Genomic DNA, 55,422 nt, shown 5'->3' with positions numbered 1-55,422 from the left:
GTGGTCGAGCAGCGCCCGCGTGCCGGCGCCGCGCTGACGGTTCACGTAGCGCAGGCCGGGCCGGGTCAGGTCTTTGATGCCGTCGAGGTCGAGCGGATTGCCCGGCGCGACGATCAGCCCCTGGTCGCGGTGGACCAGCCTGATCACCGCGACGTCGGCGTCGGCGCCGAGCAGCCGGTCGACATAGGGCAGCGTGTAGTCGCCGGTGGACGGGTCGAGCAGGTGTGACCCGGCCACGTGGCACAGGCCGTCGCGCAGTGCCACCAGGCCGCCCAGCGAGCCGACGTTGGACGACGCCAGGGTGATCAGCGGGTCGGCCGCGCGCAGCGCGGAGGCGGCCAGGTCGAGCACCAGGTCGTGGGAGCCGATCGCGACGATGGTCCGGCCGATCTCCGACAGGCCGCGCAGCAGTTCGACCCGGACCTGCTCCCCGGCGTGGTGACCCTCGATGCCCGAGGGCACGACGAGCAGCCCGTCGGCCCGGACCAGCGAGGTCAGCACGCCCGCGCCCCGGGGCAGCGGGGTGGCGACGAGCCGGTCTTCCACCCGCCCCAGGCGCACCCTGACCCAGTCGTCCATGCCGATCGCGGAGGGCAGCTTCCTGGCCAGATGGGCCGTGGTCGACGGGCGTTCGCGCGGCGCGGCGCCCTCGAGCTCGGCGAGCAGCGGAGCCGCGAAGATGTCGAACGTCAGCGCCGCCGACACCGGGTAGCCGGGCACGCCGATCACGGGCGTCGCCTCGACCGCGCCCAGGACGACCGGATGGCCGGGACGCACCGCGACCCCGTGGACGGCGACGACGCCCGCCCCGGCGACCACGCGGGCGGTGTAGTCGTCACGCCCGGCGCTGGAGCCCGCGATGAGCAGGACCAGATCGGCCTCGCGGGTGGCCTCCCTCAGCACGGCGGTGATGGTCTCGGGGTCGTCGGGGACGATCTCGGTGACCCGGGCCTCGCAGCCCGCCTCCCGGGCCTGCGCGGCGAGCATCATCGAGTTGGTGTCGAGGATGTCACCGGGCGCGAGCTCCGCGCCGATCGGGCGGATCTCGTCGCCGGTCGGCACGATCACCACGCGCGGCGCGCGGCGCACGCCGAGCTCGACGGCTCCGGCCGCGGCGCACGCGGCGACGTCGACGGGGCGCAGCCGATGGCCCTCGGGGAGCAGCAGCTCGCCCGCGCTGATGTCCTCGCCGATGGACCTGACGTGCTGGTAGGGCGGGACGGCCGCCCGCAGCTCCGCCTCTCCGGCGGCGGTGCGGTGGACGTGCTCGCGCATCACCACGGCGTCGTAGCCGTCGGGCAGCGGGTCGCCGGTGTCGACGACGGCGAAGTCGGCGGCGGCGAGGAACACCGGGCCGGTCTCGGACGCGCCGACGGTGTCGGCCGCGCGGACCGCGATGCCGTCCATGGCGGCGGAGTCGAACGCGGGTGAGGACCGCAGCGCCCACACCGGCTCGGCCGTCACCCGGCCCACGGCGGCGGCGACCGGCACCCGGACCACGCCGACCCGGGCGGGACAGCCTGCCGCGGCGCGCGTCTCGCGCCAGACGGACAGGGCCTGCGCCGAAGGGACGTCGGAGACGAAGGGGCTTTCCGGGCTCATCGGTACAGGACTACCTCTACCTCGGTGCCCGCGTCGAGGCCGGTGGCCGGCTCGGGCACGATCACGTATCCGTCGGCCCGAGTCAACACCGACAGCAGCGCCGACGGGCCGAAGATCGGCTCCGCCACGCCGTCGCGGACGACGACCTGGACCACGTCGAGCCGACCGGCCGCCGACGCCAGGTCACGCGACAGCCGCGCCCGGACGCCGGGCTGCGGCGGCGGCGTCTCGCAGCCCCCGACCCGCCACAGCAGCGGTACGCCGACCTGCCCGAACACCACCAACGCCGACAGCGGATTGCCCGGGAGCCCGATGACGGGGATCCCGCCGCACTCGGCCAGCAGGGTGGGCTTTCCGGGCTTGATGGCGATCCCGTGGCACCAGACGTCGCCGAGGGCGGCCACCGCGCCGGCCGTCTCGTCGCGCGCCCCGACCGACGACCCCGCCGACACGATCACCAGGTCGGCGTCGGCCAGCAGCTCGGCCAGCCGCTCCTTGAGCGCGCCCGGTTCGTCGGGGACGATCCCGGCGATCACCGGCTCGCCCCCTGCGTCGGCGACCAGCCCGGCCAGCGCCGAGGCGGTGGCGTCGCGCACCTGCCCGGCGGTGAGCGCCACGGTCTCGGGCGGCACCACCTCGTCGCCGGTGGAGACGATCGCCACCCGGGGCCGCCGGTGCACGGCGACCGTCGTCACCCCAGCGGCGGCGAGAAAGCCCAGGTCGGGAGCGCGCAGCGGCCGCCCGGCGGGCGCCAGGACCCCGCCCGCCGTCACGTCTTCGTCGGCCCGCACGATGCCGCCCCCCGGCGCGACGGGCCGGGTGACCTCGATCGTGCCCGGCATCGTCTCGGCGGTGTATTCGACCATGACCACCGCGTCGGCGCCGTCGGGGATCACCCCGCCGGTCGGCATCGCGACGCACCCGCCCGGCCGGACCGCCACGGTGGGCGCGGCGCCCATCCGGACCGCCCCGATCAGGTCGAGGTAGGACGGCAGCCCGTCGGAGGCGCCGTAGGTGTCGGCCGCCCGGACCGCGAAGCCGTCGACCGTCGAGCGGGCGAAGCCGGGCAGGGCTGCGGGCGCCGTGATGTCGGCGGCGGGCACCCGGTGCAGCGCCTCGGACAGCGGCACCCGCTCCACCGGCGTGCGGCGGGCGGGCCGGAAACCGGCCCGTACCTCGGCGAGGGTACGAGCGGTGAAGAACTCCTTGCCGCTCAACGGTCTGGCTGCTCCTCTGACCCCTCGGGCCGGGGCTGCAGACGGGCCGCCGCGCCGCCCTTGTTGAGCCCGAGCACCGACACGACCGGCCCCAGCGCCACCTGGCCGAGCCCGCAGATCGACGTCTTGCGCATGGTCTCCTCCAGTTGGAGGATCCGGCCCCGCTGCGCCTCGTCGAGCGTGGACGATCCGGCGTCGAGGGTGCCGCGCAGCAGGTCGTGGGCCTTGGTGGAACCGACCCGGCAGGGCACGCACTTGCCGCACGACTCGTTGCGGAAGAAGCGCAGCACGTTGGTCGAGGCGGCCAGCAGGTCGGTGCCCTCGGCGAGCACCACCATCGCGCCGGAGCCCAGCATAGTGCCCGCCTCGGCGAGGGTGCCGAAGTCGAGCGCCAGGTCGAGCTTGTCGGGCCCGATGAAGTTGGAGGACGCGCCGCCCGGCTGTACCGCGCCCACCTCGGCCCCGCCGAGCACGCCGCCGGCGAGGTCGATCAGCGCCCGCACCGAGGTGCCCATCGGCACGCAGTAGACGCCGGGGTTCTCGACGTGGCCGGAGACGGCGAAGAACTTCCAGCCGACCGACTCGCCCTCGCCCTGCTCTGCCCACCAGTCGGCGCCGCGCTGCAGGATCACCGGCACGTCGGCGAAGGTCTCCACCGAGTTGATCAGAGTGGGCCGGCCGTGCAGGCCGTAGTTGCCGGGGAAGGGCGGCTTGTTGCGCGGCTCGCCCCGGTGGCCCTCCATGCATTCGAGCAGCGCCGTCTCCTCGCCGAGGATGTAGCCCCCGGGCGAGACGAAGATGTCGAGGTCGAGGCGGCGGCCGCTGCCGCACGCGTTCTCGCCGATGACGCCCGCCGCGCGCAGCGCCTCGATCTCGGCGTGGAGCACGCGCTCTTCCGGGCCGTATTCGTGCCTGATGAAGATCCAGCCCTGCTCGGCCCCGACCACGGCCATGCCGAGCAGGAGGCCCTCGATCACCAGGTGGGGCTGGTCGGTCAGGATCTGACGGTCTTTGAAGGTGCCCGGCTCCGACTCGTCGGCGTTGCAGATCACGTATTTGACGCCGCCCGGCTCGGCGGCGCGGACCAGCCCCCACTTCCGGCCCGTGGGGAAGCCGGCGCCGCCCATGCCACGCAGCCCGGAGGCCTCCAGCGTGGCCACGACGCTCTCGGCGCTCACCTCACCCGACAGCAGGGCGCGCAGGCTCGCGTATCGACCCGGCACGCCGGAACCCGCCGGGTAGGGGTCGTTGGGCCAGGGCTCGGCGCGGCCCGTCACGGCGGCCTCGCCGAGTTCCGCGTCGCGTGCGGCCGACACGAGCGCGTCGACGTCGGCGACCGGCGCCGGGACCTCGTTGACGGCCAGCGCCGGGGCGCTGTCGCAGCGGCCCAGGCACGAGACCTCGGTGAGCTCGATCTCGGTGTCGTCGCCGTAGCGGGCCCGCACCTCGGCGATCCGGTCGTCGGCCGACCGCAGCCAGCACGACAGGTCGTGGCAGACGTTGACGGCCACCTTGGCGGGCGGGGTGGTGCGGAAGTGGGGATAGAACGAGATCAGGCCCTCGATCTCGTAGAGCGGCCGCCGCATCGTGCGGCCCAGCTCCTCGAGCTCCTCGCGCGGCAGCCACCCCAGCCGCGCCTGGATCGCGTTCAGCGCCGGGATCAGCGACGGCCCGGGGAACTTGCCGGCCCGCGCCTCGACCCCGGGCACCCGGGGACGGTTCACCTCGAAACTCAGGGTCATTTCGCCGCCTCGACCTGGATCGCGCAGAACTTGAACTCGGGGATCTTGCCGTGGGGGTCGATCTCGTCGATCGTCAGCAGGTTGGCCGCCGCCTCCCGGAAGTGGAACGGGATGAAGCAGTTGCCGAGCTGCTCACGGTGGGAGATGCGCACCTGCAGCTCGATGACGCCGCGCCGCGACCGGACGCGGGCCATCTGGCCGTGGGCCAGCCCCCGGTCGGCGGCGTCCTTCGGGTGCATGTACACCTCGGCGATCGGCGAGATCGTGTCGAGCGCGAACGACCGTCGCGTCATCGACCCGGTGTGCCAGTGTTCGAGCAGCCGGCCGGTGTTGAGCACCAGCGGGTAGTCGGCGTCGGGCAGCTCCTTGGCCGGGAGCCACTGCGCCGGGACGAGATGGGCGAGGCCGTCGTCGGTGTTGAACCGCTCGTCGAACAGGACCACCGTGCCGTCGGAGTGCTCGGGGTCGGCGTTGGGGTAGAGCTTCCCGGTCAGCCCCAGGTTGTCGTGGCGCAGGTTCCGGTAGGACGGCATGAGCGCCACCATCTCGTCGAACACCTCGCTCGGCGAGGCGTAGGACCAGTCGAGGCCGATCCGCCGGGCGATGTCCTGGACGATCTCCCAGTCGACGCGGGCCTGCCCCGGCGGGTCCATCACCTTGCGGCCGAGCTGCACGCGCCGGTCGGTGTTGGTGTAGCTGCCGTCTTTCTCGAGGTAGGACGAGGCCGGCAGGATGACGTCGGCGAACTCGGCGGTCTCGGTCATGAAGATGTCCTGGACGACCAGGAACTCCAGCTGCGACAGCGCCTTGCGCACCTTGTTGGTGTTGGGGTCGGACAGGAACGGGTTCTCGCCGAGCATGTACATGCCGCGCACGCCGCCGGGCTTCAGCACCGACCCGATGATCTCGGTGACGGTCAGGCCCCGGTTGGGGTCGAGCTGGACGCCCCAGGCCTCCTCGAACCGCCGGCGGGTGGCGTCGAGGTCGACCCCCTGGTAGTCGGGATAGAACATCGGGATCAGCCCGGCGTCGGAGGCGCCCTGGACGTTGTTCTGGCCGCGCAGCGGGTGGAGGCCGGTTCCGGGGCGGCCGACGTTGCCGGTGATGGAGCACATCGCGATCAGGCAGCGGGCGTTGTCGGTGCCGGTGGTGTGCTGGGAGATGCCCATGCCCCAGTAGATGACCCCGGCCTCGGCCTCGCCCCACACGCGGGCGACCTGCCGGATCAGGTCGGCGTCGACGCCGGTGATCTGCGCGCCACGCTCCGGCGGGTAGTCGTTGACGGTGCGGACCAGTTCCTCGAAGTTCGACACCCGGGCCTTGATGAACTCGAGGTCGATCAGGCCGAGCCGGATCACCTCGTGCATGACCGAGTTGTAGAACGCCACGTCGGTGCCGGGCTTGACCTGGCAGTGGTAGTCGGCGTGCTCGGACACGGTGCTGGCGCGCGGGTCGACGTAGATGATCTTCGTGCCGCGGCGGCGGGCCTGCTTGAAGAAGGAACTGGCGACGGGGTGGTTCGCCGTCGGGTTCGACCCCGTGATGATCACGACGTCGGCGTTGGCGACGTCGCCGTAGGTGGTCGAGACCGCGCCGGAGCCGACGCCCTCGAACAGCGCGGCCACCGAGGAGGCGTGGCAGAGCCGGGTGCAGTGGTCGATGTTGTTGGTGCCGAACCCGGCCCGGATCAGCTTCTGGAAGAGGTAGGCCTCCTCGTTGGAGCACTTCGCGGAGCCGAACCCCGCGATCGCGCCGGGGCCCTGCTCGGCGTGGATCTCCATCAGCCGCCGGGCGACGAGGTCGAGCGCCTCTTCCCAGGTGGCCTCGCGGAAGTGCGGCAGCACCTCGTCGTAGTCGACCAGGCCGCCGGGCTTGCGCCGGCCGTCTTTGCCGTTCTTGCTCAGCTTCCCGCCGCGCCGGCCGCGCTCGCGGTCGCCGTCGCCGCGTACGTCGGCCGAGAGCGGGCCCTTCGGGTAGGACGAGTCGACCCGGATCAGGGGCACCGTCAGGCGCTGCGGCGAGGCCGCGTAGTCCCAGCCGTAGCGGCCCTTGACGCACAGGCGGCCCTTCGAGCCGGGCTGGTCGCGGCCCTCGGCGAAGGCGATCGCGCCGCGCGACCGGTCGACGTAGTAGGTGAGCGCGCACCCGACGCCGCAGTAGGGACAGACGCTGTCGACCGCGTCGAGCTCCTCGCGGGGGCGGATCGGCACGTCGTTGATCGCCTTGTTGGTCAGGGCGCCGGTGGGACAGGCCTGCACGCACTCGCCGCAGGTCACGCACGAGCTGGCGCCCATCGGGTCGTTGAGGTCGAAGGCGATCTTCGTCGAGTAGCCCTTGCCCGACCGGCCGATGACGTCGTTGCCCTGGATGTCGTCGCAGGCCCGGACGCAGCGGTCGCAGAGGATGCACGCGTCGTGGTCGACGGCGATCACCGGGTTGGACAGGTCGAGGCCCCGGCCCGAGCCGCACGGCAGGTCGGTCGTCTCCTTGGCGACGTCGAACCGGTCGGCGAGGTCGAGGAGCAGGTTGTCGCCGGTGGTCGTCTGCTTCGGGTCTTCGGCCCGCGGCGGCTGGTCGGAGATCAGCAGCTCGGTCAGGACGGCCCGGCTGCGCTCCAGTTCGGGGGTGCTGGTCTTGACCTGCATGCCGTCGTCGCAGGGACGCACGCACGCGGCGGCGAAGGCCCGCCCGCCGGTGTCGACCACGCACATGCGGCACACCCCGACGGGGTCGAAGCGCTCGTCGTGGCAGAGCACGGGGATGTCGATGTCGAGTCGCTTCGCGGCATCGTAGATGGTGGTGCCCTCAGGCACGGTCACGGCGCGGCCGTCGATCTCGACGGACACGGTCCGTACGGACGTCGCCGGCTCCTCGAGCATCGTCATCGCAACCTCACCGGTCGAGCGAGTGGTGGCATACAGAATACGGCATACAATTTGTGCGCCGCAATTGTCCTGTTGTGGAACTGTCAGGGTACGCCTGCCCTACACGTCCAGTAGCAGGTCAGGGTGGGCGGTCACGACCCGCCCCTCCTCGTCCAGACCGCGCGCCGCGTAGTAGCCGGCGATCATCGACCGCAGGCGGTCGGCGTCCAGGGCGGCACGACGGCCCGAGCCGAGCTCCAGGGGCGTCTCCAGCATCCGGGCGGGCAGCGTGTCGTCGGCGGCCGTGGCCCCCTCGCGCAGGTTGAAGGCGCGCTTGGCCAGCACGATCCGCCGCGCGGTCTCCCGCAGCTCGGCCGCGTCGACCGGCCATCCGGTGACCAGCGCGAGCAGCGCGGCCCACTCCGTGAAGGGCTCGTCGAAGACGCCGCGCAGGAACTTGCAGAGGATCATCGAGTCCATGACGGCGGCGCGGTCTTCGGTCTCGACCGCGGCGGCGACGTGGGCCGAGCCGCCCGCCAGCCGGTCGAGCTCGCCCGACAGGTCGGCCTCGTAGGCGCCGGACCGGTTGTGGTCGGCGCCCCTGGCGTTCACCGCGAGGCCGAGCGCCATCGTCTGCAGGCTGCGCGGCTCGTACCCGGGCAATTCCAGGCCCTTGACCTGCGGCGCGAAGTCGATCGAACCGTGCCCGACCACGGCGGCGGCCCGCCGCGAGCCCTGCGCGAGCAGGTCGCCGAGGCCGGGCGACCGCGTCCCGATCGCGTCGAGGGCGCGGAGCAGCGCCGCGCCGTCGCCGAACCGCAGCCACGGCTCGTCGAGCAGGCCGCGTTCGACGCACTCCATCGCCCAGGCGATGGTGCCGCCCGCCGAGATCGTGTCGATGCCCAGCTCGTCGCAGCGGGCGCTGGCGGCGAACACCTCGTCGGGGTCGGACACGCCGCAGAGGGGACCGAGCGCGAAGACGTTCTCGTACTCCATCCGCTGGCTGCCGCCGCCCTTGCGCGAGTAGATGTGCTCGCAGCCGATGGAGCATGACGCGCAGCTGTTGCGGGCCACCCCGCGCAGCTCGTGAAGTTCCTCGGCGGCCAGCCGGGGCGCGCCCTCGAAGGTCGCGGCGGTGAAGTTGCGGGTGGGCAGGGTGCTGACGGCGTTGAAGGCCAGCAGGTTGGCCAGCGTGCCGAGCTCCCGGTATTTCGCCGTGGCGGGGCCGAAGCTGCGCCGGCGCAGGTCACGGGCGGCGGCCAGGACGCCGGGCTGGTCGGCAACCGCCACCTTGGTCGCCGCCCTGACCAGCACGGCCTTGATGTTCTTCGCGCCCATCGTCGCGCCCAGGCCGCCCCGCCCGGCGTGCCGGCCGTCGTGGCTGATGGTCGCGTAGCGCACCAGGCGCTCCCCCGCCGGGCCGATGGCCGCGGTCCGCCAGTTGCGGCCGAACCTGGCCCGCGCGGCGGTCTCCGCCTCGGCCGCGGTCAGCCCGGCCAGCTCGGGCGCCGGTTCGAGCCGGACGCCGTCGCCGTCGATCAGCAGCACCGAGAGCTCGTCGGCCCGCCCTCGGATCACGAGCGCGTCGTGCCCGGTCAGCTTGCCCGCGATGGCGAACTGGCTGGACGCCAGAGCGTCGGTCAGCAGCCCGGTCAACGGCGACTTGGCCACGACGGCGAACTTCGCGCTGGTCGTCAGCGGGGTGCCGACCAGCGAGGAGAAGACGAAGGCCAGCGGCGCCTCGGGCGCGAGGGGGTCGACGCCGGCGGGCGCCAGCCGGTGGAGCAGCCAGGTGCCGAGCCCCACCCCGCCCAGATAGGACCGCAGCACCCGCTCGTCGAGTTCGTACGGAGCGCAGACGGCCTCCCGGCCCGTGACGTCCACGAGCAGGGCCCGTCCGAAGAATCCACCAGGCGCCATGGCACTCACCCTCCGGCATCCGCTGACAGGAAGGCGACGGTGTCGCCCGCCACCAGGGGCAGCCGCTCGTCGCGGGTCACCTGGTCGCCGTTGAGCGCGGCCACCACGTGTCGGCTCAGGGTCAGCCCGACCGCGCTCGCGGCGGCTCCGAGGGTCGCGGCCCGGACGGTGTGCGGCCGGTGGCTGCCGTTGCGCGCCAGCGCGCCGAAGCACTCGACCACGATCTCGGGCTCCGGCCGATCACGGGCCACCGCGTAGTCGTCGGGGGAGTTGACGTTCACCACCGACTCCAGCTCCGGATCGCGCCGGGACAGTTCGGCGTCGGCCAGCAGCCGCTCGTCGTCGAGCTGGGCGACCTCGCAGTGCTTGAAGAGCATCCCGGGACGCAGGTCGCCCTCGGCGAGCAGGTCTCTGACCAGCCCGGCCAGCGCGGTGCGGTAGCCGGCGGCCAGCGGCTGCCGGAACCCCCGGGCCACCGGGAGCGCGACGTCGGTCCCTTCGGGCAGGGCCCGCAGGACGCGGCGGACGAAAGCCGGATGGAGGAACGGCATGTCGGTGGAGCAGACGAAGGCCGTCTCGGCCCGGTCGGCCACCGCCGCGAGCCCCACGGCCAGCCCCTGCATCGGCCCCAGCCCCTCGACGGGATCCTCGACGACCGACACGTTCGAGGGCAGCGGCGGAAGCTCCTGCCCGGGCGCGGCCACCACGACGACCGGCCCGTCCACCGTCCGGGCGAGGATGGCGGCGGCCCGGTAGAGCAGGGTCGAGCCGTGCCACTCCAGCCAGGCTTTGGGCTGTCCCATTCGAGTCGAACGTCCGCCCGCAAGCACGATGCCCGCAGTTGTCCCCATGTCCGCATGCTAGGTCACGTCGTGCCGAGGGACTCCTGGTAGATCTCCGCATAGGTGCGCGAGTCTTTGATCAGGTCGTCGCAGAAGGCCGCGACGTCGTCTCCGATGAGCTCCAGAACGCCCTTGCCCGCCGCGGCGCCCTCTTCGAAGAAGTCGGCGATCCCGGAGAGCAGCGTCCCTTCGTGCAGCTCGACCGGTCCGACCTTGAAGAAGTAGCGCTGCATCTCCTTGTAGACGATCTGGTAGTCGGGCGGCAGCGCCTTGATCCGCGTCAGGTGCGCCCGCCACTGCCTCTTGCCTTCGATGATGTCCTGGATGCCCACGTCAGCCTCCCAGCCGGCCCAGTTTTCTCGCCACGTTCCTGTTCAGCTGCGCCCGCCACCGGTCGCGGAAGGTCCGGGCCCCTTCTCCGCCGGCCAGCGCCGCGCAGAAGCCCGGGATGTCGTCGCCCAGCACCTCGTGGATGGTCCTTCCGTCGGCCGCCGTCTCTTCGAGCAGCCCCAGGGCGCCGTCGAGGATCGGCATCAAATTCCGGCCGGTGAAGTTGCCATAGATGAAGAGATGGCCCTTGATCTGCTCCCACGCCGCCCGGTAGTCGGGCGGCAGCTTCTCGGCGCGGGCCTCGAACGCCTTCCAGTCTCTGGTCATATCGTTGCCCGTCATGGCGTCCCAGAGGTTCATCTCCCGCCTTCCCTGAGCTTCTCGATCCGCGAGGTGACGTACTCCCATTTCGCCCAGAAGGTCGCGAGCTCTGCGCGTCCGGCCTCGTTGAGCGCGTAGAACTTGCGGGGCGGGCCCAGCCCGGACGGCCGTTTCGTCACCTGGACGAGCCCGTTCTTCTCCAGCCGCAGCAAGATGGTGTAGACCGTCCCCTCGACGACGTCGGCGAAGCCGAGGTCGTTCAGCCGTCGGGTGATGGCGTAGCCGTAGGTCTCCTCGCTGCCGATGATCTCCAGCACGCAGCCTTCGAGCGTGCCTTTCATCATCTCCGTCAGATCGTCCATTCGAGGACCCTCCTCAGTACTCGGTACTACCGAGTACCACTACACGGTAGCACGTAGTAGTGGGGCCGCCCAGTGTTGGGCCGTGGTTCGGTTCGGCGCGACCGCGATGTCACCCGGCGGGCACGCCGGATGCGGACGATCACGGGCATGCGAAGGCTTCTCGCGCTGGTACTCGCCGTCCTGGCCACCTCCATGACCGTCCACCCCGCCCACGCCGCCGCCGACGGGACGCTGACGGTCACGTCGGCGTCCGTACCGGCCGGCTCCGACATCCGGTTCGGTTACGCCACGTCCAGGCCGAACGCCACCAACTGGGTCGGCCTCTACAGCGACCCGGGCAACGGGCCCGTGAACCAGACCTACGTCGGACCGTCCACCAAGTGGGTGTACGCCACCTCCGCCGACGGCACCGGCACGCTGCCGACGGCGGGGCTGGCCCCCGGGAACTACAAGCTGTTCTTCCTGTACAAGGACGGCTACACCTGGCTCGCCCAGCCCGTCGCGCTGCGGATCACCGGCAACGGGACGCCGCGCTTCCCCGCCTCGGCGTTCACGCTGCGCAACGCCAAGGTCGGCAGCGCCTACTCGGCGACGGTCGGCGGGCTCGTCCAGGGCGACACCACCGGCCTGACCTTCACCAAGACCTCCGGTCCCGCCTGGGCGTCGGTGTCCTCCTCGGGCGCGGTGACCGGCACGCCGACCTCGGCCGGCGACGCCGTCGTGGGGATCAGGGCCACCACCGCCTCCGGTACGGCCGGCGCGACGGTGACGATCCGCGTCCAGTCGGGCGCGCTGGTGCCGCAGTTCAGAGCGCTCAGCTGGAACCTGTGGCACGGCGGCACTCAAGTCGCGAACGGCCTGGAGAAGCAGCTGAAGTTCCTGCTCGAACGCGACGTCGACGTCGTCGGGATCCAGGAGAACGAGGGCTCCGCCGCCCAGGCCCTGGCCTCGGCCCTCGGCTGGTCGTACTTCCAGAACTCCGACGTCGCGGTGCTCAGCCGCTACCCGATCACCGGCACCACGCCCACCGTCGCGGGCAGCGCCGTCGCCGCCAAGATCGACCTGGGTGCCCGCTCCCTCCGCCTCTGGAGCGCCCACCTGGGCTACACCCCTTACGGCCCGTACGACGCCTGCTTCGGCCGGATGAGCGTCCAGCAGCTCCTCAACCGCGAGTCCAGCTCGGGGCGTACCGGCCAGATCAACGCCGTCATCACCGCCATGTCCGCCGACCTCGCGGCCTCGGCGACCACCCCGGTGCTCCTGACCGGCGACTTCAACGCCCCCTCCCACCTCGACTGGACGCCGGCGACCTCCCGCTGCGGCTACGGCTCCGTCCCGTGGCCCACCTCCACTGCCCCGGCCGGCGCGGGCCTCGTCGACTCCTACCGCCAGGCCAACCCGAACCCGTCGACCCACCCGGGCAACACCTGGTCACCGGTCTTCAAGACCTTCACCGGCGGCTACGGCTACAACTCCCGCACCGGCGAGCCGGAACCCCAGGACCGCATCGACTTCATCCACTACAAGGGCCCGCTCACCGTCGTCTCGTCGGAAGCGCTGTGGGAGGGCACGCCCTCGCAGAGCAACCCCTCGGCGAACGCCTGGACCTCCGACCACGCCGCGGTGCTCACCGTTTTCCGAATGAATTGATGCGGCCTTTCCGATTTCGTTCAGTACTCATCCAGTTCGCATCCCTACATTGAGGACACCCGAGCCTCAAGGAGCGCTGGATGCCAACGCGTGTGAACAGGCAGACCGTCGATCTGACCGCGTATCCCGACCTCATGGTCCTGTACTTGGGAATGCGGGTGAATCACCTGTACGGGATCCGGACCTTCTTCAGCTTCGGCCGGAAGATCCAGGAATCTGTCGCGGGCAAACCCGACGGTCTGCTGTTGCACGAGCCCGTCTACTATTCCTTTTTCCCGCTGAACATGGGAATGCGGCAATACTGGCGGGATCTGCCGTCCCTGCTCGCCTTCGCCCGGTCCGAACCGCATCGGCAGTGGTGGCTGGACTTCCTGCGCGACTCGGGCGGCACCGGTTTCTGGCACGAGACCTATTCGGCCAGGGGCGGCATGGAGGCCGTCTACGACGACGTCCCCAAGCCGCTCGGGTTCGGGCGGTTCGCGGGCGTCCAGCGGGCGCGTGGCCCGATGTTCGGCTCCGCGTCCCGCCTGGGCCGCTCCGACGACGGCGCCCCGGTCCTGAGCGAGACGGACCTCTACGAGTCCTGACCACCGGTCATCGGCGGTCCTCCTCCGAGGTGACGACGGCGACCGGGCAGTGCGCCCGGTGGAGCAGGCCGTGGCCGACCGACCCGAGGGCGAGCGAGGCGATCGCGCCCCGGCCGCGCGAGCCGACGACCACGAGATCGGCGGCCCGCGACTCCTCCGACAGCAGGAAGACGGGATGGCCGCACAGGGCCAGGCGTTCGACCGGGACGTGCGGATACTTGGCCGTCCAGGGAGCCAGCTGCTGCCAGACGGAGGCGACGCACTCGTCGAACATCTGCTGGATCGGCGCGCCGTAGACCACGGCGTGCGCCGCGAACGACGGCGGTTCCCAGGCGTACACGAGCTTGAGGCGGGCGTCGCGCCGGTCGGCCTCGGCGAAGGCGAATTCCAGCGCCGTCTCCGCTTCGTGGCTCCCGTCGTATCCGACGACGAGTTCTCCGTAGGTGTGCCGGGCGGGCTTGCGTACGACGACGACCGGCACGGGCGTGTGCCCCACCATCGACAGGCCGACCGAGCCGAGGATCAGCCCGGCGAACCCGCCCTTGCCCCGGCTGCCGATGACGATCTCCACGGCGTCGCCCGCCGCCTCTCTCAGCCGTTCGGCGGGCGGCCCGACGGCCAGCTTCGTACTGATCTGGAGGTCCGGGGCGCACTCCCAGGCCCGTTGCTGCGCCGCGGCGAGGATGTCCTGGTGGTACCTGTCCTGCATCGCGTTCAGTTCACCCTGGAGGACGGCCGCCGGCCGCACGTGCACGATCCGCAGGGCGGCGCGTCTGCGTGCCGCGTCCTTGGCCGCGTATTCCACGGCCGCGAGCGCGGGAGCCGATCCGTCGACCCCCACGACGATGATCGAAATCATGGTGGCCCTCTTTCTCCCTCAGACTCCACTCTTGTCCACCAATGTCGGGATATCTAGCTTTTTCACGTCTCTTGGCCTTCACCCCAGGAGCCCGGACGGACGATGGATGAAAGACGAGGAAGGAGAACACGATGAAGGCCGCTATGGGGGACCGGCTGATCGTCGAGGGCGGCAGCGACCACGAGTCCCGGAAGATCGGCGTGATCACCGAGGTGCGCCACGAGGACGGCACCCCTCCCTACCTGGTGCGCTGGGCGGACGACGACCACGAATCCCTGGTGTTCCCGGGGCCAGACGCCCACGTGGTGAGCGAGCGGAGCTCTGACGGCTAGGGCCGCCGCTCGGCCTCGCCGATCGCCCGGCTGATCGACTCCAGGTCCATGCCGCCCTGGTAGCGCAGGCCGTTGATGAACAGCGTCGGGGTGCCGCGCACCCCGCTGGCCCGGCCGGTCTCCTCGTCGTGGCCGATCCTGTCGAGCCGGGCCGGCACGTCCGGCCACGGGTCGACGCCGATCTCGGCGGCGTAGCGGGCCAGGTCGCCGTCGGTCAGGAAGCGCTGGTTGGCGAACAGCAGGTCGTGCATCTCCCAGAACTTCCCGTCGGTGGCCGCGCTCTCGGCGGCCAGCGCGGCTGGCACCGCCCTCGGATGGATGGTGCGCAGCGGGAAGTGGCGGAACACCAGCCGGGTCGTCGGGTGCCTGTCGAGCAGTTCCTGCATGATCGGGTGCAGGCGCCCGCAGTAGGGGCACTCGAAGTCGCCGTACTCGACGATCGTGACCTTGTGGACGACCGGGCCGCGCACGTGGTCGGCGGGTCCGACCGGCTCGGTCAGCAGGACCGGCAGTTCCTCGACCGGTTCGAGGGCCGCCTCCGGCGGCGCGCACACGCCGCCCCGGTCCCAGGCCATGCGGAAGATCAGCCAGCCGGCCAGCGCCGACAGCGACGAGCCGACCAGGATGCCGATCTTGGCCTGGCTCTGCACGGCCGGATCCTCGAAGGCCAGCCCGACGATGAACAGCGACACCGTGAACCCGATGCCCGAGACGGCCGCGCCACCCAGCAGCTGTCCCCACACCAGGTTGCCCGGCAGCACCCCCCACTTCAGCCGCAGCGGCAGCCACGTGCCGAGCGCGATGCCGGCGAACTTGCCCAGCAGCAGCCCGAGCACGACGCCGATCGTGATCGGCGAGGTGACCGCCCGCCGCAGCGCCTCGGCGTCGAGCACCACCCCCGCGTTGGCCAGCGCGAACACCGGCACGATCAGGTAGCTGCTCCACGGGCTGATCCTGAGCTGGAGCCGTTCGTTCACCGAGACCGCCGCCTGCACCTTCCGCGCCGCCCGCCGGGCCCCGCGCGCGCTGGGGTCGGCGGTGAACTCGTGGACGGCCTCGCCCGCCGTCAGCAGTTTGTACTCGCTGGGCGCGTACACGAAGACCAGCACCCCGAGCGCGATGCCGATCAGCGTGGGATGCACCCCGCTCTCCAGCGTGGCCACCCACAGGGCGAACCCCAAGGCGATGTACGCCGGCGCCCGCCAGATCTTCAGCCAGCGCAGCATCACGATCGCGGCCAGCAGCGCCGCCGCGACGAACAGCGCCGGCAGCGACAGGTCCTCGGTGTAGAAGACGGCGATGACGATGATCGCCAGCACGTCGTCCACGATCGCGAGCGTGAGCAGGAACGCCCGCAGCGGCTCGGGACACCGCGCCCCCACCACGGCCAGCACCCCCAGCACGAACGCCGTGTCGGTGGCGATCGGCACCCCCCAGCCACCCGCCCCTGGCCCGCCCGCGTTCAACGCCAGGTAGACCACCGCCGGCACGACGAGCCCCCCGAACGCGGCGACCGCCGGGACGGCCAGCAGCCGCCGGTCGGTGAGCTGGCCGAGGCGCACCTCGTAGGAGATCTCCAGGCCGATGAGGAAGAAGAACAGGGTCATGAACCCGTCGTCGACCCAGTGGCGCAGATCGAGCGAGAACTCGGCCTCGCCGAAGGACAGCCCGGCCTGGATGCGCCAGAACGCCTCATAGGTGTCGCCCCACGGGGAGTTGGCCCACAGCAGCGCGACAAGGGTGGCCCCGAGCAGCACACTCGTGCTGCCCGCCTCGGTCCTGAAGAACGCCCGCAACATAGAAGCCCCGATGATAGGGCGCAGAACCACTCTGACCTGGTCAAAGACCCTCGACGTCCAGGCAAAGACTCGGCTAGGCGCCCGCGCCCGGAAGGGTCTCGGAGAGTTCGATCATGTTGCCCCAGGGGTCGCGGAAGAAGGCGAGGCGGCGGCTGATGTCCTCGATCTCGAACGGCTCCCCGATCAGGTCGACCCCCCGGCGCAGCAGTTCGGCGCGGGCCGCGTCGACGCTGTCGACGTGGACGCAGATGTGCTGGTAGCCGCCGTGACGCAGGCTCACCTCCAGGTCGTCCACGACCTCCTTAGGGAACGGCACGGGTCCCGCCAGGATCTCCACGTGGAAGTCGTCGTCGTTCGCGGGGCTGAGATAGGCCAGCTTCAGGTCCCCGTACGGCCACTCCTGCAACACCCGGAAGTCGAGCATCTCGACGTACCAGGCCTTGGCGGCCTCGTAGTCCGGCACCCGGATGCCGACGTGGTGCCCGGCGAAGGACGCGAACGGGCTGGCGGGGTTCTTGGGCGGGTGGGCGGGCATCGGCATGGCGCACTCCAACGGGAAACGGGATCGCCGCCCGATCGGGCGGCACGTAGAAGTCAACAGGCCCCGGGCCTCCCGCTGAACGGCCAAGCTGGCCCCGCCGAAACCGGTTCTCGCAGAACCACCCAGATCCGGTCGGCGATACTGGGCTTATGGCACGGCCCGATGAGATCCGCGAATTTCTCCGCTCACGTCGGGCCCGGCTCGCACCCGCCGACGTCGGTCTTCCCGTGAAGGGCGGCTCCAGGCGAGTGGCCGGGTTGCGCCGGGAGGAGCTGGCGATGCTGGCCGGCGTCAGCGTCGACTACTACACGCGGCTGGAGCAGGGCCGCGCGCCGCACGCCTCCGAGCAGGTGCTCGGGGCCGTCGCCGACGCCCTGCGCCTGGGCCCGCTGGAGCGGCGCCACCTGTTCGACCTGGTCAAACCGGGCGCCGACCCGGCCGCCGACCAGCCGCCCCGGGCCCGGCTGGCCGTCCGCATGATGCTGGCCGCCCTCGACCCGGTGCCCGCCATCCTGCACGGCCCGTTCCTGGAGGTCGTCGCGATCAACCGGATGGGCGCGGCGCTGCTCGACGACTTCGACGCGATGCCGCCGGGCGAGCGCAACATGGCGCGCTGGACGTTCCTGAACCCGAAGGCAAGGTCGGTCTACCCCGACTGGGACGAGGTGGCCCCGCAGATGACCGCGATCCTGCGGGCCGCCGCAGGCCCGGACGCCCGCGACCCGCGCCTGACCCGCCTGGTCGAGGAGCTCACCGCCCAATCACCGGAGTTCGCCCGCTTCTGGGCCGACTACGAGGTCTTCCAGCACACCCACGGCACCAAGCGCTTCCACCACGACGCGGTCGGCACGATGACCCTCAACTACGAGTCGCTGATCCCCCCGGCCGACCCCCACCTGTCGTTGATCATCTACTCGGCCGCCACCGGCTCCCCGTCGGAGGAGAAGCTGCGCCGGCTCGCCGACACGTCGGCCGCTAGACCTGGCGACTCTGGACGATGAAGTACTCGGCCACCAGGACGTTGCCCAGGATGGACCCCCACACGGCCACGGTGTAGATCGCCTCGAACCCCACCGAGGGATACAGCTGCAGGCCGAGGAGCGGGTAGACGCGCAGGGTGACCGCGGCGAACGTCAGGGCGTAGTTGCGGGTCATCCACATCTGGTGCAGTCGCACCTCACGGCGGCGGATGCTCCAGTAGGCCATCGCCAGGGTGTAGAGCCACGCCGCCACCAGGATGAAGAACGCGACCTGGGCCGGGAAGCCGCTGATCGTGACCGCGGCGTTGACCGCCGCCGCGACGGACGCGATCACGACCGAGACCAGGTAGACCCGGCCGACGACGCGGTGCAGCTCGGGCCTGCGGACGCGTAGCCGCTTGACGAACTGCAACGGCCCCAAGGCCAGGGCGAGGCCGCCCGGGACGGCGTGCACCGCCAGGTACAGGTAGTGCAGGGCCACGTCCGGGTTGAGCGCAACGGGGCGTCGGCCGCGTCTCCGCTCAGGTACGGCGGTAACGACGCGACGGCGAAGCCGACCGCGAGCACCGCCATCAGCCCGAAGATGGAGCGTGCTCTCGTCGTGGACATCGGGTGTTCCTTCACTGTCTCGGCGGCCCGTGCTGGCGGTACGCCGAAGGGCGGACACCCGTGTGCCGCAGGAAGGCCGACGACAAAGCGCCGGGAGACGCGAACCCGCATCGCGGGGCGATCTGCTCGATGCTCAGAGGGCTGGTGGACAGGAGCCGCCGCGCCTGCTCGATCCGTAACCGGGTGAGGTACCGGTGCGGGGTCTCGCCGGTGGCCTCCCGGAAGACCCGCACGAAGTGGTACACGCTCAGATGGACTCGGCGGCGATCGCGGCCGCCCGCGCCGGGCAGGGCGCGAAGCAGCTGCTCGACGACCGGATCGCCCGCCCGGAGGGCGGCCGACAGCTCCTCGAAGTCGGGCTCACGACCGCCCAGCGCCCCCGGCGTACAGCCGGACGTCCGCGTTCCCCGCCACGCACAGCGCGAGGTGCAGGTCGGACACGGCGGGCATGGGGAGCTGCTCGGCTTCGGAGGCGTGGTCGAAGCTCTGCACCAGCAGCGACCGCCACCCCGCGCAGTCCCAGCTGTTGTACGTGTGCCGCACATAGGCCGGTGTGTCGAAATCGGCGTACGACGATGTATCGAAGTCAGGCGAATCGAGCACACCACGAGCCTGATGAGCCGGGTCAGGCCCGGGGCAGCATCGAGCCCTTCAGCTCGCCGTGCGGGTCGTACACCACGCACATGACGTCGCGGTCGCCGTCCGCCCAGGTCTCGGCGGTCGGCAGGATCGGGTAGTAGTCCAGCTCGGCCCCCGCCTCACCGGGCCAGTAGTTCGCGAATCCCCGCTTGCAGCTGCTCCAGCCGAACTCGGCCAGCGCGGCGCGGTCGTAGGGCCCGTCGTCGGCGTGCACGAAGCCGTAGGACTGGTTGTCGGCGTGCTGGTCGCAGGTCGTGTAGAGGACGATCTCCTCGCCCGCCATCGGGGAGTACTCCGGGTCGGTGAAGCACTCGCCCGGCTCCAGGTTGAGCACTCCGGTCGTCTCGGGGGTCATGAAGTCGTCGCCCTTGCGCACGGCCGACGTGGGCGGGATGACGAAGAGCGCACCGAGCGCCAGCACGGCCGGCGCCATCGTCAGAAGGCGGTACCCCCGACGGGCTACGGTCATCGACACCCGTCCAGGCTGATGGATCAAGTGAAATATCACCTCAACGCCGGGTGTCGGCCGTACGGCGTACGGATGACGGCTCGGCTCCCCCGGCCCGACCTCGGGTGACGTTGCTCACAACGGCGCGGCAGAGATCGTCAGTTCACTTTGCGGCCAGCTTCCGGCCGGTTTCCGGCCAACCGCTTCTGCGTGGATCTCAGAGATCCCACCGTGCCCCTCGGTGGGGTGCAGTCCCCTTCCTCAGGAGTGAAGCTCGACGTGAGTGCCACCACCCGACCCTGGTCCCTCCGGACCCGGCAGGGCAAACTGATCGTGATCGGCGCCGGCGCGCTGCTCGTGGGCGGTCTTGCCTTCAGCCCGATGGCGTTCGGTGCCGCCGCACCGCCGAAGTTCCCCGCCGCCGAGATCCACAAGCCCACCCCGGTCCCCGACCGGGTCATCCTCACCCCGACCAGCACGCCTTCCTCGTCGCAGAAGGTCACCTGGCGCGCCGAGGCGACCATCGAGACCGCCCAGGCCCAGATCCTGGAGGCGCCTCGCGCGCTGGGCGAGGTCGCCCCCGCCGCCGGCGCCGTCACCAACGTGATGGCGCAGTCGAGCACCCCGGTCAACACCACCCTCGGGTACGCCTCGACCTACCACACGGTGGAGTTCGCCGGCCTCAAGCCCGCCACCCGCTACACCTACCGCGTCGGCGACGGCACCAACTGGAGCGAGTGGAACGACTTCACCACCGCCGCCGCCGCTTTCCAGCCGTTCTCCTTCATCTACTACGGCGACGCGCAGAACTACATCGACTCGGCCGTCCCCCGCGTGTTCCGCCAGGCGTTCGCCGACCGGCCGCAGGCCAAGCTGATCGTCAACGCCGGCGACCTCATCGACTCCGCCAACAGCGAGGAGCAGTGGGGCCAGTGGTTCAAGGCCGGCGGCTTCATCGACAGCCAGGTCAACAACCTCTCCATCACCGGTAACCACGAGTACAGCGGAAGCTCGCTGTCCTCGTTCTGGGTCCCGCAGTTCCCCTACCCGGACAACGGCCCGGCCTGGACCGACTACCCCGGCGCGGCGAACATCGCCAAGACCGCGTACTGGGTGGACTACCAGGGCGTGCGCTTCATCGGCCTGAACACCAACGTCCAGTCGATCCCCGAGCTGATGGCCAAGCAGACCGCGTGGCTGGAGGGCCTGCTCAAGGACAACCCGAACAAGTGGACCGTGGTGACCTTCCACCACCCCGTCTACTCCAACACCGGCACCCGCAACAACCCGGTCGTCCGCGCCCAGTGGGCCCCGCTGTTCGAGAAGTACGGCGTCGACCTGGTGCTGCAGGGCCACGACCACTCGTACGGCCGCGGCAACCTGAAGTCCGCCCGCCAGTCGGCGACCACCCACAACGGCGTCTCGTACGTCGTGTCGGTCTCCGGCGGCAAGATGTACGAGCTCAACGGCGGCGTGAACTGGACCGGCAACGGCGCCGAGGTCATCAGCACCAGCGAGAACACGCAGCTGTACCAGATGATCGACGTCGACGAGGACCAGATCCGCTTCGAGGCCCGCTACGCCAACGGCGAGCACCACGACGGCTTCGTCATCCGCAAGAACGACGCCGGTGAGCGCACCGTCACCGAGCTCGGCACCGGCAACACCGGCGAGCAGGTCACCGTCGACAAGACCAGCGTCGCCCCGGGCGAGCAGCTCACCGCCACCGCGTTCGGCTACGACCCGGCCGAGAAGGTGAAGGTCTACCTCGTCCGCACCAAGGGCACGGTCGACAGCCGGACCTACGTCGGCACCACGACCGCCGACGCGCTGGGCAAGCTGAGCTACGGCTTCACGCTGCCGGCCGACCTCGACAAGGACAGCACCTACCGGGTGTACCTCGAGAGCGCCACCCAGAAGATCACCAGCCCGGTGATCACGGTCAAGTAGTACCCGAGCCGGGCCGGCGCACGTCGCCGGCCCGGTCGGCTCGACAGGAGACCCCGTGACCCTCCGTACCCGCCTGGCGGGCGCGCTGCTCGCCGTGTCGGCGGTGGCCGCCGTGCCGGCGGCGCCGGCCGCCGCTCATCCCTTCGGCCCGCCGTCCACCGCGCGGATCAGCGTCGACGGCTCGCAGGTGGCCATCGCCTGGCTGGCCGCCGAAGACGACTGGGTCGCGCTCGGCCAGTCGCTCGGCGCGTTCGAGAACCCCGCCACCGGGCCGGTGTCCACCGCCCTCACCGGCGAGCAGAAGCTGCAGCGGTCGGCGGCGGTCCGCGACTACCTGCTCGGCCGGATCACCGTCGCGCAGGCCGGCACGCCGTGCCCCGGCCGACTGGAGTCGCTGGAGCAGCTGGTCGCCCAGGGCGCCCGGTTCGCCTTCGACTGCCCGAGGCCGGCCGTCGACCTCGACGTCACGGTGAGCGCCCTCACCGACCTCGACGAGAACTACCGCACCATACTCACCGCCGACACGCCCGCCACCCCGGCCCAGACGCTCTACACCGCGCGGCAGCAGACCACCCGGCTGCGCTTCACCGCCTCCGGCGGCGGCCCGGCCGCGGCCGTGATCACCGTCGCCGCCGGCACCGCCGCCGCGGCCCCGATCATCGGCGTGCTGGTGCTGCTGCGGGCACGACGCCGGAGGGCCGGGCAGGCCTGATCACGGCGGGAGGTCGCGCCGGCGTTCGGCCGACGCCAGCGCGTCCAGGCTGATCCGCTCCAAAAAGGCGCCGCCCCTGGCCAGTCGGCGCCCCCTGGGCGTGTCGAGCCCGAGCGTCCGCCCCTGTTCGGTGTCACCTGCGCCGCCGCGAGCTGATCAAGGTCAAGTGGTACCAGTCGATCGCCCTCGCCATGGTCACCAGGAACGTGGCCACGGCCAGCAATCTGCCGATGCCCCTGATGCTGCTCCCGTTCCTCGGCAGCGGCTTCGTCCCCACCGAGTCGATGCCAGTCGGCCTGCGCTGGTTCGCCGAACACCAGCCGGCCACTCCAGTCATCGAGACACTGCGAGCCCTGCTGGCCGGACGTCCGGCCGGGCCCGGCCTCCCGGAAGTGGCCACGTGGAGCTACCTGTGGGCCCGCAGGCTCTACAACCGGTGAGACCGTTCGATCCACCCTCGCAGCGTGGCGACGCGGTCGTCGTTGTACGGCTCCAGCCACTGCCGGACGATCCAGCCGGTGGTGAGGGGGATGGAGAACGCGGGCACCCGAGTCCGGCGGGGCCACCCCTCCGCGCTCTCCCACCGAAGGTCGAACTTGCCCGTCCAGGTACGCCGAACCTCGGTGATCCGCGCGGCCGGGACTCGACGAGTCCACATCACCTTGTGGACCTTGACCTCTGCGCCGGCGCAGGTGACACCGAACAGGGGCGCCCGCGCCAGGCGCACGACACCGATCACCAGCAAGGGCACCGAGACGACCGCGACCGCACCCGACTCGGCCGGCGTCGCCCGGAGCAGATGCTCCAATCGCAAGCCGCTGTCTTCTGTGTCCAGAACGACACTCGCCCAGAGCATGCCGAGCGCTATCAGCACGAGGCCCGAAACGGCCAGGGCGCCACGCACGATCGGGTGCGCCCTCAGCTTCATGTTTTCATGATGCGCCGGAGCGGCGCTCAGTGGAGGATCGCGGTGGTGAGGGTGTCTTTGATCCACCGTTCCCACTGGGCGGGTGTCCACCCCCGTTCGATGGTGAACAGCTGATAGACCTCGATGCTCACGAGGCAGAAGACGATGTCCGCAGCGCGGTCCACGGTCAGTCCCGGCCGCAGCGCGTGCTTGTCGGCCAGCTGCTGTACGACCGTGCGCTGCGCGAGGTAACGCTGCCCGAGGTTGGTCTGCCACTGCGCGGCCATCTCCGGGTCGGCGCCGACCGCGTCACGCACGATCTTCATGATCGGTGCCACCCGGCCGAAGACCGCGCGGGCGTTGCGCACCCAGATCGCGAGCGCGCGCCGGCCGTCCGGCTCGTCGCGCACGCGCTGGGCCCAGGTCCGATCCAGCAGGGGCACCGGCTTGTCGTCGCCGACGGCCAGCACGTCGACGACCTCCTTGAGCACCGTGGCCTTGTTTCCGAAGTGGAAGTAGAGCGTCTGGACCGCCACGCCGGCGCCCTTGGCGATCTGGGCGAGGGTCGTGGCCGCGTAGCCGTGCTCGATGAACAGGCCGGCGGCCTGGTCGATGATCCGGCGCCGGGTGGCGCGCGCCTGCTCTACGCGGCGGGTGCCAGGTTGGCCCTCCGCCTTGACACCTTCGCTCATTCGCTAGATCGTACTCTAGTGAGTGGCTAGAGCTAGCTCTAGCCAAACCCTGCCGGAAGGGGTACCTCGTGGACACCGCCGTCAACGGCTTCCACCACGTCAAGCTGCCCGTCGCCGACCTGCCGCGCAGCCGCGACTGGTACGCGCGCGTGCTGGGCCTGCACACTCACATCGAGTTCATGGAGGAGGGCGTGCTCATGGGGGTGGCGATGCGCGATCCCGGCGGCAGCGTCGAGCTCGCCCTGCGTCACGACCCGGCGCGCGCGGCCGCGCTGGCCGGGTTCGATCCGCTCGCCCTGTGCATTCCCACGTCGGCCGCCCTCGACGCGTGGCAGCAGCGCCTGGAGGACCTCGGCCAGCCGTACGGCGAGATCGTCGCCGGGCACCTGGGCCGGGTGCTCGTCGGCCTGCGCGACCCCGACGGCATCGAGGTGCGCCTCTACTTCCCGGCCGGAGGCGAACGATGAGCTTCGACACCGGGGGGTACCGGCTGACTCCAGACGACGGACCGCAGATGTGGTTCCTGGACACCCGGATGAACATCAAAGCCGGCGCCGCCCAGACCGGCGGGGCGTTCACGCTCATCGAATGGTCCGCGCCGGTCGGCTTCGCCCCGCCTCTGCACGTCCACGACGTCGAAGACGAGGGGTTCTACATCCTGGACGGCGAGATCAGCGTCCAGTGCGGCGACCGGCACTTCACCGCCGGGCCCGGAGACTTCACCTTCCTGCCACGCGGCATCCCCCACAGCTTCCTCGTCACCCAGGGCCCGGTACGCGGTCTGCAGATCACCGCGCCGTCGGGGTTCGAAGACTTCATCACCGAGATCGGCCACCCGGCGACCGGGCCGGGCCTGCCCGAACCCACCGAACCCGACCTGCCCCGCCTGATCGCCGCCGCCGAGCGCCACCACCAACGGATCCTCGGCCCGCCACCGCATCCACCCGCACAATGACCGAGCCTCGCGATCGATCCGGTCTCCGCTGTCGCCATGGCGTGGTGAGCGCGCTGATGCCTGCGGATCTCGCAGTGATTGCCGGCGGACCAAGCGGCCAGATCCAGGACGGTGGCCAGCAGTGAGGCGCCCAGGCCGGTCAGGGAGTACTCGACACGAGGAGGGACCTCCGCGTAGACGGTGCGGTCGACGAGCGCGGTGAAGAACGGCGTGCCGCCGCCCACCATGACCGGCACGGTGACCAGCACGTACTCGTCGATGTCTTCGGCAAGGGCCATGATCGCATTGACTTCCGGCCTTGGAGATACCACAGGCATGGGCGGCTGTATACGAACGGAGTCCGTCCCGCGACGGCCTCGACAGCACCCATCGCGCGGTGACAGGGTGGTCACACACCTGGGGATCGCGTCCATGCCCCGGAGGGTCGGCCGGGCAGTGTTTTGACCCCGTCCGCGCGTATCAACGCGCCGAATGAGGATAGAAGCACAGAGCGGCATTGCCGCGGGAGGGTCTGGCCGATGCCACGAGCGAATTTCGAGCGGTGGGCTATCAGCGACGACTACAACACCCTGCGAGGGCGCGTGATGCGCGGCGCGAGACTGGCGGGCCTGTCCGATGAGCGGGTCGAAGATCTCGCACTCGCCGTGCACGAAGCAGTGGTCAACGTCGTTGAACACGGCGGGGGCCGTGGGGAGCTGACGATGTGGCAGGACGGCACCGATCTGGTCATCGAGGTCAGTGACGAGAAGGGCGAGTTGACGACGGCGCACGTACGAGCCGAGCCCCCACCGCCGCCGTCGAAAGGTGGCGGGCGCGGGCTGTGGCTCATCCACCAGATCTGCGACGAAGTGGTCATATCCCGGCGAGCGGGACGGTCGACCGTGCGTATGCGCGCCCGGACGCGGGTCGTTTGACGGACCTGATTTCACACGGAGAGGGTCAGCAGTGCGATGTCGTCGTCGGCGTGCTGCGCGGGGACCGACATAGCCGTGAGCGCGTGATCGCACATCTCGTCAGAGTTTCCGGAGAAGCCCGCGAAAGCGTCACGGAGTTGCGCGAGCCGGTCGTCGAGGAACTCGTCACGGCGCTCGACCAAGCCGTCGGTGTAGAGCAGGAGCGTTGACCCGGGCGTCAGCCACACACGCTGGCCGATATAGGTGAACGTCGTCTGCAGACCGAGGCACAGGTTGGGGCGTACGTCGAGGAGTTCGGCCTCTTCGTCGGCGACGAGGAGAGGGGGAAGGTGGCCGGCGTTGGCGTACTCGAGCCAGCGGGTATCAAGGTCGTATACGGCGGCGAACGCGGTGGTGAACTGATTCCTGCCGACGCTTTCGAGAAACACGTTGACTTTCTCCATCGCCCTGGCGGGCGGCATGCCCTCCAGGACGTAGGCCCGCATGGCGCTGCGTACCCGGCCCATCAGGGCGGCGGCCTGGATACCGTTGCCGATCACGTCACCGATCGTCAGGCCGAGCCGTCCGTCGGGCAGGTGGAAGGCGTCGTACCAGTCGCCGCCGACCTGATGTCCTGCGGCTCCGGCGCGATAGCGGGAAGCCAGTTTGTACCGCTTGGACACCGGCAGGGCCATGGGCAGGAGGGACTGCTGGAGTTGCAGCGCTATGCCGTGCTCGTGACGGTAGCTCGCCGCGTTGGTCAGCGCCAACCCGGCCAGGTCGAGCAGCTCGCGCAGCCAGACCCGCTCGTCGAACCTCAACGAGGAGGAAGCGAGCCGCAGCATGGCGGTCCGTTGCCCGGTCGCGTCCACGTACCCGAACGGGAGGTCGAGCGTACCGGCGGGCGCCTCCCCGGGTTCCGACAGGGCGTGGCGCAACTGCGGAGACAGTCCCGGCCCGGTGGCGAGATGGGCGAGGCGGCGTACCTCCGGATCATCCTCGGTGGGCAACCACACCGAGCAGCCGTCGGAGTAGTCGGGAACCATGTGTCCGGCGAGGATCTCGGCGGCATGGCGCGGCTGGAGACTGCCGCTGAGCTCCTGGGCGACCGCCGACAGGGCCCTGATCCGGTCCGCTGCGTGGCGACGGCTGCGCGCGGTCGTCAGGTTGGTGCGCACGCGGGCGATGAGTTCGGCGCTGGTGAACGGTTTGACCAGGTAGTCGTCGGCGTCGGCGTCGGCGTCCAGTCCCTCGATAACGGCTTCCTGACCGGCCCGTGCCGACACCATGATCACAGGGATGTCGCGAAGGTGATCGGCGGCGCGGATGGCCTTGAGGAGTCCGAACCCGTCGAGGTCGGGCATCATCACGTCGGTTAGGACCAGCTCGGGTGGCGACTGCGCGGCCTCCAGGAACTGCAGCGCGCGGCGGCCGTCGGGAACGGCGTGGATGCGCCAGTGAGGGGCCAGGACCCGGTTCAGGTAGGCGCGCATGTCGGCGTTGTCGTCGACGACGAGCACTTCGACCGGACCGTGCTCGACGGGCGGCTGACCCGCCGTCCAGCTCATCGCCTCTTCGATGAAGCCCGCCGTCTCCGGCGCGGTCGTACACGGCTCCACCGCCCCGTCGACCGGCTCGAAGGGAATCGTCACCGTGAACACGCTGCCCACGCCTACCTCGCTGGTCACATCGATGCCCCCCTGGAGGAGGTCGACGAGTTCGCAGACCAGCGACAGCCCGATTCCGCTCCCCTCAGCGCTGCGGGACCTTCCTCCGGGCACCTGGTGGAAGCGCTCGAACAGGCGGCCCACGTCCTCGGGTGGGATCCCGGTCCCGGTGTCGGCGACTCGTAGGCGTACCGACGCCTCGGGATCGAGGTCGAGCGAAACCCGCACACCACCTTCGAAGGTGAACTTGAACGCGTTGGACAGCAGGTTGAGGACGATCTTCTCCCACATGCCGCGGTCGACCAGCACCGGGTGGGATAGCGGCGGACAGTCGACTTCGAAGGTCAGACCGCTGTGGCTAAGCACCGGGCGGAACAAGTCCGCTAGGTGGGAGGTGAGCTCGGCCAGATCGACCGCCTCTAGCCTCGGCTCGGTGGCTCCGGCCTCCGCGCGCGAGAAGTCGAGCAGTTTGTTCACCAGGTTGAGCTGCCGCAGCGCGTTGCGGTGGGCCAGCTCGACACCCTCGCGGTCACGCGGATGGGGCCCGGTCGAATCGGCGAGGGCGTCTTCCAGGGGGCCGAGCATGAGGGTGAGCGGAGTGCGCAGCTCGTGGCTGACGTTCGCGAAGAACCGCGACCTGGCCTCGCCGAGCGCGGCGAGTTGCTCCGCGCGTCGGCGCTCGTGGTCGAACGCGACGGCGTTGGTGACGGCGGCGGCGATGTGACCGCCGACTAGGCCGAGGAAGGCGCGGTAGTCGTCGTCGAGCGGGCGCCCGCTGTTGAGTCCGGCCACGAGGATTCCAGCGGACCGCTGACCGGATGACGAGCCGATGGGTAGAACCAGGGCGCGCCTGATGGGGTCGAAGCCCTCACGGGTCGGCGGTAGCTCCGGGCTGGGCGGACAGGGAGCAACCAGCGGACCGGTGAGCGCGGCGGCGAGCGGCCAGGCCGTCGCGGTGCGGGCGGCGAGGTCGACGAATACGGGGCTCAACTCGCCCCCGGGACTCAGCCCGGCGGCACTGGCAAGGGTCGCGGTGTCGCCGTCCGGTGCCAGCAGATAGATCAGCGCGAACGGGACATCGATGGGGTGGCCGCTGAACACCTCAGCGGCGGCCTCGGCCGCGTCGGCCGCCGAGATCGCGGTCATGGTGCGCTCGGCGAGTTGGTGCAGGATCGCCATGCGGCGGTCGCCGAGCACCTTGCCGGTGGTCTCGCTCACGACGGCGAACACGCCTGCGACGTTGCCCGCGTCGTCTCTGGCAGGTGCGTAGGTGAAGGTGAAGTAGGTCTCCTCAGGGAAACCGTTGCGGGTGGGCACCACCAGCAAGTCTTCGAAGTACGCGGCTCGCCCACTCTCTACGACTCCGTTGAGCATGGGCCCCACGACGTCCCACACCTCACGCCACGTCTCCTCGGCGGGCGCGCCGAGCGCCGACGGGTGCTTCTCGCCGAGGATCGGCACGAACGCGTCGTTGTAGAGCTGGGTGAGTTCGGGCCCCCAGAAGATAACCATGGGAAACTCGCTGGCCAGGCAGACTCCCAGTGCGCCGCGCAGGCCGACGGGCCACATGTCGATGGGGCCGAGCGGGGTGCCCGACCAGTCATGCGCGGCGATCATGGCGCCCATGACGCCACCGCCCGTGAGGACGGCGTTCATCGCGCGCGCCGCCGCCTGCTCTGCCACCCGCACCTCCTCGTTGCAGTCTGTCCTACAGTTGGTGGGGGGAACAGTGCCATCGGCGACCCTCGGAGAGGCGCGTTCTATGAAGCCCCGCTTGCACATTTCGTCCCGGCGGGAAGGCGGGATCGGCGTACTGGCGCCCGAAGGCGAGATCGACGCGCTGACGAAGTCGATTCTCGCTGTCGCGCTGACTGAAGCGTTGGCCGCCCCCGGCGCACGGCTCATCCTGGACCTGTCCGGGGTGACGTTCCTCGACTCCGGCGGTCTGAGCACGATCAGCGACCAACATCGCGTCGCCCGCGAGAACGGGGGCATTCTCTCCGTGTACGGAGGCGACCCCCGCCGCACCCGGGTGCTCTGGCTGACGGGCATGGCCGACTGGCTTCCCGTACATCCCGACCTGACCACGGCGCTCGCCGCCGCCCAGGAACGATGAGGCAGCGCAGGTTGTTTCGGCGGCTCTCGTGCCGATGACCCCTTCGGCCTCTGCGGCGGCCAGGCCGCCAACCTGATCAAGGCGTCCAGAGAAGCAGGAACCCCGCTGCCCCACGCCCGGCTACACGACCTCCGCCCCGGCCACGCCGACCCTGCGATCACCTTGCGCGTCTACGCTCACGTCGTCCGTCAGCGGAAGCCTCGGCCGCCGACATCTTCGCCAAGGCCCTCACAGAGGCCTGTTGGCAAGATCCAGCAACGACAAAGGCCCTCGACCGGGAAATCCCAGGTCAAGGGCCTTTCAGCTTGGAGCCGCCTTGGGGAATCGAACCCCAGACCTACGCATTACGAGTGCGTCGCTCTGGCCGACTGAGCTAAGGCGGCATGCTGGCAAGCAGCAGTCCTACTGTACAGCCTCCGCCCCCCACTCCGCGCCCACGATCAACACCGAGTCCCCTCCTTGGGCACCGCAAGATCCACCAGGTACCCGTCCACGGCCCGATCGACGCACGACGACCCCGTCAGATAAGCCGTATGCCCATCCCCGTCATAAGACAGCAGAACCCCCGACTCCAGCTCCGAAGCCAACGCCTCAGCCCACTCATAAGGCGTGGCAGGATCGCGGGTAGTCCCCACGACCAGAATCGGCGCCGCCCCCGCCCCGTTGATCTTCAGGTCGGCGTCGGCAGAGCGGGTCGGCCAGTAGGCGCAGGCCAGGCTGTCCCACATCACGAACTTCCCGAACCGCGGCGCCACCTTGGCCGCCTTCTTGGCCGCCGACTCGTAGTCGGCCACCTCTCCCGGATAGGCGTGATCAACGCAGTTGACCGCCTTGTTGGACTCCGTCTGGTTCGTCCACGATCCGTCGATCCGCCGGCCCAGCAGCACGTCGGCCATCCGCAGCAGCTGGGTTCCGTCGCCGGCGAAGGCCTCCTTGAGCGCTCCCCGCAGGATCTCCCACGAACCGCGATCGTAAAGCGGGGTGATCACGCCGAAGGCCGCCCACGTGTCGTTGATCACCCGGGAGTCGGTCTGGTTCCGCAGCGGCAGCAGGTCGGCCCGTTGCAGCAGCCGGGAGATCTCGTCGAGGGCGCCCTCGACCGTGCGGGAGGAGAAGGGGCAGTCGGCGGTGGTGAAGCAGTCTTCGACGAAGGCCCGCATCGCCACCTCGAAGCCCTTGGCCTGCACCTCGTTCAACTCCAGCGCCGAGATCCGGGGGTCGATCGCCCCGTCGAGGACCAGCGCACGCACCCGGTCGGGGAACAGCTGCGCGTAGACCGCCCCGAGGTAGGTTCCGTAGGACTTGCCCAGGTAGGTCAGCTTCGCGTCGCCCAGGGCCTCTCGGAGCACGTCCATGTCGCGGGCCGCGTCGGCCGTCCCCACGTGGGCCAGGAGGGAGCCGGCGTTCTGCCGGCAGCCGTCGGCGAACTTCTTCGCGCCGGCGACCATGGCCGCCTCTTCCTCGGGGGTGTCGGGGGTCATGTCGAGCGACAGGTAGGACTCCACGTCGGCTTCGGACAGGCAGCGCAGCGGCGTGGACTCGCCCACGCCACGGGGGTCGAAGCCGACCAGGTCGAACCGCTGGCGCAGCGTGTCGGAGACGGGCGAATCACGTACATAATCGATGCCCGACCCTCCCGGGCCGCCCGGGTTGATCAGCAGTGAGCCGATGGGGTCGCCGGTGGCGGGAAGCTTCGCGACGGCGATCTCGATCTTCTCGCCGTCGGGCTGGTCATAGTCGAGCGGTACGGCCAGAGTCGCGCACTCCAAGCCCTCATGGCATGGCGTCCACGACAGCGCCTGGTCGCGGAACGACGCCGCCTCGGGCGCCGAACACCCGGTCGCCAGCAGGGCCAGCGCCAGCAGCAGTCGCCTCACGACGATTCGTAGGTTTCGTCGTACGCCTTCCTCGGCCCGCACACGCTCGCCTTGGAGCACGCGCACCGCCGGCCGCCGTCGTTGAGCCGCACGATCACCGAATCGGACGGGACGTTGTGGCCGACGACGACCCCAGCGCCCTCAGGAGTGTCGACGGTCAGGCCCACCCGGGGGGCTCCGGCGCGGAACTCCTGGTAGAGCGGGTGCTCGAACTTCAGGCAGCACATCAGGCGGCCGCACGCCCCGGCGATCCGCAGCGGGTTGACCGGGAGGTCCTGGTCTTTCGCCATGCGTACGGAAACGGGTTCGAAGTCTTTCAGGAAGGTGGCGCAGCACAGATCGCGCCCGCACGGGCCGATCCCGCCCTGCAGCCGGGCCTCGTCGCGGGGGCCGATCTGGCGGAGCTCGACGCGGGCGCGCAGGTTGCGGGCGAGGTCGCGGACCAGCGCGCGGAAGTCGACCCGGTGGGGGGCCGAGAAGTAGACCGTGTAGACGTTGTCGGCGTCGAGGTAGTCGACGCCGACCACCTTCATCGGCAGGTCGTGGCGCTTGATGAGGCGCTTGGACACGCTGCGGGCCTCGGCGCGGCGGCGCTTGTTGGACTCGTCGCGGGTCAGGTGCTCCTCACCGGCGATGCCGCCGCAGACGGGCAGGCCGTCGACGTCTTCCGAGACCCATTGGGGGGCCCAGATCGTCTCGGCGACCTCGAACCCGGCGTCGGTCGGCACGAGGACCCGATCGCCCACCTTCGGAGAGTGGCCACCCGGATCGAGGTAGTACAGCCGCCCGTATCGGGTGAAGCTCACGGCCATCATCATGCCCAAGGGAGCCCGGCCTCCTCGTGTGGTTGCGCCTTCCCGCCACCCTACGCGCCCTCTTTACCAGGCAACCACTCCGTCCATGACACGGCCGGGAATGTCCATCACCTTCCGGTACGCGTTCTCGGAGACCTCCCCGATCTCGAGTTCGCTCTGGACGAGGATCCGGCTCCCCCCGGCGGCCAGATCGAGGACCCGCAACCAGGCGCGGCCCCGGTAGAGCACCTCGGCCGGTTCCCTGCCGGCCGGGTCGAACGCCATGATCGCGGCCTGGGGGTCGTCGAGCCGGGCCATCCCGGTGCTCACCCCGGCGATCAGCCGGGTGCCGTCGGGAGACATCCGCACCCCGTAGAACTGGACCTTCGCCCCGTCGAGCTCCCCCGACAGCACCACGCGGCGAGGCGGGGCGCCGGGCTCGTCGGCGTCGAGCACGTAGATCTCGGGCGAGTCGGCGCAGTCGAGCGTGCGCAGCTGATCGACCGGGATCTGCCCGTTCTCCTGGAGCGCGACGAAACGGCACGAACTGACCCCCTCCAGCGTGCCGAGGGTGGGCGGCACGGAGGTGGGAGCGGGATACACGACGATGTCACCACTCGGCGAGGGCCTGAGAGAAGGCACGACGATCACCGTGTTGCCGGACGGGCCGGGCGACGGAGCGACCAGCACGTCCTCAGACAGCGTGTATGTGGGCACTGGAACGATCACCGGGTCCTCCGGCGGCGCGGATACGGCGGCACTCGGAAGCGGTGTCGGCACGGGGCTCGGAACCGGCGTCGGCATCCCGGGAGGCGCGGCGCTCCGAACCGGTGCCGGCGCCACGACCACCGCCGGTTCCCGGGCGGTCACCGTCCGGCCTTCCGGCAGGGTCATGTACGCGATCTTGGACCCGTCATCGCTCGTCGACATCGACGTGAACCCGAATCTCGCCCTGACCTGGAGCCGCCGATCCTCCCCCGACTCGGCGTCGGCGACCACGACATAACCGGAATCGTCGCCGTCCGTCACACAGGGCACCGCCCCGTAGGCCACCTTCGTCCCGTCCCCGCTCACCGCGAAAGCGCTGATCCTGGTCCGGGCCGGAGGTCTGACCGGCACGTCGGTGAGGGCCCCGGCCCGCCCGTCACCGTCCACGGTGAATCGGACGATCCTGCTGGCGCATCGCACGGGCCCGCTCAAGGAGGCGTAGAAGGTCCGGTTGTCCGGAGCGGCCTGGACATGGTTGTACAGCCACCCCGGCACCCCCTCGACCCGATCGAGTTCGGCCCCGTCGCCCGCCCCTCGGACGATCAGCGCCGACTGATCCCTGACCTCCACGATGAACCGGGGAGCCGCCGTGCTCGCCGCCGTCTGGTTCAGCCCGCCCCGTGTCATCACCACGCTCCCCACGATCGCCAGCCCGACCGCCAGCGCCGCCGCCACCGGCACCAGAAAGCCCTTCCTGGCCTCCTCCAGACGCAGCGGAGGCACCTCGGAGATCGTGTCGCCCACGGCGGTCGTCGCGTCCTTCAGGCGGGAAATGACGTCGTTCATGCGTTCTCTCCAAGAATGCGCCCCAGCGCGTCAAGTGCCCGCGAGGTCGTGGACTTGACGGTCCCCCGGCTGACCCCCATCGCCTGGGCGGTCTCCTCCTCCGACAGTTCGGCGTAGTACCGCAGCACCAGCGCCTCCCGCTGCCGCTGCGGCAGCCGGTGCAGGGCCTCCAGGACCTCCCGGCGCTCCGCCCCGAGTAACGCCGCCGACTCCGCCGACCAGACGGGCGGGTCGTAGGCCCCCGCGAACCACGACGGCAGCCGTCTTCGCCGCAGCACGCTGCGCGCGTTGTTCAGCACCGAACTCCGCAGATAGGGCAGCGCAGCGGCCGGATCACGAAGCAGCCGCCACCGCCGGTGCAGCCCCAGAAACGCGTCCTGGACGGCGTCCTCCGCGCTCTCCCGATCGCCGAGCATGATCAGGGCCAGCTTGGTCAGCCCGAGCGCATGCTCCTCGTAGAGGCGGCTGATCGCCTCATCGCGATCACCGGAGGAGAGGGCGATGTCCACCGTTTCGGCCTGCATGCTTCAGAGACGTACAGAACCCTCCGAGGTTGCTCGCCCCGCCGTCCCAATGTCCAGACCGATCGAGCAGCCCGCGCTCAGTTCCCCGGTTTCCACAGGGCAAGGGTGAGCGCCTCGACCGCGATCTGCGGGTTCACGTTGGCCGCCAGTCGTTCGCGGCAGCGCATGATCGCCGCGGTGCGCTTCAGCGTCTCCTCCGGCCTGGACGCCCGCGCCGCCGCCTCCAGCTCCGCCCGCCGGTCACCGTTGGCCAGCTCGACCGGCGCCCCGAACTGCACCGCCAGCACGTCGCGGTAGAAGGCCATCAGGTCGAGCAGCGCCGTGTCGAGCGACTCGCGCTTGATCCGGGTCGCCCGGGACTTCTGCGCCGTCTCCAACTCCTTCAGCGCCCCCGCGCCACCTCTGACCAGGCCTTTGTTCAGGCCCTTCCCCGTCGAGCCCTCGCCGTAGATGGCCCGCAGCTCGGCGATCTCACTCTCGTTGAGCTCGGCGGTGGCCGCCGCGGCGTCCTCGTCGGCGGTCTTCACGAGCTTCTCGGCCGCGGCGATGCACTCGCCGACGTTGGTCAGGCTCTTGGGGATCGACAGTACGGCCTCGCGCCGCCCCCTGGCCGACTCGTCGAGCGCCAGCCGCCGGGCCCGGGCCAGATCGCCCTGGGCCGCCCTGGCCACCGACTCGGCCACCCCGGGAGCCACGTCGTCTCTGGTCACCAGGGCGTGGGCCACGGCCTGGCTCGACGGCGTCACCAGGGTCACCACGCGGCAGCGCGACCGGATGGTGATGATCATGTCGTCGGGGGCCGGCGCGCAGAGCAGCCAGACCGTCCGGGGAGGGGGCTCCTCGATGGCCTTCAGGAGGGCGTTGGCCGCCTGTTCGGTCGCCCGGTCGGCGTCGTCGAAGAGCACCACCCGCCAGCGGCCCATCGTCGACCGCCCGGCGGCCCGGAGGATGAGCTCGCGGGTCTGCTTGACGCCGTACGAGAGCCCCTGGGGCCGGACCGACTCGAGGTCGGGGTGGGAGCCGATCATCACCTGGTGGCAGGCGTCGCAGTGTCCGCACCCCTGGTCGGGGCAGAGCAGGGCGGCCGCGAAGGCCTTGGCGGCGTCGAAGCGGCCCGAACCGGGCGGCCCGGTGAAGAGCCAGGCGTGGGTCATGCCCGCGCCGCGACCCCCGGCGAGCACCTCGGCGGCAGCGGCGGCGGCCCGGCGCAGGACCGTCGCGGCCTGTTCCTGGCCGACGAGGTCATCGAACACGTCCACCCGGAAAGGCTAGTCCCTGATCGCGGGCATCGTTCCGGTGTTGGCCTCGGTCTCCCGGGGCACCGGGTCGGGCAGCACCTCACGGACCCGATCCTGGATCAACCGGGACACCTCGGGCTGGCTGAGCGTGCCGTCGACGACGAAGTAGCGCTCAGGATCGCGGGCGGCGAGGGCGCGGAACTCCGAGCGGACCCGCTCGTGGAAGTCGAGCGGCTCCGACTCGATCCGGTCGGCCGGGTGGGCGTGCCGCCGCAGGCCCACCGACGGCGGCACGTCGACCAGCACGGTCAGATGGGGCACCAGCCCACCGGTGGCCCACTGGTTGACCTGGGCGACCTCGTCGGCCCCGAGGACGCGACCGGCGCCCTGGTAGGCCAGCGACGAGTCGACGTAGCGGTCGCAGACGACCATCGACCCGCGCTCCAGCGCCGGCCTGATGACCTTCTCGACGTGTTCGGCCCGGTCGGCGGCGTAGAGCAGCGTCTCGGCGTGGGCCGACAGGCCCTGGTGGGTGGAGTCGAGCAGGATGGCCCGCAGCCGCATGCCGACCTTGGTCGACCCCGGCTCGCGGGTCTGGACGACGTCGAACCCCTGGTCGCGCAGCCAGATCGCGAGCAGCCGCGACTGCGTGGTCTTGCCGGAGCCCTCACCGCCCTCGAAGGCGATGAACATGCCCGGCGCCTCTTCCTGGGGCTCGGGCGCGAACCGCTCGCCGCGCAGCGCGGCCAGCAGGTCGACCCGCAACGGCACCTCGGGCCGGTCGTCGAGCCGCCGCAGCGACAGGACGCCGATCACCACGGCCACCACGGCCCCGACGAGCAGCACCAGGTTGGCCCCGTCGAACGCGTAGGCCAGCCCGTTGACCGTCAGCTCGTGCTCGCCGAAGAAGCCGCCCACGAGCGCCGACACGGCGACCACGCCCAGGAACACGACCCGGGCGGCGGCGTGGAGGAAGTCGACCGGCCGACGGCCCTCTGACTCGGCCTCGATCACGGTGAAGCCGATGATCCAGGCGATGCCGGCGAACACCCCGGAGACGAAGGTCAGCACGGCCACGAGCACCAGGTTGTGGATCAGGCCCATGGCCGCGACCGTCAGCCCGGCCAGGATGATCGAGAGCCCGAAGAACCGTCTGCGCGACAGCTCCGTCAGCCACCGCAGCCCGAAGAACGACCCCACGGCAGCCCCCACGAACACGGCGCAGAACACCGTGGCGTATCCGGCGTCGCCGCCGCCGAGCACCCCGACGTAGGCCCGCCCGACGGCCACCACGATGGAGACCGCGGCGAACACGCCGATCATGCCGACGTAGAGCCGCTTGACGGCCCTGTTGGCCGCCGCGAGCCGCCAGCCGTCGGCGAGCTGGGTCAGCACCGACGGCTTGGGGGCCCCGCCCGCGTTGCGCAGGTCGAGGGTGAACACCAGGGCGGCGGTGGCGAGGTAGCAGATCCCGGCCACCACGATCATCACCTTCCCGGTGCCGGGCCCGAACCCGGGGATGATCGCCGCGAGCACGTTGACCAGGCCCGCCACCAGGGCGAACAGGAAGGCGGCGAGGGGCGCCATGGCATACCAGGCGAGCAGGCCCACCCGGTCGGCGTCGGCCCGCCGGTCGGCGGGCACCAGCCCGGAGACGGCGGCGTCGCGGCCCGCGCTCCACACCAGGGACGCGCACTCGATCAGGAACATCGCCAGGATGAGCCACTGGTGGCCGCCGATGACCAGCGCCAGCAGGACCACCACGAACCGCACCGCGTCGGCCGCGGCCATGGCCAGCCGCCAGTCGACCTTGGAGACCAGCAGCCCGGCGAGGGGCCCCAGCAGGACGGCCGGGAGCAGCTTGGCCAGGAAGACCCCGCCGATCACCAGGCTCTGCGTCGGGTAGCCGTCGCCTTGGGTGAGCGTGCCGGCCAGGGCGGTCAACGCGATCAGAGCCAGCCAGTCGCCCAGCCCGCCGACGGACATCGCGGTCCACAGGCGGCGGAACGGAGCGATGGCCAGCACGTGCGACTGCTTACGGGCCCGGCCGGGGGTGCTCATGGTGTCAGCGTATCCAGGTGCTCGCTGCGGGTGGGGGGCTGGAGCGGGCCGGTTTGCCCCGGCTGCTCATCGCCTGAGGGTATTACGAACCGCGAAGTGCCGCAGTAGTCATGCGCTTTAGCCCCGACTTCGGCGGGAGCGCCAACCCATCGCCGGGTCGCCACGTCAGGCGTGCTCCAGCCGGATCAGCGTGACCTCGGGCGGCGCCCCGACCCGGACCGGCGGCCCCCAGAACCCGGCGCCTCTGGTGACGTAGATCTGCATCTCGCCGATCGTGTCGAGCCCCCGGACCACGGGCTGCTGGAGCGGCACGATCCGGTCGAACGGCACCATCTGCCCGCCGTGGGTGTGGCCGGAGAGCTGGAGGTCGACCCCCCACTTCGCCGCCTCGGCGCCGATGACCGGCTGGTGGGCCAGCAGGACCGTCGGCACCCCCTCGGGCCGGCCGAAGAGGGCGGGGTGGAGGTCGGGACCGGCCTGCATGGTGGCCCCGTTGACGTCGTTCACCCCGGCCAGCGTGATCGCCTGGACGCCGTCGTGATAGATCGGCAGGCGCTCGTTCGCCAGCGTGCGGATGCCGTAGGACCGCAGGGTGTCGATCCACTCGTCGGGACCGCCCTGGATGTAGTACTCGTGGTTGCCGGTGACGAAGTAGGTGCCCTGGCGAGCCTTGATGTGGGTCAGCGGGGCGGCCAGATGGCCCAGTTCCCCGACGCTCCCGTCGACGAGATCGCCCACGATGGCCACGATGTCGGCGTCGCACCGGTTGATCTGCTCGACGATGCGCTCGGTGTGCGCGATGCCCGTCAGCGGGCCGAGGTGGATGTCGCTGACCAGGGCGATCCGCAGGCCACTGGCCCGGGGGTCGAGGTTGGGCAGCTTGATCGGCACCCTCTCCAGCACGGGATCGCCCAGCCCCGATTCGAGGCCGAACCCGACGATCGTGCCCGCTCCGACCCCGGCCACCACGGCGGCCGCGCGGTTGATGAACAGCCGGCGGTCGGGCCGCTTGGGCGGCTCGACGACGTCTTCGACCTCGATCTCGATCTTCCTGGGCCCGGACGGCGACCCGACCGTGGCCGGGATGACCTTCGGCGGCGGCGCCGCCTTGACCGGATCGCCCTTGAAGAAGTGGCCGAGGACCAGCCGGGGGATCTCCAGCGCGAGGCAGATCAGCGTCACGTAGAACATGACCGCGACCCAGATGAACCCCGGCCAGGCCAGCAGGTGGACGAGCCACGACGACGCCACGCGGGTGCCGACCAGCGCCACCAGCAGCAGCACGAGCAGGAGGACCAGCACACCGGTCAGCGCTTTCCTGGCCCGGCCCGGCAGGGTCGTCGACCGGATCAGCCGCCGGTAGAGGTAGAAGTGGACGGCGAAGACCACGCCGAACACGACGACGAGAAAACCCACGGTTACCCCCTATCGGACCGCGCTCATGCTACGAGCAAAGAACCCGCGTGGCGCAGCCGGGAGAGCCGCCTGTGGACAACCTGTCGCTTGTGGACAACCGCCGCCTGCGCGGCGGACCGCGCAGGCTGACAAGCTGTAAACCCCTACTTGGCCTTGGTGTTCGCCCGAGCCGTCGGCTTCGCGGTCGTCGACTTCGCCGCCGCCGTCTTCGCCTTCGTGGCGGTGGTGGCCTTCTTCGCCGGAGCCTTCTTGGCGGGCGCCTTCTTGACCGGAGCCTTCTCGCGCCGGTCGGCGAGCAGTTCGGCCGCCCGCTCGATGGTGATCTCTTCGACCGTGTCGCCCTTGCGCAGCGACGCGTTCGTCTCGCCGTCGGTCACGTAGGGACCGAAGCGGCCTTCCTTCACCACGACCGGCTTCTTCGACGCCGGGTCTTCGCCCAGCTCGCGCAGCGGCGCGGCGGCGGCCCTGCGGCCCCGCTGCTTCGGCTGCGCGAACACCTCCTTGGCCTGCTCGATCGTCATCGTGAGCAGCTCCTCCTCGGCCGTCAGCGACCGGGAGTCGGTGCCCTTCTTGATGTAGGGACCGAACTTGCCGTTGTGGGCGACGACCTCCTCGCCGTCGATCACCCCGACCACGCGGGGGATCGTCAGCAGCCGGAGCGCGTCGTCGAGGGTGATCGTCTCGGGGTCCATCGTCTTGAACAGCGAGCTGATGCGCGGCTTCGGCTGGTCGGCCTTCTTGACCCGCTTCTTCGGGGCGTCGGCGGCCGGGGCCTCCTCGGGCAGCACCTCGGTCACGTAGTGGCCGTAGGGCCCGTTGCGCACCCAGATCGCGTGCCCCGTCGACGGGTCGACGCCCAGCTCACGAGCGCTGGAGGGCTGGGCGAACAGCTCTTCGGCCTTCTCGGCGGTCAGCTCGTCGGGCGTGACGTCGCTGGGCACGTTGACCTTCGAACCCTCGCGGTCGAGGTAGGTCCCGTAGCGGCCGACGCGGATGACGATGTCGGTTCCCTTGATCGGGAACGAGCTGATCTCCTTGGCGTCGATGTTGCCCAGGTCGCTGACCAGGTCTTTCAGACCCTCGTCACCGTCGCCACCGTCGCCGAAGTAGAAGCGCCGCAGTTCCGGCACCCGCTCGGCGCGGTCGTTGGCGATGTCGTCGAGGACCTTCTCCATCTCGGCCGTGAAGTCGTAGTCGACCAAGTTGCCGAAGTGCTGCTCCAGCAGGTTGACCACGGCGAACGCCAGGAACGACGGCACCAGCGCGGTGCCCTTCTTGAACACGTAGCCGCGTTCCAGAATCGTCCCGATGATCGACGCGTAGGTCGACGGCCGCCCGATCTCGCGGTCTTCCAGCTCCTTGACCAGCGACGCCTCGGTGTAGCGGGCGGGCGGCTTGGTCGCGTGGCCGGCCGGGGCGAGCTCCAGGACGTTGACCGCCTGGCCCTCGGCGAGGTTCGGCAGCCGCTTCTCGGAGTCGTCGCGGTCGGTCGACGGGTCGTCGGCGCCTTCGACGTAGGCCTTCAGGAAGCCGTAGAAGGTGATGGTGCGGCCGGTCGCGCTGAACTCGGCCTGCTCGCGGTCGGCCAGGACCCGCACCGAGACCGACTCGCCTTCGGCGTCCTTCATCTGAGAGGCGACGGTGCGCTGCCAGATGAGCTCGTAGAGGCGGAACATGTCGCCCGAGAGCCCGGTCTCGCCGGGGGTGCGGAACTCCTCACCCGACGGGCGGATCGCCTCGTGGGCCTCCTGCGCGTTCTTGACCTTGCTGGCGTACACCCTCGGCTTGTCGGGGACGTAAGCCGACCCATAGAGCTTGATCGCCTGCGCCCGAGCGGCCGCGACGGCGGTCTCCGACAGCGTGATGCTGTCGGTACGCATGTAGGTGATGAACCCGTTCTCGTAGAGCTTCTGGGCCACCTGCATGGTGAACTTCGCCGAGAACCCGAGCTTCCGGCTCGCCTCCTGCTGGAGGGTGGTCGTCCGGAACGGCGCATAGGGCTTTCTCGTGTACGGCTTGCGCTCGACCGAACGTACCGAATAAGAGGCCCCGTTCAGCCGACCGGCCAGCGCGGTGGCGGCGGCCTGGTCGAGGTGGAGCACGTCTTTCCTGGTCAGCAGGCCGTCGGAGCCGAAATCGCGGCCCTGGGCCACACGCTTGCCCGCGACGGACAGCAAAGTCGCACCGAACCGGCTGGGATCGTCACTGTCGAGCCCGGTGTCGAAAACGGCGGAAAGGTCCCAGTAGGAGGCGCTCGTGAACGCGATGCGGTCGCGCTCCCGCTCGACCACCAGCCGCGTCGCGACCGACTGGACGCGGCCCGCCGAGAGCCCCTGCTTGACCTTCTTCCACAGGACCGGGCTGACCTCGAAACCGTAGAGACGGTCGAGGATGCGCCGGGTCTCCTGCGCGTCGACCAGACGCAGGTTGAGGTCGCGCGGGTTGGCCACGGCGTCGCGGATCGCCTGCGGGGTGATCTCGTGGAAGACCATCCGGTGGACGGGCACCTTCGGCTTCAGCACCTCGCGCAGGTGCCACGCGATGGCCTCGCCCTCGCGGTCTTCGTCAGTGGCGAGGTAGAGCTCGTCGGCCTCTTTGAGAAGCTGCTTCAGTTTCGATACCTGCGACTTCTTGTCGCTGTTCACGATGTAGAGCGGCTCGAAGTCGTCGTCGACGTTCACGCCGAGCTTGGCCCAGGCCTGGCTCGCGTACTCCTCGGGGATGGTGTCGCCCTTCCCCGGAAGATCGCGGATGTGGCCGATGCTGGACTCGACGACGTAACCGCGCCCGAGGTACCCGGCGATCGTCTTCGCCTTCGCGGGCGACTCGACGATCACCAGGCGGGTTCCGCCGGCGTTGCCGTTGTTCGCTGGCACGCTGCTACCTACCTCGCTGTTCGCTGCTGATCCCCGTCGGTGTGGGCCTTTCACGGTAACCCGTCACGAGCGGCCCTCCCCCTCGGGCTACCCGGGTGGGCCCCGGTCTGTAACCACCTGGACCCGTTATCCCACGAGGACGCAGAATAGAGCCCATCGGACTCCACCGTCCCCAACGGGAGACTAATCGCTGTGCTCGACTACTCCTACATGGAGCTCTTCCTTCCACGCGGAACCTCACGTGAAGCGGCTCGTCAACTCCTGACGGAACATGCCGAATACGGCCATTGGGAACTCCACCGTCTGCGTCTCTATTCCGACGGCAGCCGCAGGGTCTGGCTGCGACGGAAGATCATACGCGCGGTCAGCACTCTTTAAACATGGCTTTGCCCGCCCCGGGCCGCGCCCCCGAGACGGGCAAAGCTTTCCCGCCTCCCCCAGCGGGAACCGCCCGGCCAGGGGAGACACCTTGTTGACTCGCCGCCTGACGGCGGCGGCACGTCTTACTTGCGGCGACCGATTACTTGCGGCGACCGAAGCGCAGGCGACGGGCGCCGGCGAACATGGTGGCCGAGGCGGCGAACATGGCGCCCAGCAGCAGGGCGGCCAGTGAACCCGAGTTCATGCCCGTGATCGAGTCGGGCTGGGCGGCGCTCATCAGGCCGAGCCCGCCGACCGGCAGGGCCGAGGCGGCCGAACCGAGCGAGCCCGCGACCGGCAGGCCCTGGGCCGCACCGGTGACCGGGGCCAGCGGGCTGGCCTGCGCGTTCTTGCCGGGAGCCTTCTTGCCACCGGCGGCGGCCGGGACGGCCGGAGCGCCGGGCAGGCCGGGCAGCGCCGGGAGGCCGAGCATGCCGGGCAGGTCGCCGACCAGCGGCAGACCGGCGGCGCTCATCTTGGTGAGCTGACGGGCCGAGCTCATCGCCGGCAGGGCGGGCAGCGGGCCGGAGGTCTCGGCCGCGTCGACCTTGCCCCAGCTCTGGGTCAGGTTGTCGTAGCCGTCGCCGGTGGTGTGGTGGACCGAACGGCCGACCCGGCTGCCCCCGAGGCACCCGGCGGCGGCGTCGCCCAGCCCGGCGACCGCGTTGCCGCACGCGTTGATGGGCGCGGTGATCGGCGCGATGACCTGGTTCCCGGCGAGCACGCCGGACTTGCCGTCGGTCTTGTTGCCACCGCCGCCGGGCCCGCCCTCGGCGGAGACGTTGCCGGTGCAGTGGGCCTCGGCCCCGCCCGCCGCCGCGACGGCGTTGCCGCACGCGTTGATGGGCGCGGTGATCGGCGCGATGACCTGGTTGCCCGCGACGACCCCGGACCGGCCGGAGGTGGTGTTGCCGCCGGCGCCCTTGCCGCCGTTCTTGGCGGTGGCGCCGCCCTTGCACCCGGCGAAGGCCTCGCCGAACAGGGCGACCGCGTTGCCGCAGATGTTGATCGGTGCGGTGATCGGCGCCACGATCTGGTTGCCCGCGACGACCCCCGAACGGCCGTCGGTGGTGTTGCCGCCCGCACCGGTGCCCGGCGTGGTGTTGACCGCCTCGGAACCGCCCTTGCATCCGGCCAGCGCGCCCCCGATGGCGTTGCCGCAGACGTTGACGGGAAGGTTGACCGGGGCGATCACCTGGTTGCCGCTGCCGGCGCCGAAGCGCCCGTCGGTGTCGTTGCCGGTCGAGCCGGGCTTGCCGTGACCGTGCTGGTATTTCGGACCGGGGTCGCCGTTGGTCGAGGTCGAGCCGCCCTTGCAGCCCGAGAACGCGTCGCCGAAGACCGCGACGGTGACGCCGCAGACGTTGATCGGCGCACTGACCGGCGCGATGACCTGGTTGCCGCCGAGGGCGGCGGAGCGTCCGGACGTGGAGTTGCCGCCGGGGCCGGCCCCGGTGTTCTTGACGGTCGAACCGCCCTTGCAGCCCGCGACGGCGTCACCGAAGATCGCCACCGCGTTGCCGCACGCGTTGATGGGGGCGCTGATCGGCGCCGTGACCTGGTTGCCGCCGAGCAGGCTGTGATCGCCGTTAGTGGTGTTCTTGCCGGCGCCGCCCTGACCCGAGGTCTTGACCTCCGAGCCGCCCTTGCACCCGGCGTCGGAGTTGCCGAACAGCGCGATCGCGTTGCCACAGGCGTTGATCGGCGCGCTGACCGGCGCGTTCACCTGGTTTCCGCCCAGGACGCTGCTCTTGCCGGAGGTGTTGCCCTGGATGCCCTTACCAGAGGTGTTGCTGTTGTCGACGGACGCGCCGCCCTTCGACGTGGCGGTCGAGCCGCCCGCCACCCCGACGGCGTTGCCGCTCAGGTCGATCGGGAGGGACACCGGCAGGTTGACCTGGTTACCGCCACCGATCGAGCTCTGGCCATCGGTGTCGGCGACCGCGGTCCCCGTGCCGAGGGCCATGACGCCGGCCGCGAGGAGAGCCGCGGGGGCAGAGCCCTTCGCCCACGTTCGCATGATGAAAACTCCATTTGTTCTGGGGGTACCTGACAACTCGCGACAGAAGAACTCCAGGCCGAAGGCACAGCGGTGCCATGGAGCGTCACGAGGATTGGGGAATTCCGCGACTCCGCGCGGAGAAAGAGATGCCTGCCTGACGGGGAAAAGTCAGGGCTCAGGCGAGACCGACCACCGGGTCGCGGGATCAGTCAGGGGAGAACGAAGGGTCGTCCGCCGCTGTGCGGACGACCGGGGGAAGCACGGCCGCCATGGGAACAGGCAGGGCCGCGGGCCGCGGGCCGGAGAAGGACCGAGCGACATCCCCGAAAAGGATGGAACCGCCGCCGTTCGGGGGAACGAGCCCGTTGCCCTGAGAGTGTTCGGCGGAGGCGGGTGGAGGCGCGACCGGCGTGGACGAGCTGGTGAGCCCGTCGACGTTGCGCCCGGCCATGGCCTGCGCGTCGCCCGCCGTGGGGAATCCGTCGGCGACCTGCACCGACCCGGCGACGACAGGTGAGGGGACGGTGCCGGTGGAGGCGTGTGCCTCACCGGCGAACCCGAAGACCACTCCGAGCACCCAGCCGACGGCGATCAGACCACCGACGACCAACAGGCGACTCAGCCGGGAATCGGCCGCGAACCGCGCCATCCGAGCTTCCCGGCTCCCGGCGGGGACGGCCGCGTCTGCATGCCGGTCAACGACGGGCGCGAACGCCCCTCGCTGAACACTCGGCATGCGGAACACGCGACCTCCCAGTTGCCGTCGAGCCGCCCAGTGCGGATCAACCCCTCAACGCGGAGTAACTTTACAGCCACGCCAAGTGATCGCAACCCGATACTCAGGAGTAGTCAAGGAATCGATCAAGCACCCGCACCCCAAACTGGAGCGAATCGACCGGCACCCTCTCGTCCACGCCATGGAACATCCCAGAGAAGTCCAGGTCAGCGGGCAGCTTGAGCGGAGCGAACCCGAATCCGCGAATTCCCAGCCGGGTGAACGCCTTGAGGTCGGTGCCGCCGGAGAGCATGTAGGGAACGGCCTTCGCGCCCGGGTCCTCCTGTTCGAGCGCGTCGGCCATGGCCTTGACCAGCCGCCCGTCGAACGAGGTCTCCACGGCGATGTCGTGGTAGTCGAACTCGCGCGTCACGTTGGGCCCGAGAAGCTCGTCGATCTTCTCGAAGAACTCCTCCTCCGCACCGGGCAGGAACCGCCCGTCGACCCGCGCGGTGGCCGTCTGGGGAATGACGTTGGCCTTGTATCCCGACTCCAGCATCGTCGGGTTGGTCGTGTTCCGGAGGGTCGCGCCGATCATCCGGGCGAGCGGCCCGAGCTTGGCCACGGCGGCCTCGGCGCTCTCGGCCTCGATCTCGATGTCGAAGGCCTCCTTGAAGAACGACCGGACCGTGGGGGTGATCCGGATCGGCCACTCGTAACGCCCGATCCTGGCGAGGGCCTCGGAAAGCTCGGTGATGGCGTTCTCGTGGTTGAGCATCGATCCGTGGCCGGCCCGCCCGGTGGCGGTCAGCTTCATCCAGGCGATGCCCTTCTCGGCGGCCTCGATGAGGTAGAGGCGCTTGTCCTCGGCCAGGGTCACGCTGAACCCGCCGACCTCGCCGATGGCCTCGGTGGCCCCCTCGAAGAGATGGGGATGCTTGTCGACGAGCCACTGCGCGCCGTAGCTGCCCCCGGCCTCCTCGTCGGCGGTGAAGATGAGCAGGACGTCCCGCTCGGGACGACGCCCTTCCCGCAGCCGCTTGCGGACGGTGGCGAGGATCATGGCGTCCATGTCCTTCATGTCCACCGCCCCCCGCCCCCAGACGCACCCGTCGGCGATCTCGCCGGAGAGGGGATGATGCCGCCAGTCTTCGGCGCGGAAGGGGACGACGTCGAGGTGGCCGTGGAGGATCAACCCTTCACGGTCGGGGTTGGTGCCCTCGATCCTGGCGATGACGTTCGCCCGCTTGTGATCGCTTTCCAAGATCGTGGCCTCGATGCCGACCTCGTCCAGCTTTGCCGCTACGTACTCCGCCGCCTCGCGTTCCCCCGGCCCGCGGTTGTCGCCCGCGTTCGTGGAGTCGATGCGGATGAGTTCCTGGCACAGGGTGACGACGTCGTTCTCGCCGGTGACGGCGGTCATGGCGTTCCTCCAGAGCGTGGTTCGGCTTGCGGTTCCCATCCTGCCGGTTGGATCTCGGGATGAACCACGCGGCCGGGAGTGCTAACCTTTAACAGCCGACGCGGGGAAGACGTTCCGTGTGTGGGTCACCGGTCCGGGTGGCGGAATAGGCAGACGCGCTAGCTTGAGGTGCTAGTGCCCAGTGATGGGCATGGGGGTTCAAGTCCCCCCTCGGACACAAACCGTAACCCCATGGAGTCCTGGTCAGCCGAAGAGGCGACCAGGACTTTTTGCTGTGCCGGGTGGTAGGCCGGTGTCAGGCCGAGATGGGCGTAGATCTTGGCCTTGGCTGCCGGTTCGGCACGGTGATAGGTGGCCGCCGCGGCAGCGCGGATGTCCGCGCGGGACAGGGTGCCGCGCATGGCCATGTGCAGGTGCGGCGCCAGGCGTTTTGCATCTCGACCGAGGCATTCCGCCACGCTCTCGTAGCCATGGCACGAAAGGCCTGCACAGGTACCTCAGTCCAGTAGTCCGGGGATGGCACCGGCTTGAACACCGGCGCGCCGCCGATCCGTCCGAGTGCCGCGATGCCACCGCCGCCCGAGCGCCAGAAGAGGAAGCGATCACCTACCTGGAGTTCGTCACGGAATCTTCCCACTCGCCAGTCTCCGATCGGCTGGCCATCTCGACGAGCGGCGGCCAGGTCGAAGGTCTTGGGATTCCAGGTCAGCAGCCAGTAACGCATGATCCTCCTTGGACACGGGCCTCAACGCTTACCGAAAGGCTCGCCCACGTCTACTCGCCGATCAAGAAGATCTCCAGGCGGCACCCTCGACCAGTCAAGATCTCCTGATTCCTCTCGACTCCCCATGAACGCATGGCTTCTCGGCAAACGTCACCTATGCCTCGGTCGAGGTCACCGAGCACGGGGTCGCCATTCGTACGGACAGCGAATTGGTCAACCCCGGCTGCGCTCGCGAACTGGGCCTTTAGACCGTGCGCACTGTGCTCCCCGAGGCCTAATGGTGAAGAGAGGGGAGCCTTCGTCACCGACGCGGGGGACAGGGGAAGTGCTGAGGAGGCGGTTATGACGATGTTCGTCGATCGCCATGATGCCGGTGTTCGGCTGGCGCAACGTCTGGCTGGGCTTGCCGGGGAGAAGCCGGTCGTCCTCGGGTTGCCTCGGGGTGGTGTGCCTGTGGCGTTCGATGTGGCCCAGTCCTTGGGTGCGCCGCTGGATGTGATCGTGGTCCGCAAGCTGGGAGTGCCGTTCCAGCCTGAGCTCGGGTTCGGCGCGATCGGTGAGGGCGGCGTACGCGTGGTCAACCCGGAGGTCGTCCGGATGACCGGTGTGACGGAGCAGGACGTCGCGACGGTGGAGGAGCGTGAGCGGCAGGAGGTGGAGGCTCGGGCGCGCCGCTTCCGGCCCGATCGGGAGCGGCTCGACCTCACGGGCCGGACGGTCGTCATCGTGGACGACGGGGTTGCCACAGGAGGCACGGCTCGGGCCGCCTGCCGGGTGGCTCGGGCGCACGGCGCCGTACGTGTGGTCCTGGCGGTTCCGGTCGGCACTCCGGACGTCCTCGCGAGGCTGCGTCAGGACGCCGAAGAGGTGATCTGCCTGGAGACGCCCTCCGCTCTTTGGGGCATCGGCGTCTGCTACTCGGATTTCACGCAGATCACCGACGATCAGGTGGCCGAGCTGCTGCGGAAGGCTTCCGCTCAGCCGGAGGTGATGGTGGACGTCGGCCCTGTCCGCCTGCCGGGACAGCTCGTCGTCCCGGAGAACGCCGAGTGGGTGGTGGCGTTCGTGCACGGGAGCGGCAGCGGCCGGCACAGTCCGCGCAACCGGTACGTGGCCTCGGTGCTCAATCAGGCGGGCTTGGCCACCTTGCTGTTCGACCTGCTCACGGTCGACGAGGAGTATGACCGCGGCAACGTGTTCGACATCGAATTGCTGGCCGGGCGGCTCGGGCGGGTGACGACCTGGCTGGCCGACGAGCCTCGGGTGGCCGGATTGCCGATCGGCTACTTCGGCGCCAGCACCGGGGCGGCGGCCGCGCTGTGGGCGGCGGCGGAGCCGGGCAACCCGGTGGCCGCCGTCGTCTCCCGTGGCGGGCGCCCGGATATGGCCGGGGCGCGTCTGCCGGCGGTGCGGGCGGCGACGCTGCTGATCGTGGGCGGCCGGGACGAACTGGTGCTCGATCTCAATCGGAGGGCGCAGCAGCGGTTGCGCTGCGAGAACCGCCTGGAGATCGTCCCTGACGCCACTCACCTGTTCGAAGAGCCGGGAGCGCTGGAGATCGTCGCCGGTCTGGCGCGTGACTGGTTCACCGGCCTTCTTCCGGCCGGGTAGGAATCGCAGGGGAGGGGGATGAACTGGTTGAAAGGACACGCCAGCTGACGACGCATCGAGCCGGTGAGAGCGACACCACATCTCGGGGGAGACAATGTCGCACACACGAGTACAGAGCATCGAGCACACCGTTCAAACCACCAACCGGTGGCTGGCCCACCTCTCCGAGGCGATCGGCACCGAAGATCGCGACTTCTCCCAGCGGGTGCTGAGGGCCTGGCTGCACGCGGTCAGAGACGGTCTGACCGTCCAGAACGGGGCCAATTTCGCGGCGCAACTGCCGGATCTGCTGCGCGGGGTGTACTACAACGGCTGGGACCCCAACCGGGTGCCGATCCGCCGCAGCCGGGAGGAGTTCGTCGAATACTTCGCCCGTTCCGGCCGCATCGCCCTCCACGACGTCCCGAAGCTCGCTCCCGCGGTCACCGAATTCCTCTGCGGAGAGCTCTCCGAATCGCCGGTCATGCATCTGCTGGAGCGGTTGCCCCACGACGTGCGCGCCGTGTTGTGGCGCGCGGAAAAGAACGACAAGGGCTGACTCGCGCGGCCGAGGAGCGATCCGAGCGGCCTGATCGCGCCCGGTCAGCCCGCCGCAGTCCTGCTGATCGTGCCGCTTTACTCCTGCGGCAGCAGCGTCCCCAGCGGACCGAGATCCAGGTTGAGCTCAGAGGGCGAGAGCCCGAACCGTTCACAAACCTCCGTCATGGCCTCCTCCAGCCGCATCAACGTCAACCCCAGCACCTCGATCTGCTCATCGGTCAGATCCGTCTGCTCCATCCGCCGGATGGCTTGACGCTCCACCAGTTGCCGCACCAGCTCCACCAACGTCAGCACCAACCGAGACAGATCCCGCTCCATGGCCTCGGAATCGGCCTGAATCCGCATCCGGGCAGTCCGGACAGGCTCGCTCATGCCTCCCCCAAGTTCTCGCGCACCGACATGATCAGAACCCGCAGCGAGATCCGCACCAGGTCGATGTCCGCGATGGACAACACCAGGTCCCCACTGACCACCACGCCGCCCGCCAGCAACCGGTCCAGCAGGTCGACCAGAGCCACCCGCTCAGCCGGAAGCCGCCCTTGCTCAGCCAGGGCAGCGCCGCGAGGGCCGTCAACCGTCACCGCGCACCTCCAGGTCGGTGAAGGAGTAAGGCGCCCAGGGCCCGGTCAGCTCGATCTCCACACCGCGGTCGCGCAGGTCGTCGACCGTCTTCAAGAACTCGTCGTCGCGGGATCGCTCGACGAGGTAGGCCCCGTTGAGCAGCATCGCCTCCTTGCGCCCGGACAGTTCAGGGTCCTGAGCACGATGCCGGTGACTGGCGACGGCGACCGTCGAGAGCGTGGCGTGCAGGTGTTCGGCGTGGGCGGCGGCCTGCCTCCACGCCTCCTCCCGGCTTCGCAGCCCCGCCTGGCGCCTCTTCAGGTAGGCCGTCCCCGGGCCACCGAGCGAGGGCGCCGTCCGGGAAGGCCCGGGTGCGCTCAGGTCGACATACGCCTTCACGCCCCACTCCCGGCGCCCGGCCACGCTGGAGAGAACGTCCACGAAATCGTCATGGCGTTCCCGAAGCAGGTCCTTCACCTGTTCGTCGCCGCGATACACCGTCACCAGGCGAACGGGCGCCACGGGAGCTCGGTCCGCGACCTCCTCCACCACGTGGTGGTGGGCTCCGGCCGTCTCGCCGAGCCAGTCGAGGTCTTCCATCGACCGTCTCAGCGGTTCGGCGCCGAACTGGTCGAGCGGGACGGTACTCACGTAGGCGACCAGTCCCTCGCACGGAATGGTTCGTACCTGGGTGTCGGCGACGCCGTGCAGCCCCTCCACGTCTGAAGACGGGGTCTCCTCGGTCACCGCGTACAGGTAGGTGCCGGTCTCAGTCATGGTGCTCTCCGGGTTCGAGGGACCGGTTCTCCAGGGCGTCGAGGCGGGCGCGGAGCCGGCGGTTCTCGTCCTGGAGGGCCTTGCTGTCGCCGGTCAGCCACGGGTCGTGCTCCCACCAGTCGATGCCCATCTCCTTGGCCGTGTCGACCGAGGCGATCACCAGGCGCAGTTTGATCGTGAGCAGTTCGATGTCGAGCAGGTTCACCTTGATGTCCCCGGCGATCACCACGCCCCTGTCGAGCACGCGTTCCAGGATGTCGCCGAGGTTGGCGGACTCCCGGCGCGCGGCGGGCGGGGAGCCCGAGCGTACGGCCGGCGCGTAGCGTGAGCCGTCGGTCATCTCATCAGCCTCCCGTGCCTCGGCGGTACCTCGCCTTTCTCCGGTACGACAGGAGGTTGCCCTCCTTGTCGAGGTCGGCCTCGTAGAGCGCCAGGATGTCGCCGGAGGAGGGGATGCGGCGGTCCTCGACGACCTCGACCACCACCAGCCAGCCGGCCTCCGCCGGTTCGACGAGGGTGACGCCCTCCGCCTCCTTCGAGGTGAGGCCGGAGATCAGTTTCACTCCCGCCTCACCTGCGCTCACGGCCGTCAGGGTGCCCATCGGGTCACTCTCCCTCCGACTCCTGCGGCATCATGCGTTGCAGGACCGCGTTCATGGCCTCGGACGCCTCCTCCTCGGTCAGTTCGCCCGCGGCCTGCGCGGCCTCGATCTGCTCCAGCTCCCGCCTGGCCACCGTCGGGTCGCGGAGTTTGCGCTCGGCCTCGTCGCGCAGCAGCTCTCCCAGCCGGATCACCCCTCTGACCGGTGCCAGCGGGAGCGTGAAGATCGAGGAGAACAGGCCCATCACTCCGCGTCCTGGTCCTGCGAGACGATGAAGTCGTACGGCGCCATCGGCCCGTACAGGCTGAGTGAGACCTGGTCGCCCCACTTCTGCCCGAGGCTCTCGACGGCGCGCTCCAGTTCGTCCTGCCGGCTGTTCTCCACGAGCGCGGCGAGGTGGACGGCGTCGAACTCGTGCGACGGCGGGCGGGCGGCCAGCATCACGCTGACGGGCTCGACCTGGTCCCACATCGCGGCGGTGTCGGCGTCGCGCTTGTCCTCGATCGCCTGGTTGATGATCTCGCCGAGGCGGATGCGGTGGTCGCGGGAGGCGTCCTCGGGGAGGGCGTTGATCTCCTCGCGGAGCTGGTCCGCCTCGGGGTTCTCGGTCAGGATCTCGGCGAGGATCGTCTCCTCGTCGAAGCGTCCCTTGATCACGAACTGGGCGCGTCCTTCCAGCTCGTTGAGTGCGGCGACGAACTCGTCGTGGTACGGGGCCAGGAACTCCTCGACGACGGCCTCCCGGCTGGCCACTACGGCGCCGAAGCGGATGGGCAGCACGGGCACCTCGGCGGCGGTGGCGTTGAGGAGCTGCTCGTGGGCGTACAGATCCTTGGGCGTGCCGAGCGGACGGCCCGCACTGACGTCGCTCACCAGGGCGGCGATCTTGCCGTGCCTGATCGACTGGATGGCCCCGGGCGGGTCTCCCACGCCCCTGGCCTCCGTGTCGACCTCGATGTCCTGCGGGACGACGCCGTAGATGTAGGTCGCGGACTCGGCCATGTCAGCCCTCCTGCCTGCTCTGACGGGGAATCGCGCCGGAGAGGTCGTTCAGCTTGTCGCCGGCGGCCTCCAGCGGGTTGCGCTCCTTGGTCTGCTGCTCCAGCTGCTCGACCTTCTCGACCTGCGGCGCCTCCTGGCTGCCGCCGCCGCTCGTGACGCTCTGCACGACCTCCGGCAGTCCGGGCTTCCTGGACTTGGTGAGGTCGAGCCGGCCCGTCGCCTCGGCGAAGCGCAGGTAGGTGTCCACGCTCGCCACGACGATCCGGGCGTCGATGCTGAGGATCTCGATCCCGATCAGCGAGACGCTGACATAGGCGTCGATGACGAGCCCCTTGTCGAGGATCGTGTCGATGACGTCGGCCAGGCCACTGCCGGAGGAGCCCTTCTGTACGCCGCCTCCCGGCCGGCTTCCCACAGGCTGCACCGTCATGAGTTACCTCTCCCTGGTGGTCGTTGCTCCTTCGGGTCGGGTGAGGCGCCGTACCGGCCGCGCGACGTTCGCGTTCGGCCGTTCCCGGGCGACGACGGGCGCCTCACCGGCGGGGGGTGTGGCGGCGGTGCGCAAGGCGCGTTCGACGAGGGCCCCAAGGAGGCCGCGCAGTTCCTGGACCAGCCGCGCGAGCGGCTGCGCAGGGACCGGTGCCTTCGGTGTGGCCATCGCGCTCATCCCTTCCCGAACAGGCCCACCATCCCCGCAAACCGCTTGAACAACCACATAGCCGATCACAAGAGACAAATTTGACCTTCGCCCTGCGACCGTCCATCCAGGAAATTCAACGAGAACTTTGCCGCTTTCCTATTGCACCTGGAGCAGCTCCCGCATGGCGTTTGTCTCGACGCGGGAGAGTTCATGAAGAATGGCGCCGGCCCGGTCGAGACCTGCCGCGTCGCCGTTCTCTCCGGCCTCGGCGATCAGGGCGGCCACCTCGGTCCACAAGGGCGCGGCCTCGGCGTACAGCCGGTGCGCGGTGCGCAGATGGGGGTCGTCCACCCATTCGGCGCATTCGCCGAGGAAATCGCGGTAGAGGGCGCGGAACAAGGAGCCGCCGGTGCCGCCTTTCTCCATGAGGAGAGCGGCCTGCGGCAGGTCCCGCCGCGGGTCGCTGATGCGCGACAGCCATTTGGGCACCTGCTTGGCGGCTTTCTCGATACCGCGATATCCGAGGTTCGCGATGGGAGGAGAAAGAAAGGTCTGTGCGCAATCCCTGAGGGCGGAGACGATCTGGGCCTGCCACGCGGGCCGGCCCTCCGGCACGGTGATGGTGAACGACCGGTTCCTGGCGGTCATCGGGCCGCGCTCGGCGCGGGCCCTGGCCAGGCTCTCCCGGCTGGTGCGGACCTGCCCGCCCTGCTGCTGGGTGTCGATCAGGTGGACGTCATGCGCGTCGTAGCCGTACAGGGCGACGACGTGGCCGCCGAAGTGGACCTTCGACCCGAAGTACTCCAGGTGGTAGGAGTCGAGCTGCAGCCCGACCGGACGCCCGGCGTCGACCGGCCCCGCCACGTTCTCCCACGCCTTGCGCGGCGAGGTGGTCTCCTCGACCCGGAGCGTCAGGCCGAGGCGGGCGGTCAGGTTCCTGGTGAGCTCGAAGGGCTTGACCCGGCCGCCCATGAAGGGGAAGGGCATCGCCTTGCCGTCCCAATAGACGAACGACAGCCCCGAGCCGAGCCCGAACAGCATCGGTTCGGACAGATCGAGCCCTTCGTGCCGGAGCAGCACCCCGAGGGCCGTGGTCTCGCAGTGGCGCACAGGACAAGCCTGGACCCTCTCACGGTGTGAGAGTCGAGCCCTCCCGGACGCCCGTCCGGTACGCCCCCGGCGACACCCCGTAGGCCGCCCGGAACGTCCGGCTGAAATGCGCGTCGTTCTGGAAGCCCCACCGGGCCCCGATCGACCGGACCGCCAGGGTGTCGCAGCGGGGATCGGTCAGGTCGCGGCGGGCGCGGGCCAGGCGGCGGTCGCGGATCCACGTCGCAGCGGTGAGGCCGTGGCGCTCGAACAGCCGCTGGAGATTGCGCAGGGACATGTGGTGGGCCTGGGCGATGGACGTGGGGGACAGGCCCGAGTCGGGGAGGTGCTCTTCGATGAAGGCCTGAACCTTGATCAGCGGAATGTCTCCGGGCTTGGCGACGCCGGCGTGGTCGGCGAGCAGGCCGGTGATCAGTTCGAGGATGGTCGTGGTCGGCGGGGCCGGGGCGGGCCGGGGGCCGGCGAGCCGCATGAGCAGGCCGGCCAGCAGGCCGTTGACGCCGGTGCGGCCGGGGATCGGCTGCGACAGCAGGCGTTCGACCGTGCCCGTCGGGAGGGGGATGGCCCGGTGCGGGAACTGGACCACGATGCCGTGGGGCGGCTGGCTCGGGGTGGCCGCCGACCAGGCGTGGAAGGGCCGCGAGGTGTCGTACAGGGTGAAGTCGCCGGCGTTCAGGGCACACTGGCGACCCTGTTGCTCCAGGCCCGACCTGCCGGTCACGGTGTAGTTGAGCTGGTAGAACTCGGGGTCCGACTGGCGGATGCGCCGGGTGGTCCGGCGGGCCTCGAACGACGCCGAGCGGACCCGGGAGATCTGGATCAGCCCGAGGTCGACGGCGGTCATCTCGGCCCAGAAGTCGGCGGCGTGGGCGCTGGCGGCGTCCACCGACACCACTGACTGGCCGACGGCCTCCCACCAGAAGTCGAACCGCTCGCAGGCCGGTAAGTGGTCCAGCCGAATGAGAGTGGTCTGCACGTTTTGGACGATATGTCAGACCTTCAAGATCCGCTGAAGGTTTCACGCGCGGGACACGATCCTGCGAGGTCGACGCCCGGCACCCAGGCGCACGTCTGGGAGACCGCCGGAACCGATGCGATATTCCGGGTGCCGGCCCCACTCCCCCAGGAGGATCGACATGCGCAAACTGCTCGTTTCGGCCGCTCTCGTCAGCGGCGTGTTCCTCACCGTCTCCGTCACCGCCGCGCCCGCGCAGGCCGACAGCATCCGGTACGCCTACTACCTCCAGGCCGACTGCTACAACGGCGGCAACCTGGGCATCCAGTGGGGCTGGTGGACCAGCTACCGGTGCGTCTACCAGACCATGGGAGGCAACCAGTGGTTCTGGTTCCTGTACGCCTGACCTACTACGGCCCGCACAGATCTACGCCGGGAGAGGCGTTGTAGATCGCCTCCGCGGC

The 55,422-nt window shown here is 70.1% G+C and carries 57 protein-coding genes, 2 tRNA genes and 1 pseudogene (2 of these 60 cut by a window edge); 16 read left to right on the top strand and 44 right to left on the bottom strand.

Going from position 1 to position 55,422, the window contains the following annotated elements:
• The 9 genes from FDA94_RS16780 to FDA94_RS16740 form a co-directional block, all read right to left on the bottom strand.
• A protein-coding gene (locus FDA94_RS16780) for a molybdopterin biosynthesis protein (protein ID WP_137247991.1) crosses the window boundary here: on the bottom strand, window positions 1–1,602 show its 5' portion. It extends 318 nt beyond the left edge of the window; only the first 1,602 of its 1,920 coding nucleotides appear in the window; its start codon is at window positions 1,600–1,602; its stop codon lies off the left edge, out of view.
• Window positions 1,599–2,819 (bottom strand): molybdopterin molybdotransferase MoeA, encoded by a 1,221-nt coding sequence (locus tag FDA94_RS16775; protein WP_137247990.1) that lies wholly within the window; start codon window positions 2,817–2,819, stop codon window positions 1,599–1,601. The genes FDA94_RS16780 and FDA94_RS16775 overlap by 4 nt, the downstream gene beginning before the upstream one ends.
• On the bottom strand, window positions 2,816–4,561 hold the full coding sequence (locus FDA94_RS16770) for an NAD(P)H-dependent oxidoreductase subunit E (RefSeq protein WP_137247989.1): 1,746 nt from the start codon (window positions 4,559–4,561) through the stop codon (window positions 2,816–2,818). The genes FDA94_RS16775 and FDA94_RS16770 overlap by 4 nt, the downstream gene beginning before the upstream one ends.
• The gene (fdhF, locus tag FDA94_RS16765) at window positions 4,558–7,446 is read right to left on the bottom strand and encodes a formate dehydrogenase subunit alpha (protein WP_212735363.1); all 2,889 of its coding nucleotides are present in this window, start codon (window positions 7,444–7,446) and stop codon (window positions 4,558–4,560) included. The genes FDA94_RS16770 and fdhF overlap by 4 nt, the downstream gene beginning before the upstream one ends.
• A gap of 99 nt (window positions 7,447–7,545) precedes the next feature.
• Window positions 7,546–9,345 (bottom strand): aldehyde ferredoxin oxidoreductase family protein, encoded by a 1,800-nt coding sequence (locus tag FDA94_RS16760; protein ID WP_137247988.1) that lies wholly within the window; start codon window positions 9,343–9,345, stop codon window positions 7,546–7,548.
• 5 nt (window positions 9,346–9,350) lie between these two features.
• Window positions 9,351–10,196, bottom strand: coding sequence for an NTP transferase domain-containing protein (locus FDA94_RS16755; protein WP_137247987.1), 846 nt, complete (start codon window positions 10,194–10,196; stop codon window positions 9,351–9,353).
• A gap of 14 nt (window positions 10,197–10,210) precedes the next feature.
• A complete protein-coding gene (locus tag FDA94_RS16750) occupies window positions 10,211–10,519 on the bottom strand; it encodes a DUF1048 domain-containing protein (RefSeq protein WP_137247986.1) in 309 nt (102 codons plus the stop codon).
• A 1-nt stretch (window position 10,520) separates the two neighbouring features.
• Window positions 10,521–10,877, bottom strand: a complete 357-nt coding sequence (locus FDA94_RS16745) for a DUF1048 domain-containing protein (protein ID WP_137247985.1) — start codon at window positions 10,875–10,877, stop codon at window positions 10,521–10,523.
• Complete coding sequence (locus FDA94_RS16740; protein WP_137247984.1) at window positions 10,874–11,200, bottom strand: PadR family transcriptional regulator; 327 nt, start codon at window positions 11,198–11,200, stop codon at window positions 10,874–10,876. Before FDA94_RS16740 ends, FDA94_RS16745 begins: the two co-directional genes overlap by 4 nt.
• A gap of 147 nt (window positions 11,201–11,347) precedes the next feature.
• Here FDA94_RS16740 and FDA94_RS16735 point away from each other — a divergent pair, with 147 nt between their 5' ends.
• Together FDA94_RS16735 and FDA94_RS16730 are read left to right on the top strand one after the other, a co-directional pair.
• Window positions 11,348–12,850: an endonuclease/exonuclease/phosphatase family protein gene (locus FDA94_RS16735; RefSeq protein WP_170990983.1), complete on the top strand. Its 1,503-nt coding sequence runs from the start codon at window positions 11,348–11,350 to the stop codon at window positions 12,848–12,850.
• Window positions 12,851–12,930: 80 nt separating this feature from the next.
• Window positions 12,931–13,437 (top strand): monooxygenase family protein, encoded by a 507-nt coding sequence (locus tag FDA94_RS16730; protein ID WP_137247982.1) that lies wholly within the window; start codon window positions 12,931–12,933, stop codon window positions 13,435–13,437.
• A 7-nt stretch (window positions 13,438–13,444) separates the two neighbouring features.
• On the opposite strand, the gene FDA94_RS16725 is transcribed toward FDA94_RS16730, so the two are convergent.
• The gene (locus tag FDA94_RS16725) at window positions 13,445–14,296 is read right to left on the bottom strand and encodes a universal stress protein (RefSeq protein WP_137247981.1); all 852 of its coding nucleotides are present in this window, start codon (window positions 14,294–14,296) and stop codon (window positions 13,445–13,447) included.
• A gap of 131 nt (window positions 14,297–14,427) precedes the next feature.
• On the opposite strand from FDA94_RS16725, the gene FDA94_RS16720 reads away from it, so the two are divergent.
• Window positions 14,428–14,628 carry a DUF1918 domain-containing protein gene (locus FDA94_RS16720; protein WP_137247980.1) on the top strand — a complete coding sequence of 67 codons (201 nt, stop codon included), beginning with the start codon at window positions 14,428–14,430 and terminating at the stop codon, window positions 14,626–14,628.
• Here FDA94_RS16720 and nhaA read toward each other — a convergent pair.
• Together nhaA and FDA94_RS16710 are read right to left on the bottom strand one after the other, a co-directional pair.
• Window positions 14,625–16,427 carry a Na+/H+ antiporter NhaA gene (nhaA, locus tag FDA94_RS16715; RefSeq protein WP_137247979.1) on the bottom strand — a complete coding sequence of 601 codons (1,803 nt, stop codon included), beginning with the start codon at window positions 16,425–16,427 and terminating at the stop codon, window positions 14,625–14,627. The genes FDA94_RS16720 and nhaA overlap by 4 nt on opposite strands.
• Before the next feature lie 73 nt (window positions 16,428–16,500).
• On the bottom strand, window positions 16,501–16,968 hold the full coding sequence (locus FDA94_RS16710; protein WP_137247978.1) for a VOC family protein: 468 nt from the start codon (window positions 16,966–16,968) through the stop codon (window positions 16,501–16,503).
• Between the two features lie 149 nt (window positions 16,969–17,117).
• Between FDA94_RS16710 and FDA94_RS16705 the strand changes: the two genes are divergently transcribed.
• Entirely contained in the window at window positions 17,118–17,969 is an 852-nt protein-coding gene (locus FDA94_RS16705; protein WP_137247977.1) for a helix-turn-helix transcriptional regulator, read from the top strand.
• Here FDA94_RS16705 and FDA94_RS16700 read toward each other — a convergent pair.
• The 4 genes from FDA94_RS16700 to FDA94_RS16690 form a co-directional block, all read right to left on the bottom strand.
• Window positions 17,944–18,429, bottom strand: coding sequence for a DUF2306 domain-containing protein (locus FDA94_RS16700; RefSeq protein WP_170990982.1), 486 nt, complete (start codon window positions 18,427–18,429; stop codon window positions 17,944–17,946). The genes FDA94_RS16705 and FDA94_RS16700 overlap by 26 nt on opposite strands.
• A 139-nt stretch (window positions 18,430–18,568) precedes the next feature.
• Complete coding sequence (locus tag FDA94_RS39930) at window positions 18,569–18,802, bottom strand: helix-turn-helix domain-containing protein (protein ID WP_212735361.1); 234 nt, start codon at window positions 18,800–18,802, stop codon at window positions 18,569–18,571.
• Window positions 18,803–18,917: 115 nt separating this feature from the next.
• Window positions 18,918–19,160 carry a hypothetical protein gene (locus FDA94_RS39925; RefSeq protein WP_212735360.1) on the bottom strand — a complete coding sequence of 81 codons (243 nt, stop codon included), beginning with the start codon at window positions 19,158–19,160 and terminating at the stop codon, window positions 18,918–18,920.
• 22 nt (window positions 19,161–19,182) lie between these two features.
• On the bottom strand, window positions 19,183–19,665 hold the full coding sequence (locus tag FDA94_RS16690) for a hypothetical protein (protein WP_137247975.1): 483 nt from the start codon (window positions 19,663–19,665) through the stop codon (window positions 19,183–19,185).
• A 258-nt stretch (window positions 19,666–19,923) separates the two neighbouring features.
• Here FDA94_RS16690 and FDA94_RS16685 point away from each other — a divergent pair, with 258 nt between their 5' ends.
• From FDA94_RS16685 to FDA94_RS16670, 3 genes are all read left to right on the top strand, one after another.
• On the top strand, window positions 19,924–21,594 hold the full coding sequence (locus FDA94_RS16685; protein WP_212735359.1) for a purple acid phosphatase family protein: 1,671 nt from the start codon (window positions 19,924–19,926) through the stop codon (window positions 21,592–21,594).
• A 55-nt stretch (window positions 21,595–21,649) separates the two neighbouring features.
• Complete coding sequence (locus FDA94_RS16680; protein WP_137247974.1) at window positions 21,650–22,306, top strand: hypothetical protein; 657 nt, start codon at window positions 21,650–21,652, stop codon at window positions 22,304–22,306.
• 191 nt (window positions 22,307–22,497) lie between these two features.
• Window positions 22,498–22,746: an ABC transporter permease gene (locus FDA94_RS16670; RefSeq protein ID WP_137247973.1), complete on the top strand. Its 249-nt coding sequence runs from the start codon at window positions 22,498–22,500 to the stop codon at window positions 22,744–22,746.
• On the opposite strand, the gene FDA94_RS16665 is transcribed toward FDA94_RS16670, so the two are convergent.
• A complete protein-coding gene (locus FDA94_RS16665) occupies window positions 22,734–23,234 on the bottom strand; it encodes a hypothetical protein (protein ID WP_137247972.1) in 501 nt (166 codons plus the stop codon). The two genes, FDA94_RS16670 and FDA94_RS16665, sit on opposite strands and share 13 nt — an antisense overlap.
• Before the next feature lie 26 nt (window positions 23,235–23,260).
• Entirely contained in the window at window positions 23,261–23,905 is a 645-nt protein-coding gene (locus FDA94_RS16660) for a TetR/AcrR family transcriptional regulator (RefSeq protein WP_137247971.1), read from the bottom strand.
• Between the two features lie 68 nt (window positions 23,906–23,973).
• On the opposite strand from FDA94_RS16660, the gene FDA94_RS16655 reads away from it, so the two are divergent.
• Window positions 23,974–24,372, top strand: a complete 399-nt coding sequence (locus FDA94_RS16655; RefSeq protein ID WP_137247970.1) for a VOC family protein — start codon at window positions 23,974–23,976, stop codon at window positions 24,370–24,372.
• Entirely contained in the window at window positions 24,369–24,860 is a 492-nt protein-coding gene (locus FDA94_RS16650; protein WP_137247969.1) for a quercetin 2,3-dioxygenase, read from the top strand. Before FDA94_RS16655 ends, FDA94_RS16650 begins: the two co-directional genes overlap by 4 nt.
• A 92-nt stretch (window positions 24,861–24,952) precedes the next feature.
• Here FDA94_RS16650 and FDA94_RS40540 read toward each other — a convergent pair.
• Window positions 24,953–25,087 (bottom strand): annotated as a pseudogene (locus FDA94_RS40540) (winged helix-turn-helix transcriptional regulator); the annotation flags it as partial.
• A 291-nt stretch (window positions 25,088–25,378) separates the two neighbouring features.
• Between FDA94_RS40540 and FDA94_RS16640 the strand changes: the two are divergent.
• Complete coding sequence (locus FDA94_RS16640; RefSeq protein ID WP_137247968.1) at window positions 25,379–25,774, top strand: ATP-binding protein; 396 nt, start codon at window positions 25,379–25,381, stop codon at window positions 25,772–25,774.
• Window positions 25,775–25,785: 11 nt separating this feature from the next.
• Here the strand turns inward: FDA94_RS16640 and FDA94_RS16635 are convergent, their stop codons facing one another.
• Window positions 25,786–29,103, bottom strand: a complete 3,318-nt coding sequence (locus FDA94_RS16635) for a SpoIIE family protein phosphatase (protein WP_170990981.1) — start codon at window positions 29,101–29,103, stop codon at window positions 25,786–25,788.
• Between the two features lie 79 nt (window positions 29,104–29,182).
• Between FDA94_RS16635 and FDA94_RS39235 the strand changes: the two genes are divergently transcribed.
• Window positions 29,183–29,536: an STAS domain-containing protein gene (locus FDA94_RS39235; RefSeq protein WP_170990980.1), complete on the top strand. Its 354-nt coding sequence runs from the start codon at window positions 29,183–29,185 to the stop codon at window positions 29,534–29,536.
• 306 nt (window positions 29,537–29,842) lie between these two features.
• Here FDA94_RS39235 and FDA94_RS16625 read toward each other — a convergent pair.
• The 9 genes from FDA94_RS16625 to topA form a co-directional block, all read right to left on the bottom strand.
• Window positions 29,843–29,919 (bottom strand) — tRNA-Thr (locus FDA94_RS16625).
• Between the two features lie 57 nt (window positions 29,920–29,976).
• The gene (locus tag FDA94_RS16620) at window positions 29,977–31,413 is read right to left on the bottom strand and encodes an alpha/beta hydrolase (protein WP_246059969.1); all 1,437 of its coding nucleotides are present in this window, start codon (window positions 31,411–31,413) and stop codon (window positions 29,977–29,979) included.
• Window positions 31,410–32,225, bottom strand: coding sequence for a PSP1 domain-containing protein (locus FDA94_RS16615; RefSeq protein WP_246059973.1), 816 nt, complete (start codon window positions 32,223–32,225; stop codon window positions 31,410–31,412). Before FDA94_RS16615 ends, FDA94_RS16620 begins: the two co-directional genes overlap by 4 nt.
• Window positions 32,226–32,291: 66 nt before the next feature.
• The gene (locus FDA94_RS16610) at window positions 32,292–33,761 is read right to left on the bottom strand and encodes a PQQ-dependent sugar dehydrogenase family protein (RefSeq protein ID WP_137247964.1); all 1,470 of its coding nucleotides are present in this window, start codon (window positions 33,759–33,761) and stop codon (window positions 32,292–32,294) included.
• Window positions 33,758–34,285, bottom strand: a complete 528-nt coding sequence (locus FDA94_RS16605) for a SigE family RNA polymerase sigma factor (protein ID WP_062336551.1) — start codon at window positions 34,283–34,285, stop codon at window positions 33,758–33,760. The genes FDA94_RS16610 and FDA94_RS16605 overlap by 4 nt, the downstream gene beginning before the upstream one ends.
• Window positions 34,286–34,362: 77 nt before the next feature.
• The gene (locus tag FDA94_RS16600) at window positions 34,363–35,544 is read right to left on the bottom strand and encodes a DNA polymerase III subunit delta' (protein ID WP_137247963.1); all 1,182 of its coding nucleotides are present in this window, start codon (window positions 35,542–35,544) and stop codon (window positions 34,363–34,365) included.
• Window positions 35,545–35,553: 9 nt separating this feature from the next.
• Entirely contained in the window at window positions 35,554–37,584 is a 2,031-nt protein-coding gene (gene tmk, locus FDA94_RS16595) for a dTMP kinase (RefSeq protein WP_137247962.1), read from the bottom strand.
• 165 nt (window positions 37,585–37,749) lie between these two features.
• The gene (locus FDA94_RS16590; protein ID WP_137247961.1) at window positions 37,750–39,000 is read right to left on the bottom strand and encodes a metallophosphoesterase; all 1,251 of its coding nucleotides are present in this window, start codon (window positions 38,998–39,000) and stop codon (window positions 37,750–37,752) included.
• Between the two features lie 143 nt (window positions 39,001–39,143).
• Window positions 39,144–41,876: a type I DNA topoisomerase gene (gene topA, locus FDA94_RS16585; RefSeq protein WP_137247960.1), complete on the bottom strand. Its 2,733-nt coding sequence runs from the start codon at window positions 41,874–41,876 to the stop codon at window positions 39,144–39,146.
• A 192-nt stretch (window positions 41,877–42,068) separates the two neighbouring features.
• Here topA and FDA94_RS40535 point away from each other — a divergent pair, with 192 nt between their 5' ends.
• A complete protein-coding gene (locus FDA94_RS40535) occupies window positions 42,069–42,254 on the top strand; it encodes a DUF5703 family protein (RefSeq protein WP_081898449.1) in 186 nt (61 codons plus the stop codon).
• 142 nt (window positions 42,255–42,396) lie between these two features.
• Here the strand turns inward: FDA94_RS40535 and FDA94_RS16575 are convergent, their stop codons facing one another.
• The 3 genes from FDA94_RS16575 to FDA94_RS16565 form a co-directional block, all read right to left on the bottom strand.
• The gene (locus FDA94_RS16575; protein ID WP_137247959.1) at window positions 42,397–44,316 is read right to left on the bottom strand and encodes a chaplin family protein; all 1,920 of its coding nucleotides are present in this window, start codon (window positions 44,314–44,316) and stop codon (window positions 42,397–42,399) included.
• A 187-nt stretch (window positions 44,317–44,503) separates the two neighbouring features.
• Window positions 44,504–44,947 carry a hypothetical protein gene (locus FDA94_RS16570; protein ID WP_246059968.1) on the bottom strand — a complete coding sequence of 148 codons (444 nt, stop codon included), beginning with the start codon at window positions 44,945–44,947 and terminating at the stop codon, window positions 44,504–44,506.
• 190 nt (window positions 44,948–45,137) lie between these two features.
• Window positions 45,138–46,436, bottom strand: a complete 1,299-nt coding sequence (locus FDA94_RS16565) for a M20/M25/M40 family metallo-hydrolase (protein ID WP_137247957.1) — start codon at window positions 46,434–46,436, stop codon at window positions 45,138–45,140.
• A gap of 131 nt (window positions 46,437–46,567) precedes the next feature.
• Here FDA94_RS16565 and FDA94_RS16560 point away from each other — a divergent pair.
• Window positions 46,568–46,653 (top strand) — tRNA-Leu (locus FDA94_RS16560).
• A gap of 78 nt (window positions 46,654–46,731) precedes the next feature.
• Here FDA94_RS16560 and FDA94_RS41555 read toward each other — a convergent pair.
• Window positions 46,732–47,160 (bottom strand): EVE domain-containing protein, encoded by a 429-nt coding sequence (locus FDA94_RS41555; RefSeq protein ID WP_137247956.1) that lies wholly within the window; start codon window positions 47,158–47,160, stop codon window positions 46,732–46,734.
• Between the two features lie 342 nt (window positions 47,161–47,502).
• Here FDA94_RS41555 and FDA94_RS16550 point away from each other — a divergent pair, with 342 nt between their 5' ends.
• Both FDA94_RS16550 and FDA94_RS16545 read left to right on the top strand, forming a co-directional pair.
• Window positions 47,503–48,771: a phosphoribosyltransferase family protein gene (locus tag FDA94_RS16550; protein WP_246059967.1), complete on the top strand. Its 1,269-nt coding sequence runs from the start codon at window positions 47,503–47,505 to the stop codon at window positions 48,769–48,771.
• A 94-nt stretch (window positions 48,772–48,865) separates the two neighbouring features.
• Window positions 48,866–49,309 carry a DUF2267 domain-containing protein gene (locus FDA94_RS16545; protein ID WP_137247955.1) on the top strand — a complete coding sequence of 148 codons (444 nt, stop codon included), beginning with the start codon at window positions 48,866–48,868 and terminating at the stop codon, window positions 49,307–49,309.
• 77 nt (window positions 49,310–49,386) lie between these two features.
• On the opposite strand, the gene FDA94_RS16540 is transcribed toward FDA94_RS16545, so the two are convergent.
• The 10 genes from FDA94_RS16540 to FDA94_RS16495 form a co-directional block, all read right to left on the bottom strand.
• The gene (locus FDA94_RS16540; RefSeq protein WP_137247954.1) at window positions 49,387–49,683 is read right to left on the bottom strand and encodes a gas vesicle protein K; all 297 of its coding nucleotides are present in this window, start codon (window positions 49,681–49,683) and stop codon (window positions 49,387–49,389) included.
• Window positions 49,680–49,892 carry a gas vesicle protein gene (locus FDA94_RS16535; protein WP_137247953.1) on the bottom strand — a complete coding sequence of 71 codons (213 nt, stop codon included), beginning with the start codon at window positions 49,890–49,892 and terminating at the stop codon, window positions 49,680–49,682. Before FDA94_RS16535 ends, FDA94_RS16540 begins: the two co-directional genes overlap by 4 nt.
• A complete protein-coding gene (locus FDA94_RS16530) occupies window positions 49,882–50,649 on the bottom strand; it encodes a GvpL/GvpF family gas vesicle protein (protein ID WP_137247952.1) in 768 nt (255 codons plus the stop codon). The genes FDA94_RS16535 and FDA94_RS16530 overlap by 11 nt, the downstream gene beginning before the upstream one ends.
• Complete coding sequence (locus FDA94_RS16525) at window positions 50,642–50,989, bottom strand: gas vesicle protein (RefSeq protein WP_137247951.1); 348 nt, start codon at window positions 50,987–50,989, stop codon at window positions 50,642–50,644. Before FDA94_RS16525 ends, FDA94_RS16530 begins: the two co-directional genes overlap by 8 nt.
• A 4-nt stretch (window positions 50,990–50,993) precedes the next feature.
• Window positions 50,994–51,233 carry a gas vesicle protein GvpO gene (gene gvpO, locus FDA94_RS16520; protein ID WP_246059966.1) on the bottom strand — a complete coding sequence of 80 codons (240 nt, stop codon included), beginning with the start codon at window positions 51,231–51,233 and terminating at the stop codon, window positions 50,994–50,996.
• A 22-nt stretch (window positions 51,234–51,255) separates the two neighbouring features.
• Window positions 51,256–51,495 carry a gas vesicle protein GvpG gene (locus FDA94_RS16515; RefSeq protein WP_137247949.1) on the bottom strand — a complete coding sequence of 80 codons (240 nt, stop codon included), beginning with the start codon at window positions 51,493–51,495 and terminating at the stop codon, window positions 51,256–51,258.
• On the bottom strand, window positions 51,495–52,253 hold the full coding sequence (locus tag FDA94_RS16510; RefSeq protein ID WP_137247948.1) for a GvpL/GvpF family gas vesicle protein: 759 nt from the start codon (window positions 52,251–52,253) through the stop codon (window positions 51,495–51,497). The genes FDA94_RS16515 and FDA94_RS16510 overlap by 1 nt, the downstream gene beginning before the upstream one ends.
• A 1-nt stretch (window position 52,254) precedes the next feature.
• The gene (gvpJ, locus tag FDA94_RS41550; protein ID WP_137247947.1) at window positions 52,255–52,683 is read right to left on the bottom strand and encodes a gas vesicle protein GvpJ; all 429 of its coding nucleotides are present in this window, start codon (window positions 52,681–52,683) and stop codon (window positions 52,255–52,257) included.
• Window positions 52,684–53,049: 366 nt separating this feature from the next.
• Complete coding sequence (locus FDA94_RS16500) at window positions 53,050–54,003, bottom strand: BtrH N-terminal domain-containing protein (protein WP_246059965.1); 954 nt, start codon at window positions 54,001–54,003, stop codon at window positions 53,050–53,052.
• 19 nt (window positions 54,004–54,022) lie between these two features.
• On the bottom strand, window positions 54,023–54,979 hold the full coding sequence (locus FDA94_RS16495) for an AraC-like ligand-binding domain-containing protein (protein WP_137247946.1): 957 nt from the start codon (window positions 54,977–54,979) through the stop codon (window positions 54,023–54,025).
• 160 nt (window positions 54,980–55,139) lie between these two features.
• Here FDA94_RS16495 and FDA94_RS16490 point away from each other — a divergent pair, with 160 nt between their 5' ends.
• Window positions 55,140–55,364: a hypothetical protein gene (locus FDA94_RS16490; protein ID WP_137247945.1), complete on the top strand. Its 225-nt coding sequence runs from the start codon at window positions 55,140–55,142 to the stop codon at window positions 55,362–55,364.
• Window positions 55,365–55,368: 4 nt separating this feature from the next.
• Here the strand turns inward: FDA94_RS16490 and FDA94_RS16485 are convergent, their stop codons facing one another.
• Window positions 55,369–55,422, bottom strand: the final stretch of a protein-coding gene (locus tag FDA94_RS16485; protein WP_137247944.1) for a MarR family winged helix-turn-helix transcriptional regulator. It continues 405 nt past the right edge of the window; 54 of the gene's 459 nt are visible here — the last part of the coding sequence; its start codon lies beyond the right edge, outside the window — the gene reads right to left on this strand; its stop codon occupies window positions 55,369–55,371.

This window comes from Herbidospora galbida (assembly GCF_005233835.1).
GTDB lineage: Bacteria > Actinomycetota > Actinomycetes > Streptosporangiales > Streptosporangiaceae > Herbidospora > Herbidospora galbida.
The sequence above is the reverse complement of the archived record's forward strand: the minus strand, read 5'-3'. Positions and strand labels throughout refer to the sequence as shown.

Coding starts and splice junctions, on each gene's coding strand:
- FDA94_RS16770 (WP_137247989.1), bottom strand. CDS start 4,561: ATGACCCTGAGTTTCGAGGTGAACCGTCCCCGGGTGCCCGGGGTCGAG.
- fdhF (WP_212735363.1), bottom strand. CDS start 7,446: ATGACGATGCTCGAGGAGCCGGCGACGTCCGTACGGACCGTGTCCGTC.
- FDA94_RS16760 (WP_137247988.1), bottom strand. CDS start 9,345: ATGGCGCCTGGTGGATTCTTCGGACGGGCCCTGCTCGTGGACGTCACG.
- FDA94_RS16755 (WP_137247987.1), bottom strand. CDS start 10,196: ATGGGGACAACTGCGGGCATCGTGCTTGCGGGCGGACGTTCGACTCGA.
- FDA94_RS16745 (WP_137247985.1), bottom strand. CDS start 10,877: ATGAACCTCTGGGACGCCATGACGGGCAACGATATGACCAGAGACTGG.
- FDA94_RS16740 (WP_137247984.1), bottom strand. CDS start 11,200: ATGGACGATCTGACGGAGATGATGAAAGGCACGCTCGAAGGCTGCGTG.
- FDA94_RS16735 (WP_170990983.1), top strand. CDS start 11,348: ATGCGAAGGCTTCTCGCGCTGGTACTCGCCGTCCTGGCCACCTCCATG.
- FDA94_RS16730 (WP_137247982.1), top strand. CDS start 12,931: ATGCCAACGCGTGTGAACAGGCAGACCGTCGATCTGACCGCGTATCCC.
- FDA94_RS16725 (WP_137247981.1), bottom strand. CDS start 14,296: ATGATTTCGATCATCGTCGTGGGGGTCGACGGATCGGCTCCCGCGCTC.
- FDA94_RS16720 (WP_137247980.1), top strand. CDS start 14,428: ATGAAGGCCGCTATGGGGGACCGGCTGATCGTCGAGGGCGGCAGCGAC.
- nhaA (WP_137247979.1), bottom strand. CDS start 16,427: ATGTTGCGGGCGTTCTTCAGGACCGAGGCGGGCAGCACGAGTGTGCTG.
- FDA94_RS16710 (WP_137247978.1), bottom strand. CDS start 16,968: ATGCCGATGCCCGCCCACCCGCCCAAGAACCCCGCCAGCCCGTTCGCG.
- FDA94_RS16705 (WP_137247977.1), top strand. CDS start 17,118: ATGGCACGGCCCGATGAGATCCGCGAATTTCTCCGCTCACGTCGGGCC.
- FDA94_RS16690 (WP_137247975.1), bottom strand. CDS start 19,665: ATGACCGTAGCCCGTCGGGGGTACCGCCTTCTGACGATGGCGCCGGCC.
- FDA94_RS16670 (WP_137247973.1), top strand. CDS start 22,498: ATGGTCACCAGGAACGTGGCCACGGCCAGCAATCTGCCGATGCCCCTG.
- FDA94_RS16665 (WP_137247972.1), bottom strand. CDS start 23,234: ATGAAGCTGAGGGCGCACCCGATCGTGCGTGGCGCCCTGGCCGTTTCG.
- FDA94_RS16660 (WP_137247971.1), bottom strand. CDS start 23,905: ATGAGCGAAGGTGTCAAGGCGGAGGGCCAACCTGGCACCCGCCGCGTA.
- FDA94_RS16650 (WP_137247969.1), top strand. CDS start 24,369: ATGAGCTTCGACACCGGGGGGTACCGGCTGACTCCAGACGACGGACCG.
- FDA94_RS16640 (WP_137247968.1), top strand. CDS start 25,379: ATGCCACGAGCGAATTTCGAGCGGTGGGCTATCAGCGACGACTACAAC.
- FDA94_RS39235 (WP_170990980.1), top strand. CDS start 29,183: ATGAAGCCCCGCTTGCACATTTCGTCCCGGCGGGAAGGCGGGATCGGC.
- FDA94_RS16615 (WP_246059973.1), bottom strand. CDS start 32,225: ATGGCCGTGAGCTTCACCCGATACGGGCGGCTGTACTACCTCGATCCG.
- FDA94_RS16610 (WP_137247964.1), bottom strand. CDS start 33,761: ATGAACGACGTCATTTCCCGCCTGAAGGACGCGACGACCGCCGTGGGC.
- FDA94_RS16605 (WP_062336551.1), bottom strand. CDS start 34,285: ATGCAGGCCGAAACGGTGGACATCGCCCTCTCCTCCGGTGATCGCGAT.
- tmk (WP_137247962.1), bottom strand. CDS start 37,584: ATGAGCACCCCCGGCCGGGCCCGTAAGCAGTCGCACGTGCTGGCCATC.
- FDA94_RS16575 (WP_137247959.1), bottom strand. CDS start 44,316: ATGCGAACGTGGGCGAAGGGCTCTGCCCCCGCGGCTCTCCTCGCGGCC.
- FDA94_RS16570 (WP_246059968.1), bottom strand. CDS start 44,947: ATGGCGCGGTTCGCGGCCGATTCCCGGCTGAGTCGCCTGTTGGTCGTC.
- FDA94_RS16565 (WP_137247957.1), bottom strand. CDS start 46,436: ATGACCGCCGTCACCGGCGAGAACGACGTCGTCACCCTGTGCCAGGAA.
- FDA94_RS41555 (WP_137247956.1), bottom strand. CDS start 47,160: ATGCGTTACTGGCTGCTGACCTGGAATCCCAAGACCTTCGACCTGGCC.
- FDA94_RS16550 (WP_246059967.1), top strand. CDS start 47,503: ATGACGATGTTCGTCGATCGCCATGATGCCGGTGTTCGGCTGGCGCAA.
- FDA94_RS16545 (WP_137247955.1), top strand. CDS start 48,866: ATGTCGCACACACGAGTACAGAGCATCGAGCACACCGTTCAAACCACC.
- FDA94_RS16540 (WP_137247954.1), bottom strand. CDS start 49,683: ATGAGCGAGCCTGTCCGGACTGCCCGGATGCGGATTCAGGCCGATTCC.
- FDA94_RS16530 (WP_137247952.1), bottom strand. CDS start 50,649: ATGACTGAGACCGGCACCTACCTGTACGCGGTGACCGAGGAGACCCCG.
- FDA94_RS16525 (WP_137247951.1), bottom strand. CDS start 50,989: ATGACCGACGGCTCACGCTACGCGCCGGCCGTACGCTCGGGCTCCCCG.
- FDA94_RS16515 (WP_137247949.1), bottom strand. CDS start 51,495: ATGGGCCTGTTCTCCTCGATCTTCACGCTCCCGCTGGCACCGGTCAGA.
- FDA94_RS16510 (WP_137247948.1), bottom strand. CDS start 52,253: ATGGCCGAGTCCGCGACCTACATCTACGGCGTCGTCCCGCAGGACATC.
- gvpJ (WP_137247947.1), bottom strand. CDS start 52,683: ATGACGGTGCAGCCTGTGGGAAGCCGGCCGGGAGGCGGCGTACAGAAG.
- FDA94_RS16490 (WP_137247945.1), top strand. CDS start 55,140: ATGCGCAAACTGCTCGTTTCGGCCGCTCTCGTCAGCGGCGTGTTCCTC.